The organism is Gracilibacillus timonensis, assembly GCF_900086715.1.
Lineage (GTDB): Bacteria > Bacillota > Bacilli > Bacillales > Amphibacillaceae > Gracilibacillus > Gracilibacillus timonensis.
In genome coordinates this window covers 115,343-173,013 of sequence record NZ_FLKH01000009.1, presented here as the reverse complement: position 1 = coordinate 173,013, position 57,671 = coordinate 115,343, and the positions used below count along the sequence as shown (strand labels likewise).

49 protein-coding genes and 1 pseudogene (2 of these 50 running past the window's edge) are annotated in these 57,671 nt (G+C 39.4%); 11 read left to right on the top strand and 39 right to left on the bottom strand.

The features are described 5' to 3' along the window. The 3 genes and pseudogenes from addA to BN6556_RS02975 form a co-directional block, all read right to left on the bottom strand. Positions 1–458, bottom strand: partial view of a helicase-exonuclease AddAB subunit AddA gene (gene addA, locus BN6556_RS02985; protein ID WP_066187001.1) — the 5' end (the start) only. It extends 3,247 nt beyond the left edge of the window; the window shows 458 of its 3,705 coding nt (coding positions 1–458); its start codon is at positions 456–458; its stop codon lies off the left edge, out of view. Then, positions 458–3,928, bottom strand: a complete 3,471-nt coding sequence (addB, locus tag BN6556_RS02980; protein WP_066186998.1) for a helicase-exonuclease AddAB subunit AddB — start codon at positions 3,926–3,928, stop codon at positions 458–460. The genes addA and addB overlap by 1 nt, the downstream gene beginning before the upstream one ends. Before the next feature lie 697 nt (positions 3,929–4,625). Continuing rightward, positions 4,626–5,942: pseudogene (locus BN6556_RS02975) on the bottom strand (IS1380 family transposase). A 165-nt stretch (positions 5,943–6,107) separates the two neighbouring features. Between BN6556_RS02975 and BN6556_RS02970 the strand changes: the two are divergent. Then, positions 6,108–7,607: a BCCT family transporter gene (locus BN6556_RS02970; protein WP_066186996.1), complete on the top strand. Its 1,500-nt coding sequence runs from the start codon at positions 6,108–6,110 to the stop codon at positions 7,605–7,607. A 74-nt stretch (positions 7,608–7,681) separates the two neighbouring features. Here BN6556_RS02970 and BN6556_RS02965 read toward each other — a convergent pair whose 3' ends face one another. The 3 genes from BN6556_RS02965 to BN6556_RS02955 form a co-directional block, all read right to left on the bottom strand. Further along, positions 7,682–8,224, bottom strand: coding sequence for a GNAT family N-acetyltransferase (locus tag BN6556_RS02965; protein ID WP_066187399.1), 543 nt, complete (start codon positions 8,222–8,224; stop codon positions 7,682–7,684). Positions 8,225–8,333: 109 nt separating this feature from the next. Then, complete coding sequence (gene lepB, locus BN6556_RS02960; protein WP_066186993.1) at positions 8,334–8,879, bottom strand: signal peptidase I; 546 nt, start codon at positions 8,877–8,879, stop codon at positions 8,334–8,336. A 60-nt stretch (positions 8,880–8,939) separates the two neighbouring features. Further along, on the bottom strand, positions 8,940–9,599 hold the full coding sequence (locus BN6556_RS02955; RefSeq protein WP_066186990.1) for a TVP38/TMEM64 family protein: 660 nt from the start codon (positions 9,597–9,599) through the stop codon (positions 8,940–8,942). 177 nt (positions 9,600–9,776) lie between these two features. On the opposite strand from BN6556_RS02955, the gene BN6556_RS02950 reads away from it, so the two are divergent. After that, the gene (locus tag BN6556_RS02950; RefSeq protein WP_066186988.1) at positions 9,777–10,178 is read left to right on the top strand and encodes a hypothetical protein; all 402 of its coding nucleotides are present in this window, start codon (positions 9,777–9,779) and stop codon (positions 10,176–10,178) included. Positions 10,179–10,355: 177 nt separating this feature from the next. Here BN6556_RS02950 and BN6556_RS02945 read toward each other — a convergent pair whose 3' ends face one another. Next, positions 10,356–10,886, bottom strand: coding sequence for a competence protein ComK (locus BN6556_RS02945; RefSeq protein ID WP_066186985.1), 531 nt, complete (start codon positions 10,884–10,886; stop codon positions 10,356–10,358). 191 nt (positions 10,887–11,077) lie between these two features. On the opposite strand from BN6556_RS02945, the gene BN6556_RS02940 reads away from it, so the two are divergent. Then, entirely contained in the window at positions 11,078–11,530 is a 453-nt protein-coding gene (locus BN6556_RS02940) for a DUF3939 domain-containing protein (RefSeq protein WP_066186982.1), read from the top strand. A gap of 255 nt (positions 11,531–11,785) precedes the next feature. Here the strand turns inward: BN6556_RS02940 and hisA are convergent, their stop codons facing one another. The 8 genes from hisA to BN6556_RS02900 form a co-directional block, all read right to left on the bottom strand. After that, on the bottom strand, positions 11,786–12,538 hold the full coding sequence (hisA, locus tag BN6556_RS02935; protein WP_066187396.1) for a phosphoribosylformimino-5-aminoimidazole carboxamide ribotide isomerase: 753 nt from the start codon (positions 12,536–12,538) through the stop codon (positions 11,786–11,788). Between the two features lie 108 nt (positions 12,539–12,646). Next, on the bottom strand, positions 12,647–13,405 hold the full coding sequence (locus tag BN6556_RS02930) for an SDR family oxidoreductase (RefSeq protein WP_066186979.1): 759 nt from the start codon (positions 13,403–13,405) through the stop codon (positions 12,647–12,649). A gap of 90 nt (positions 13,406–13,495) precedes the next feature. Beyond that, positions 13,496–14,518 carry an NADH:flavin oxidoreductase/NADH oxidase gene (locus BN6556_RS02925; RefSeq protein WP_078059904.1) on the bottom strand — a complete coding sequence of 341 codons (1,023 nt, stop codon included), beginning with the start codon at positions 14,516–14,518 and terminating at the stop codon, positions 13,496–13,498. Positions 14,519–14,598: 80 nt separating this feature from the next. Beyond that, positions 14,599–15,249: a phosphatase PAP2 family protein gene (locus BN6556_RS02920; protein ID WP_078059903.1), complete on the bottom strand. Its 651-nt coding sequence runs from the start codon at positions 15,247–15,249 to the stop codon at positions 14,599–14,601. A gap of 51 nt (positions 15,250–15,300) precedes the next feature. After that, the gene (locus BN6556_RS02915; protein ID WP_066186975.1) at positions 15,301–15,990 is read right to left on the bottom strand and encodes a response regulator transcription factor; all 690 of its coding nucleotides are present in this window, start codon (positions 15,988–15,990) and stop codon (positions 15,301–15,303) included. Next, positions 15,968–17,068, bottom strand: a complete 1,101-nt coding sequence (locus BN6556_RS02910; protein WP_066186973.1) for a sensor histidine kinase — start codon at positions 17,066–17,068, stop codon at positions 15,968–15,970. The genes BN6556_RS02915 and BN6556_RS02910 overlap by 23 nt, the downstream gene beginning before the upstream one ends. Before the next feature lie 56 nt (positions 17,069–17,124). Continuing rightward, a complete protein-coding gene (locus BN6556_RS02905; RefSeq protein WP_066186970.1) occupies positions 17,125–17,319 on the bottom strand; it encodes a DUF5957 family protein in 195 nt (64 codons plus the stop codon). Between the two features lie 2 nt (positions 17,320–17,321). Next, positions 17,322–17,705, bottom strand: coding sequence for a DUF6220 domain-containing protein (locus BN6556_RS02900; protein ID WP_066186968.1), 384 nt, complete (start codon positions 17,703–17,705; stop codon positions 17,322–17,324). A gap of 239 nt (positions 17,706–17,944) precedes the next feature. On the opposite strand from BN6556_RS02900, the gene BN6556_RS02895 reads away from it, so the two are divergent. After that, complete coding sequence (locus BN6556_RS02895; RefSeq protein WP_066186966.1) at positions 17,945–18,439, top strand: GbsR/MarR family transcriptional regulator; 495 nt, start codon at positions 17,945–17,947, stop codon at positions 18,437–18,439. A gap of 223 nt (positions 18,440–18,662) precedes the next feature. Here the strand turns inward: BN6556_RS02895 and BN6556_RS02890 are convergent, their stop codons facing one another. The 3 genes from BN6556_RS02890 to BN6556_RS02880 form a co-directional block, all read right to left on the bottom strand. Next, complete coding sequence (locus tag BN6556_RS02890; protein WP_066186963.1) at positions 18,663–19,634, bottom strand: hypothetical protein; 972 nt, start codon at positions 19,632–19,634, stop codon at positions 18,663–18,665. 79 nt (positions 19,635–19,713) lie between these two features. Further along, positions 19,714–22,380 (bottom strand): YhgE/Pip domain-containing protein, encoded by a 2,667-nt coding sequence (locus BN6556_RS02885; RefSeq protein ID WP_066186960.1) that lies wholly within the window; start codon positions 22,378–22,380, stop codon positions 19,714–19,716. A gap of 42 nt (positions 22,381–22,422) precedes the next feature. Further along, positions 22,423–22,989, bottom strand: a complete 567-nt coding sequence (locus BN6556_RS02880; RefSeq protein ID WP_066186957.1) for a TetR/AcrR family transcriptional regulator — start codon at positions 22,987–22,989, stop codon at positions 22,423–22,425. A gap of 310 nt (positions 22,990–23,299) precedes the next feature. Here BN6556_RS02880 and BN6556_RS02875 point away from each other — a divergent pair, with 310 nt between their 5' ends. The 3 genes from BN6556_RS02875 to BN6556_RS02865 all read left to right on the top strand — a co-directional run bounded on the left by BN6556_RS02875 (position 23,300) and on the right by BN6556_RS02865 (position 25,672). Further along, entirely contained in the window at positions 23,300–24,142 is an 843-nt protein-coding gene (locus BN6556_RS02875; protein WP_066186954.1) for an aldo/keto reductase, read from the top strand. A gap of 119 nt (positions 24,143–24,261) precedes the next feature. Then, on the top strand, positions 24,262–24,996 hold the full coding sequence (locus BN6556_RS02870) for a GTP pyrophosphokinase (RefSeq protein WP_130858838.1): 735 nt from the start codon (positions 24,262–24,264) through the stop codon (positions 24,994–24,996). Positions 24,997–25,096: 100 nt separating this feature from the next. After that, the gene (locus BN6556_RS02865; protein WP_066186947.1) at positions 25,097–25,672 is read left to right on the top strand and encodes a GNAT family N-acetyltransferase; all 576 of its coding nucleotides are present in this window, start codon (positions 25,097–25,099) and stop codon (positions 25,670–25,672) included. A gap of 1,022 nt (positions 25,673–26,694) precedes the next feature. Here BN6556_RS02865 and BN6556_RS02855 read toward each other — a convergent pair. Then, positions 26,695–27,333, bottom strand: a complete 639-nt coding sequence (locus BN6556_RS02855; RefSeq protein ID WP_066186942.1) for a spore coat protein — start codon at positions 27,331–27,333, stop codon at positions 26,695–26,697. 87 nt (positions 27,334–27,420) lie between these two features. Continuing rightward, positions 27,421–29,352 (bottom strand): fructose-bisphosphatase class III, encoded by a 1,932-nt coding sequence (locus BN6556_RS02850; protein WP_066186939.1) that lies wholly within the window; start codon positions 29,350–29,352, stop codon positions 27,421–27,423. A gap of 153 nt (positions 29,353–29,505) precedes the next feature. Here BN6556_RS02850 and BN6556_RS22795 point away from each other — a divergent pair, with 153 nt between their 5' ends. Together BN6556_RS22795 and BN6556_RS02845 are read left to right on the top strand one after the other, a co-directional pair. After that, positions 29,506–29,811: a DUF3189 family protein gene (locus BN6556_RS22795; RefSeq protein ID WP_078059902.1), complete on the top strand. Its 306-nt coding sequence runs from the start codon at positions 29,506–29,508 to the stop codon at positions 29,809–29,811. Positions 29,812–29,821: 10 nt separating this feature from the next. Further along, entirely contained in the window at positions 29,822–30,112 is a 291-nt protein-coding gene (locus tag BN6556_RS02845) for a hypothetical protein (RefSeq protein ID WP_066187392.1), read from the top strand. A 304-nt stretch (positions 30,113–30,416) separates the two neighbouring features. Here BN6556_RS02845 and BN6556_RS02840 read toward each other — a convergent pair whose 3' ends face one another. From BN6556_RS02840 to BN6556_RS02830, 3 genes are all read right to left on the bottom strand, one after another. Further along, positions 30,417–31,379: a glycine betaine ABC transporter substrate-binding protein gene (locus BN6556_RS02840; protein WP_066186937.1), complete on the bottom strand. Its 963-nt coding sequence runs from the start codon at positions 31,377–31,379 to the stop codon at positions 30,417–30,419. A gap of 76 nt (positions 31,380–31,455) precedes the next feature. Then, positions 31,456–32,301, bottom strand: a complete 846-nt coding sequence (locus tag BN6556_RS02835; RefSeq protein WP_066186934.1) for an ABC transporter permease — start codon at positions 32,299–32,301, stop codon at positions 31,456–31,458. Further along, positions 32,294–33,514: a quaternary amine ABC transporter ATP-binding protein gene (locus BN6556_RS02830; protein ID WP_066186931.1), complete on the bottom strand. Its 1,221-nt coding sequence runs from the start codon at positions 33,512–33,514 to the stop codon at positions 32,294–32,296. Before BN6556_RS02830 ends, BN6556_RS02835 begins: the two co-directional genes overlap by 8 nt. Before the next feature lie 432 nt (positions 33,515–33,946). Between BN6556_RS02830 and BN6556_RS02825 the strand changes: the two genes are divergently transcribed. Then, complete coding sequence (locus BN6556_RS02825; protein ID WP_066186928.1) at positions 33,947–34,417, top strand: GbsR/MarR family transcriptional regulator; 471 nt, start codon at positions 33,947–33,949, stop codon at positions 34,415–34,417. Positions 34,418–34,501: 84 nt separating this feature from the next. Here the strand turns inward: BN6556_RS02825 and BN6556_RS02820 are convergent, their stop codons facing one another. The 4 genes from BN6556_RS02820 to BN6556_RS02805 all read right to left on the bottom strand — a co-directional run bounded on the left by BN6556_RS02820 (position 34,502) and on the right by BN6556_RS02805 (position 38,016). Continuing rightward, entirely contained in the window at positions 34,502–34,948 is a 447-nt protein-coding gene (locus BN6556_RS02820) for an RDD family protein (RefSeq protein WP_066186926.1), read from the bottom strand. 15 nt (positions 34,949–34,963) lie between these two features. After that, positions 34,964–35,965 (bottom strand): signal peptide peptidase SppA, encoded by a 1,002-nt coding sequence (sppA, locus tag BN6556_RS02815; RefSeq protein ID WP_066186923.1) that lies wholly within the window; start codon positions 35,963–35,965, stop codon positions 34,964–34,966. A gap of 303 nt (positions 35,966–36,268) precedes the next feature. Beyond that, positions 36,269–36,823, bottom strand: coding sequence for a sugar O-acetyltransferase (locus BN6556_RS02810; protein WP_066187390.1), 555 nt, complete (start codon positions 36,821–36,823; stop codon positions 36,269–36,271). Positions 36,824–36,843: 20 nt separating this feature from the next. Continuing rightward, positions 36,844–38,016, bottom strand: a complete 1,173-nt coding sequence (locus tag BN6556_RS02805) for an MFS transporter (protein WP_066186920.1) — start codon at positions 38,014–38,016, stop codon at positions 36,844–36,846. Positions 38,017–38,216: 200 nt separating this feature from the next. On the opposite strand from BN6556_RS02805, the gene BN6556_RS02800 reads away from it, so the two are divergent. Beyond that, entirely contained in the window at positions 38,217–38,825 is a 609-nt protein-coding gene (locus BN6556_RS02800; protein ID WP_066186917.1) for a transglutaminase-like domain-containing protein, read from the top strand. Positions 38,826–38,871: 46 nt separating this feature from the next. On the opposite strand, the gene BN6556_RS02795 is transcribed toward BN6556_RS02800, so the two are convergent. The 12 genes from BN6556_RS02795 to BN6556_RS02740 form a co-directional block, all read right to left on the bottom strand. Further along, positions 38,872–39,657 carry a copper homeostasis protein CutC gene (locus BN6556_RS02795; protein ID WP_078059901.1) on the bottom strand — a complete coding sequence of 262 codons (786 nt, stop codon included), beginning with the start codon at positions 39,655–39,657 and terminating at the stop codon, positions 38,872–38,874. A gap of 126 nt (positions 39,658–39,783) precedes the next feature. Continuing rightward, positions 39,784–42,318, bottom strand: coding sequence for a beta-mannosidase (locus tag BN6556_RS02790; RefSeq protein WP_066186912.1), 2,535 nt, complete (start codon positions 42,316–42,318; stop codon positions 39,784–39,786). A 13-nt stretch (positions 42,319–42,331) separates the two neighbouring features. Further along, on the bottom strand, positions 42,332–43,399 hold the full coding sequence (locus tag BN6556_RS02785) for a Gfo/Idh/MocA family protein (RefSeq protein WP_066186909.1): 1,068 nt from the start codon (positions 43,397–43,399) through the stop codon (positions 42,332–42,334). Positions 43,400–43,417: 18 nt separating this feature from the next. Continuing rightward, positions 43,418–44,284 (bottom strand): sugar phosphate isomerase/epimerase family protein, encoded by an 867-nt coding sequence (locus BN6556_RS02780; RefSeq protein ID WP_066186905.1) that lies wholly within the window; start codon positions 44,282–44,284, stop codon positions 43,418–43,420. A 159-nt stretch (positions 44,285–44,443) separates the two neighbouring features. Beyond that, positions 44,444–45,805, bottom strand: coding sequence for an alpha-L-fucosidase (locus BN6556_RS02775; RefSeq protein ID WP_148436644.1), 1,362 nt, complete (start codon positions 45,803–45,805; stop codon positions 44,444–44,446). Positions 45,806–46,341: 536 nt separating this feature from the next. Beyond that, positions 46,342–47,949 carry an extracellular solute-binding protein gene (locus tag BN6556_RS02770; RefSeq protein ID WP_066186900.1) on the bottom strand — a complete coding sequence of 536 codons (1,608 nt, stop codon included), beginning with the start codon at positions 47,947–47,949 and terminating at the stop codon, positions 46,342–46,344. A gap of 206 nt (positions 47,950–48,155) precedes the next feature. Then, positions 48,156–49,061 carry a carbohydrate ABC transporter permease gene (locus tag BN6556_RS02765; protein ID WP_066186898.1) on the bottom strand — a complete coding sequence of 302 codons (906 nt, stop codon included), beginning with the start codon at positions 49,059–49,061 and terminating at the stop codon, positions 48,156–48,158. 15 nt (positions 49,062–49,076) lie between these two features. After that, the gene (locus tag BN6556_RS02760; RefSeq protein ID WP_392388582.1) at positions 49,077–49,985 is read right to left on the bottom strand and encodes an ABC transporter permease; all 909 of its coding nucleotides are present in this window, start codon (positions 49,983–49,985) and stop codon (positions 49,077–49,079) included. 730 nt (positions 49,986–50,715) lie between these two features. After that, positions 50,716–52,317, bottom strand: coding sequence for an extracellular solute-binding protein (locus BN6556_RS02755; protein WP_066186889.1), 1,602 nt, complete (start codon positions 52,315–52,317; stop codon positions 50,716–50,718). Positions 52,318–52,566: 249 nt separating this feature from the next. Further along, complete coding sequence (locus BN6556_RS02750; RefSeq protein WP_235817441.1) at positions 52,567–54,189, bottom strand: extracellular solute-binding protein; 1,623 nt, start codon at positions 54,187–54,189, stop codon at positions 52,567–52,569. Between the two features lie 605 nt (positions 54,190–54,794). Then, the gene (locus BN6556_RS02745; protein ID WP_066186882.1) at positions 54,795–56,405 is read right to left on the bottom strand and encodes an extracellular solute-binding protein; all 1,611 of its coding nucleotides are present in this window, start codon (positions 56,403–56,405) and stop codon (positions 54,795–54,797) included. 694 nt (positions 56,406–57,099) lie between these two features. After that, on the bottom strand, positions 57,100–57,671 hold the 3' portion of the coding sequence (locus BN6556_RS02740) for a helix-turn-helix domain-containing protein (RefSeq protein ID WP_066186879.1). 1,654 nt of this gene lie beyond the right edge of the window; the window shows 572 of its 2,226 coding nt (coding positions 1,655–2,226); its start codon lies beyond the right edge, outside the window; the stop codon is at positions 57,100–57,102.

Below are 57,671 nucleotides of genomic sequence, written 5' to 3'. Positions count from 1 at the left end.
TGCTCGTCTTCTTCCCCATACCAGCCCTCAAATAATTCCTCCAACACATCTTGCCTGATTAAATCAGCTTCCATGTCATCGGCAATGCGAAAGCCTGGATCGATATCCAAGTGGTAAGCATATTGACGAACCAGATTCATACAGAAGGCATGCAAAGTTGAAATCGAGGCATTTTGCACCAATGCCAGCTGTTTTTTTAAATGATTCGATTGCGGATTATCTGAAAGCGACGTTTCAATAGCAGCACCGATACGGTTACGCATCTCTTGTGCCGCTGCATTCGTAAAGGTCACGACTAATAAAGTGTCGATATCGACTGGCTGTTGCTTATTTAATAATTTCTGAATAATCCGCTCCACTAGTACCGCGGTTTTACCTGAACCAGCCGCTGCTGCTACTAAAATGTCCTGACCAGATTGATAGATTGCTTCTTCCTGTTCCTTTGTCCATTGCGGCATTACATATCACCTCGTTTCATCGCTGCTATCGCTTCTTCATCCTTCATATTCTTCAGTTTACGATAATTATTTTCGATTAATGTTGGATCAAATTGACAGACGGAGCGAAAATCACAGTAATTACATGCCGTTAATTGATCTTGCTGAAATGGGTTTAAGTCGACCTTACCTTCTGTAATCTGTACACCTGCTCGTTCCATTAGCTGATAAATATAATCATGTAATTGACGGAATACTTCTTGCTCTGCTACTGCCGACCCCTTATAGAACGAACCATTCTTACTAAAACCGGCTGGAATGATATTACTTCTCCCCGAGTCCAAAGAAGTATCCATCTTCCGCACGATATCTTCTTGATCGACGAGTAATCCCTTCATCTTAAACTTTTTCATCAGCTCTTGCTCCAGTTTATCTTCCGGTAAGTAGTCATTAGCAGCCACCATCGGATTATGCACATGAAAATATAATACCCCTGCCGGTTGGGCGGGTTCACCTAACCAGTTTTCTGCATTTTGCAACACCACATCTAAATAGGAGAGCATTTGTAGGGCCAAGCCATAGTATACTTCCGTAAGAGTGAGACCTCTGGCACTGGATTTATAATCAATGATACGCAAATAGAGTTGATCCTGTTCCACTGCCCGATCCACACGATCGATTCTGCCTCGTAACAGCAATCGATGCTCATTAGGCAAATCAATCTGTAATGGCGCAAGTTGATCAGGATAACCGAAGCCTATCTCTAAACCAACGGGGGAAAAATGGGTTTTTCGTGCCTGTTCACTTAATACATAAGTAGCGCGGGCAATAACACTCTCCAATTTCCGTTGAATATATTGATATCGATTAGAACTATGCAAAATTTGGTGCTGTAAAACAGGGGACAGTGTACTGACAGCTCGATGGGCATAAGACTTTGCTTCTTGATCGTAAATATCGGCAAATTGTTTCCCTTCTTTTTGAATCCACTCGGTAATCTGTTTTAATGCTTCATGGAATAACTGCCCAATATCTGGCGCATCCAATTTATAAGTAGGACGTTCCTCCAGTCCTAAACTGTACTTAGCAAAATGCTGGTAAGAACAACGATGGTACATTTCTAACCTTGATACACTTGCCTTTATTTCCTCGGGATACATTGCTGCCACGGTATCCTTCTTCAAATCGCTTGGTCTATTCTCATAAAACAGACTTTGTAATACTCGTTGATCAAGCAACGGTTGTGGTGATCTTTCCATATACCAATTTAGTACATACTCCCAAATCGGATCAATCGGATAACCACGTAATTTGCGGGCTAACTGTGAAGTGAGCGCCCCTCTTGTTTTGACAGGTGTGGTCACAAAACGTTCTGCCTGGTTCATCTCCTCTGGATCTTGTAAGAAAAGACCGGGCATTTGCTCAGGAAACCATTCCTTCACACGTTTAATTAAAGGGGATGGCGCCTTTTGTTTCCCTTCTTCGTTACTAATAGGATAGCTGATCCATAAATAGTCAGCTGGCAGTGTGAAAGCCAGATAGACATAAAACCAATCATCCAGCAGCTGCCGTTGACTGCCCGCAGCCAATTGCATACCATTCATTTGTAAAATCGTACGTTCTTCTTCCGAAATCAAACCATCACCAGCGGGCTTCATCGGCCATGTTCCTTCGTTCACACCAAGTAAGAAGGCACACTTCACTCCGTGCATACGGGAACGATCAATCGAACCGACAACAACATGGTCCATACTTGGCGGTACATGAGAGAAACGTAATGCCTCCATACCAGATTCTAAGACCTTACGAAACATCGCTAAGTCCATCGATTCCTCGCCAGCAACTTCCGTCATCTCTTCTAACAATTGAATGATGGCATCCCATACCTGGTCCTGCTCTCGTCCTTTTTCTACTTTCCCTTGTTGATCATAAAGATCCCGGATAGCTTCGAGCCGTTCTGGGGCTTGATTGTTCTCCAGCCACTCAAAAAGCGCTACCGTCTTCTCTTGAATCGTCGGCAGGGTACGCAATTTTTTATCTATGTCAGCCAAGGCATATGCTACTTGATTGCGATAAGCATTGATACGTTCTTGTGTCAATCGTTCTTGATCTGTCTGGACGGGTTGGTCAAAGCCCCTAAATCGTTGAAAACGCCAATCGCGATCCGATAACCAGCTGGATCTCCCCCTCATACCGTATTCTAGTACATAATTTTCTAATTCATCGATGGCCACCTGATTCAAGCGATACTCCCCTTCACCCTCAGGAATAAAGCCAGCTTTCAACAGGCGAAACACTGCCTCATAGCGCCAGTTCCCTTCTACCACATCCAATAGGGAGCGAATCGTCTCGATTAATGGATGACTCAACATCGTTTTCTTCTCATCGACAAACACTGGTATATCATAGTCCTGAAACAATGTCGTTATCAAATCCTGATAAACTTCCGGCTCGCGAATTAAAATCGCAATATCCCGATAACGATAACCCTGTTCCCTGATTAATCGAATGATTTCTTGCGCTGTTCCTTCCACCTCAGCCCTTGGATGAACTGCCTCAGACAACCTCACGTTGGCTTTGCCATTCATGCTTGGTACAGGACGAGTGTCAAAATAATCGTTAATATGTTGAAAAGTAGGACGCACGTGCTCTGGTGGCTGCATTTGCTCACTCTCCACCTGCATACCGACCTGATCAGCCAGCTGTGTTAATTGGCTGTAGGTCTCATGTGTTAGATAAAATAAATCTAAAGGGGATGATTCTCTTTTTGCCGTATCCAACGTCAATGTCACGGTAACCTGATCTGCTTTTTTCAGCATTACATCTAATACTAACAATTCTTGCGGGGTAAACTGGTGAAAGCCATCTATGTAAATGGTTGCCCCCTCCAAAAAGGAAGATGTGTGTAATTTTTCAACTAGCTGCTGCATCTGATCCTCGCTATTCATATATTGCCCCTGTAATGCCTCCGTTAATTGCTGATAAATATAAAATAAGTCATCCAGTTTGTGTTGTAAGGCTTGTTCATTAACGGTCGGATGATGTGACGATGCCATATCCGCCATCTGTACAGCTAACATATCAGGTGTGACACAATAATGTTTAAATTCAGTAATCATCGTTTCTAGTTGTTCAATAAACCCTTGTTTTTCGATGGATTTCTGAAACATTTTCCAATCTTCTGTCCGTTCTTCAACGATCTTGCGAAGCAGCATTTGCACTCCCGTCGACGTGATATATTTCTTGGTTGCCCCTCCTGTCAGTTGCATCACACGCCAAGCCAACCGCGAAAAACTATAGACCTGCGCACGTATAGAACCATTAATATCCTCATCGCTTAGCAAGGCATATTCCTGCTGAAAGGTCATTTGATCGGGAACTAAATAAATAATAGGCGGACCCTTAGGATTCTCTTTTAGTTCCTCTCGTATTTCCGACAAGCATTGTTTACTTTTATTCACTGTCGCACTTCCTAATAAAAAACGCAGCAAGTATAACACCTACTTTCTCTGAACATATATCTATTGTATCAAACACTCGTTCCATATGGAAGTGAGAGTCTTTTATATAAGGTAAGAAAACAGATAATCTCCACTATAATAAGTTCAATCTAACACAGACAAACAGTTAAACTCCCACTTACAAATTCAATTCTAACTATAGAACTACTATAAGCAAAGGTTTTGCTATAAATAAACTATGTAGTGCGTTTTTGGCTCGTTTGTTTGTCAAAATAATAAAGTCTTATTATACGGTCGTTTTCTTAACATTATCAAACAGAAAATTCTTTTGGTTTACAAACCCTCCAAATTGCTTTAGTATATAACATCTGTGAAATTATGCAGCAACATTTCCATACATTATTCTTTTTTTACCAAATCTACGTAATGAAAGCTTGGTTAAAAGGGCACACTAAAAAGAAGTGATTGGGAACGTAAACAACTAATTGGAGGAACAAACAACTATGGAACGTTTAAAAAACAAAAACCTGAATTATTCATACCTGTAGATTAAAGTTTCAAATTAAAATTTGTAGTTCATGATTTTCTATTTTCAAGCGAAAAAAGCTAAAATATCGTAGGCAGTTGATGGTAAATGGTATTCATAAGAAAAAACAACCGTTTTTGGGCAGACTTCTCCTGTGATTATCTAAAGGTTTTTAAATTTCTAGATATTTCCTTTTGTCTTTCACTCCAACTGAAGCTGTTGAACGTTTCGTAGCACATTCCAGAAGAAAGAAGCATACACAAAACTCGAAGCCAGTTTGAAATAGAAAGAACGCCCTGATTTCACTAATTTACTGGCAACTTTAATCATACGTGTACGAATGGTCTGGATTTGCATCTGTTTTTGTCCTTCTGGAAAACAAAGCGTACGCAGCCAATTGGTTAAGTTATACGCTAGTAAGCTCAACATCATCCGAGCTTCATTCGCCTGAAAAGAATGACTGTTCATGCGATCCAGGCCGAAACCATTTTTCGCTTCTTTGATGTAGTTTTCCATCGTGCCTCTTCGCTGATAGGACTGCACAATCACTTGCGGAGAAAAGACATCTCCCAAGTTGGTCACAAAAAAGCTGTGTGTGAAAAACATTTCTCCTGCAGGACGAACGGATTGAATAATGATTTTTCGTGTTTTTTTCCATGATTTTGCCTGATAGTCGCTCTCTTCAACATAGCACTCGGACTCGCTCATATCTTTGGCGGCAGAAGCTGGATGCAGCTCATCTGCCAGTTGCTGCAGTTTGGCATTGGACTTTAAGCGAATCACATAAGAAACCGATTCTTTTTCGCATAAATCATACAGTTCCGGAACGGCAAAACCACTGTCTGCACGCAGAAATGGAGTGATCCATGGGAATTTTTCGTTGTAATGTTCGATAAGCGGACGAACGAAACCGACAACGCCATTGGATGTATACACATTTCCCGGACGCAATTCGGATTTGAGAAAATCACCTTCCACTCCCTCAAAGGCAACCATGGGATGAAAACCAATGGTACGGTAATGAGCATTGTAAGCAGCTTGTTCCTGTTTGCCATACGTATCGGCGTGCGTGGAATCTAAATCAAAAATAATCGCATTGGATTTCCGGTGTGTATGCATTTTATCCAGTAATACCTGATTGGCTTGAAGTAAAGAAGTAATGGACTGCGCGTCAAAACGATTTAAAAAACGAGACAAGCTTGGCTGGGAAGCAAGCGTATTTTTCCCCATGATTTGCGTAAATACCGGATCGTGTATCAGGGCATCCGCTGCATCATCTTCCGCATATCCAGCAATGACTTGATAGATTTTCTGACGCAGTAAATCTTCATTCGCATGCACATAGTAGCGCCTTTCGTCGATGAGTTATAAATATTCTGCCAAAGTTGCAGAAAAGCCGATTTTTTCATCGAATTCCCGAAACACCATTTCACCGGTATCAGAGGATAATTCGCCTCCATCATGAGATAGTTTTATTTTGCGATTGAAATCAAGCGTGATTTGCGGTAAAGTAGCCATTGTAAGAACCCTTTCTGTTGGTTATTTCTTCGCAGTTTAACCTTATCAGAAACGGGTTCTTTTTTCATTTATTTGATGCAGTTCATATCTTTCATAGTTACTTGTCAGGTATGGGTTTATAAGCTATTAAGATTTTTCTATGAATAATTCAGGAAAAAGACTTCACTGGATCTCCCATCATTATTAGTAAGCGGGGGTATCTTGTTGTTTTTTGTTATTGCAGCACTTATCAATGCAGACTTGGTAGCCAATACCGTCAATCAATTATTTGGCATATCGGTTACTTATTTTGGTATTCTATATCAATTGACACTATTAGGAACCTTTTTTATTGCCTTAGCGTTAGCCATAACCAAATACGGAAAAATTCGTTTAGGAAATCTGAACAAACCGGAAATGAGTACATTTAAGTGGATCTCTATTATTATGTGTACATTATTGGCTGGCGGTGGTATATTTTGGGCGGCAGCTGAACCTTTGAGTCATTTTCTTACGACACCTCCTAATTTTCCTGGGATAGAAAGTGGTACACCTGATGCAATAGTCCCGGCCTTAACGACAAGTTTTATTGATTGGGGCTTCCTAGCTTGGGCAATATTAGGAACTTTAGGTACCATCGTCTTAATGTATGCCCATTATCACAAAGGCATGCCCTTAAAACCCCGAGCATTTTTATATCCTTTTTTTGGCGAGAAAATCATGAGAAACAATGTGTTCGGCACCATTGTCGACGCCTTTTCTATTATTGCTGTTGCAGCAGGAACTATTGGTCCTATCGGCTTCTTGGGATTGCAGGCTGGTTATGGGATTAGCTCCCTAACCAATTTATCTAATACAACAAGCTTGCATATCACCATCATTGTGTTATTAGTGATTGGAGCGGCTATTTCTGCGGTAACTGGGATTCATAGAGGAATTCAATTCTTAAGCAGTTTTAATGTTATCTTAGCGATAGGGTTGATAATCGGTGTCTTGGCATTCGGACCAGGATTGTTCATCTTTAATAATTTCTTTGAATCATTTGGTCTTTACGTGAATGATTTCATATCGCTGAATACCTATCGAGGAGATGAGGCATGGCTTAGTCTATGGACAATATTCTTCTTTGCATGGTTCGTCGGTTATGGTCCGATGATGGCTATATTTGCCGCCAGGATATCTCGAGGGCGTACGATCAGAGAGCTTGTCTTAGCGGTCGCTATTATTGCGCCAGTTGTTACAACTTTTTGGTTTACAGTTGTAGGTGGGACAGGTATTTTCCAAGAACTACAATCTCCTGGCTCTATCTCTACGGCTTTAGATGAGGCTGGGCCACCTGCAGCAATGATGGCTATTACACAACAATTGCCGTTCGGAGAAATTTTTGGTTTCTTGTTCTTATTGGCAACCATTATTTTCGTCTTAACCACGACAGACTCAATGTCCTTAACGATTTCCATGGCCATCTCTGGTAATGGCCACCCACCACGTTGGCTAAGGGCCTTTTACGCGATTATTATGGGAGCGGTAGCCATCGTGTTGGTTTCTTTAGGTGAAGGAAGTATTAATGCATTGCAATCCTTCATCGTTGTAACGGCAGCACCAGTAGTCTTATTATTATTAACGACCTTCTGGACCGCACCAAAGGTATGTAAAGAGTTATACCAAGATCAAATAAAATCCTAGACAAAACACGGCTATTCCTTGATCAATCTTGGCATAGCCGTGTTTTATTGTGTTCAGTCGTTAGGGCACACCCCTCATTCTTTATTACTTGCTGTATATTCCATTAACCAGCAATCACGATAGTCTCCTTCATGCCATTCATGATCCGCTAACGTTTTCGTCTTCACAAAACCACATTTTTCATAGCAGCGTATCGCACGAATATTACTTTTATGTGGATCTACAACGACTCGCTGCGCCCCCAATTGCTCTACTAAATAAACAACCATCAACTCAACAAACTGTGCACCAATTCCTTGATTCCAGTAAGACGTCTCACCAATAAATTGATCCATACCATATATTCTCTTTTCCGATAAGCCATATGATGTTTTGGTTGAGGTATCTAAAAGATAGAATTGTATATATCCAATGGCTTGCTGGCGATATTCTATGATGCACCTTACTGTTGGAGAACCATTCAGGTAAAAGATCTTCCTTGTTTTTCTGTGATCAAATGATTGATCGCGTCCTTCATAATAAGCGAGTACATCTGGATCGGACAGCCATTTGGTCAATAGAGATTCATCCTGCAATGTTAATTTTCGGATTCCTATAGCATTTTTGTGGACGAGCACCTTGCTATCCCCTCCCCTGCCCAACGTGATCATTTATCGTGACCTTAAACGGTCCCCCTATTCAACTTTTTAGGCAACTATACAGCAACTAAATTAGTAAGCGCTTACTTCAATCAGCAAATTGAAAGCTTAATTCAGAAATTGGCCAGTAACGAATATTTACCTTACCTACCACTGTCTCTTGATCCACAAAGCCTATCTCTCTGGAATCACGACTGTTCATTCGATTATCCCCTAGGACGAACAACTTTCCTTCAGGTACTATTTTCTCTCCGGTAACCTCTAACAGGGTAAAATCCTCTGTTAATGTTTGATTAGGTTCACGATAAGGTTCAAGATAAGGCTCTTTTTTTTCTTTACCATTAATAAACAACTTGTCATCCTTATAAACAACTTGGTCGCCTGGTTTTCCGATCACCCTTTTTACATAATCTTCATCTTGCGTTGCATGAAAAATAATCACATCAAAATAATCAATCGCTCCCCAATCATACAATCTTTTATTGACCATGAGCAGATTACCATCATGCAAAGTAGGTTCCATTGATTTTCCATTCACTTCATAATTTGCTATCAAGTAAGGCTTGAGACATAATACCAAAATGATGGTGACCACCAGACTACGAACAATGATCGATACTCTTTTTTTCCACATAGCCTTTCCTCCAAAAGGAACATTTATTAATAAGTTCCCTGTTTGGCATTTTTTAATCCTTTATTTATTCTTTTTCTCTTCCGACCGCTTATGTAAATAAGTTTCAATATATTTCCCAGCGACCCAGAGTAGAGCTACTCCTATGGCTACAATGATCGTCTTGACAGGATTTTGCGCAAAAGAAGCCAAACTATCCCCCACAAATGAAATGGTAAACACCATCACGCCTTTGCCAAGTAAAACAGCAAGCACAAATTGATAGAAATTTATCCTGGATAAGGCAGCTACTACATTAATAATAGCTGATGGAGAAAAAGGAAAACATAGTAACAAAAACAGTGGACCAAAACCATGTCTAGTCAACCAATTGGTTACCTTGGATACCTGTTTATTTGACGTTAACCAGCGGAAGAATCGCAAATGTTGATAACGTCTAACTAGCATAAAAACCAAAATGGTACCTGAGCTTGTCCCCGCTAACGATAATAGAAAACCTTCTAATAAACCATAAGCCGCTGCATTGGTAATAACAAAAGCAATAATCGGCAAAAAAGGTAAGAAAGCTTCAATAAAAGGTAAGAAAAATCCTGGAAGGGGACCTAAGCTTTCATAGCTGCTTAATAAGATATCTACTAATTGACCATATTCATTGGCCTCAAATAAATCTTTTATCTCCGTAACATCAATGTTTTCAATATTGTTTATACTATATAGGATCATCCCGCCTCTAGCTCCTTTAAGAAGTTCAAAGTATGGCTTACCCTTATTCTAATATTTTTTGCTTCATTTGCCCAATCTTTCACATCTTTCTTTTATTTTCTTTCCCCTTTTTATTGCAATTTTATGTACATTATATTAAAATAGAACAAACGTTCCTTTATAGGAGGAGAATGACACATGAGATATTTGAACAAACATGAATGGAACCTAGCGTCACGTTTTCTCTTTTTATCCATGACCTTAACAGTAATTAGACATGATTTAGGGAAATTAGAGCAAAACTCTCCCTTCAAAATAACCGAACCATATACACAACTATTACAAGAGATGGAGCAGCAAGCAATAAAGGAAAGGGAGGAGCTGATTAAAGAAATGAATAAAGAAGAGCTGGAGGTGCAAGCCCTCCCTCATTCCCATGACATGTCCTTCACTTCCTATTTATTTATCTGCAAAGGGAGAGAAGAGAAACGTAATTATTTCAATCCAGCTATTCGAAGGAAAGTGTCCTTTATATTTGAAGAACTGTTAGCACATGCCCTGACAGCTAAAACCAACCAAGAAGAGAAGATGAAACTTTAATAACTTAAAGTGCGTGCTCAAGCAGTCCAGTTTCCCATGTGACAAGTTTGATTATTTTTCTATGTTAGGCAAGTGCCGTGAAGTACTTTACACAAGCATTTGCCTAACACTTTCTATACTTCAAGCCAATGTCGGGGCAATTTCACAGTTTAGAATACCCGCCATTGCTTTTAGTAACTATCTTTTTCGATGTAAGGGTGGTTCTGAGACAAATTGAGAATGTTCTAAAACATGTTCGATATTGTTGCTTAATAAGTAGCGGTATTGTGCTGTTCGGTAGACCTGATTGATGATGCTTGCATAGGAGACATTCAGCAGTATATCACGACCGTTTTTAAATACAACTCTGGTGAAATGTGTATCTTCTCTTTCCACTTCCAGCACATGAGAGTGGGCAATCCAGGTGCAAGATTTTCTCAGCGGGGATTCTACCGGAAAAAAATACATACCACTTATGCGATCAATCGCAATAGGCGGTTTATGGGTGATACCGCTCAGCATACGTGTTCCATCCAACAAACCTTGCAAACTAATTCCAAAACCCTTGCACGTGTAATTCATTACCTGATGTGTACTCCATGTGGTTTCATAATCATCCTTTTCGTCCTGTTCAACAATCCTTGTAAAAAATCCATCATCATCCTGAAACCCAACAATCGCCAATGTATTCGGATTAATCTCTGGTATTGTTTCCTTACTTATTTTCATCTAATTCCTCCTTTAAATTTTTCTACTTAAAGATAGCAATTAAAGGGCATTTTGGAAATAAAATAAGCTAAATTACCCGATATTCAGCTTAAATTCGACCAACTTGATCAATGTTTGGTATAATTCTTGTAAAAAGAGGCACTCAGTACGACTTTTTGAAGAAATTTGCCCAAATAAAGGAGGAGACGTTGATGTGGTTTAAGAAGCAACCAAAAGAAGATACAAAATACCCACAACGAGACATTTCTATAAAGGAATTGCAACAGGCCATCCAGCAATTTGAACAAGATTTACCGTCTCATATTCCACTAAGGGTGCTCATTAATGAGGATAGATCACTTGATTATTCCCTACTCACCCCATTTTTGAAGGCGATTCCAAATCAACCCTATTACATGTCGAAGGAAACGTACGAGTTATTTCCAGAGGAGGAAAAACATCTAGCAGTAGCACTAGATCAAGTTCAACGTGCAGTAGACCAATATATTTTACAAACGAATACCTTACCGGTGATTGATTATGATCCCTACCGAAAGGTGAATTTCTTCAAGTTAGAGCAGCTTGATCTCATTGATCAACGCCCTGATATTGATTTTTACATTACTGACTTAGAAAATTTAATTACTATGGAGAAACCGGAGTAATGCTTTAAGTTTGTAACAAACTTTTCAGCAATGATAAATAAATAGAATGATAAAAACTATCTTATTCTTTATCACTTATACGGATCCTTTCTGTAATATAGTCAGACTTGCTATGCCACGTATATCACCATTTCACCTCACCATTGCAGCAAAGAATGTTTTCTTTATTTACCAAAAAACTAGTGTACTTTCCTGAAAAAATGGGTAAGTACACTAGTTGATCTTTCTTATAGAAGTTACTCTTCATTCAACATGTTATTGACAATAGTCAACTACTTCCTGATAGGACAAATCTCCACCAAAAATATCGAGGGCACTGCCAATCGTAACATGTAGCTTACCTTGCGTAAGCCGTTCGAACAGTTGTAAATCAGCCAACGAGCTTACCCCACCTGCATAAGTTGTCGGAATCGAAACAGAAGCAGTTAATGCTTCGACTAGTTCTTCCGCAATTCCAGCACGTTTTCCTTCTACATCTGCAGCATGAATCAGAAATTCATCACAATATTTTTCTAACTTCTTAATCGTTGTTGGATTAATTGCAATATTGCTGAATTTGGTCCATTTATCGGTGACCACATACCACTGTCCATCCTTTTGTTTACAGCTTAAATCGATGACTAATCTTTCTTTGCCAATTGTCTCCACTAATTTGTTTAAACGTTCGATTTTTAATTCACCATCTTGAAAAATATAGGACGTAACGATCACATGAGAAGCGCCAGCCTTCAGAAAGGTCTGTGCATTGTCTGCATTGATACCACCGCCTACCTGCAACCCTCCTGGATAAGCCGCTAATGCTTTGATCGCCGCTTCTTTATTGCCTTCCCCAAGCATAATGACATGACCGCCTTTAAGTTGATCTTGTTTAAACATCTCTGCGTAATAGCGACTGTCATATGTCGAAACATAGTTTTCTATTACTTGGTGATCAGCTTGGTTTAACGTTGCTCCCACAATCTGTTTTACCTGTCCTTGATGTAAGTCAATACATGGTCTAAATTGCACACCTTCACTTCCTTTTCCATTGTTTAATGCTTGTTTACCACAGGGTAACTGGAGTTTGATTGGTGGCACTAATAAGTATGAGAAAACTTCACTGAATGAAGTTTTCCTTTATTTTCCCATAAATCCACCGTTTGCCTCGATAACTTGTCCGGTTAACCAATCCGCTTCTTCTTTGATCAATAAAGAAAGAATATTCGCTGCATCAATTGGTTGCCCAATTCGTCCTGCTGGAAATAGCGGCAATAATTGTTGCTGCAGCGATGCAGTAATCCAGCCTGTATCCGTTGGCCCAGGATCTAGCGCATTAACGGTAATTCCAAGTGGAGCTAAATTAACAGCTAAAGGTGGTGTAATGGCTTTTAACATTCCCTTTGTGGCAATATAAGCCAAGTTATTTGGATCTGGTCCGCCAGACACCATGAAAATAATTCTTCCATGGTTTCCACCTGGAAATGCTTGTTCGAAATTCTTTGCAAATAACGTACTCAATAAGATTGTCGACTTATTATTTACTTGATAATGCCTATCCAACAGTTCCCCTGATAAATTGTGCAGATTGGCAGGGGCTTCAAAAGTAGCATTATTAATTAAGATACTTGGGTCCCCTAATGTACGCCTTACCTCCTCGATGATTTGGTTAGGTGCGTTAGATTCAGTCAAATCCACTTCCAAATCCGCTACACGCCTGCCATAGTTCTTCAATTCCTTTGTTAATTGTTGAGGGTAATTCTTTTCCTCTGCGTATATATCGGCTGAAGTCAAATGAGTAAAAAAGATATCGAGCCCTTCCGCGGCTAATTTATGACAAATAACAGCGCCGATACCATTTGGTCGGCTAACACCAGTTATCATGGCAATTTGTTTCATTTATCCCTCGCCTCGCTTTCCCTTCACCTATTGTAATGTAAAGCCTAGAAAAAGAAAAGATGTCACCAATCATGATGACATCTTTTACAGCTAAGCAAAGCCACGGGCATATTGCTTTGGAATTTCGATTTCTTGCTGGAGCTTTCGGGCAGCATGTATCGCCCAATACGGATCACGCAGTAGACCGCGGCCAATCGCAACCAAGTCGGCATCGGCATTACCGATAACCGCATTAGCCAAAGCTGAATCGTCTAACGAACCAACCGCAATGGTAGGAACGTCTAACGCATCACGCATCGCCCGAGCAAAAGGTAGCATATAGCCTTGATGTGTACCTGGGTGGCGAGTAGGTGAAATCGCTCCCTCGCCTCCAGCACTAATATGAAACATATCTACACCGGCCTCTTGATAAGCTATCGCCTTTTCCACGCCATCTTCCAAAGTATAACCTTCCTCTACAAATTCGGTCGCAGAAATTCTCATGAGAAGTGGCATACCCTCAGGCATTTCTTCTTTGACGGCTTGAATAACCTCCGAACCAAAACGCGTATATTCCTGATACTCATCTGTACGCTTATTCGTATAAGGAGAATGGAACTGATGAATCAAATAACCATGCGCCCCATGTAATTCAATTGCGTCAAAACCTGCTTCGACTGCACGACGAGCCGATTGTCTGAATTTCTCTACCATATCCTTTACTTCTGTGGTAGTAAGCGCCCTAGGCTGTTTGGATGTTTCATTATATGCAATCGCAGAAGGCGCAACAGGGTGTTCTGTATCCTCTGCTTTTCTTCCGGCATGGGCAATCTGAATGGCTATTTTACTACCTTGCTGATGTGCGGCATCGGTTATCCGGCGATAAGCAGGAATCTGATCATCTGACCATAGACCGAGACATTGATTAGAGATACGTCCATCTGGTTCCACATTCGTCATTTCGACAATGACCAGACCGGTTCCACCGACTGCACGTGATACATAATGGGTATAGTGCCAATCATTTGGTGTACCATCCTGTTTCTCTACAGAATATTGACACATGGGTGCCATCACGACACGGTTTTTCAAGTTTAAATCTTTTATTTGAAATGGTTGAAATAGTTCTGACAAGTTGTTTCCTCCTTGCTTACTTTTTGTTCGTTACTTTTACAAGTATAGCAAGATTCCACGAGAAATTCACTTGTAACAACTTAACCAATCGATTTCTTCCGGGCAAGAAAATGCTCCAGCACAGCGATACAAATAAATACCCAAACCGTACTTAAGGCGATACCCGCCATAATATCCGTAACGTAATGCACCTGCAAAACCACTCTGCTGCAGGCAATAACTAAAGCAAGCAACAAGAACGAAACAACAGCTAGCCACTTCACCCTCTGATTGGAAATATATTTCCACGCAATAAAACTTAGCATCCCATATAACGCCAGCGAACCTGCCGAATGACCACTAGGAAAGCTATAACCGGTCCCATCAAACTGTGCCAATATTTCTGGACGCTCTCGTTCAAATATTCTTTTGAAACCCTTGACCCAAAGGCTGATACCGAGCATATTTATACATAAAAACACGCTATACCAATTACTAAGCTTGCTAAACAGTAATAGTACAGTCACGACGACTGTGACCACCGTCAAAAACCAGACAGACCCTGCATGTGTAATCCATGACATCAATGAATAGAGAAGGTCACCACTGATATTATCGGCTTTTTCAAAAAAGTAATGGTCTAGTCTAAACTCAGCCCCCTGCATAATCCCCGTTGCTAATCCGAAAAAGAAGATCAAGGCAACAAGTGCGATCATACCTAAGTATTTTATTTTGTTTGGAAGCTCCTTCACAACATGCACCTCCCTCCCTATTATTACCCGGTAATCATATTAACAAAAACGCTATTCTTTGCGGAAGCGGTAACCTACACCCCAAACCGTTTCGATAAACGAAGGATGAGAAGGATCTTTTTCAATCTTTTCTCTAATTTTACGAATATGTACCGTAACGGTTGTATTATCACCAATCGCATCCCATCCCCAAATTTGTTCAAATAGCTGATCTTTGGTGAATACTTGATTGGGATGGGTTAATAAAAAAACGAGCAAATCATATTCCTTTGCTGTCATGATTAATTCTTGCTCTCCTAAGTAGACCCGTCGTGCTTGAGTATCAATTAACATATTCCCTGTTTCAAGCAGATCCTTCTTGGATCCTTGTTGTGTTAAACGCTGATATCTAGCTAAATGCGCCTTTACCCTCGCCACCAATTCATTTGGGTTGAATGGTTTCACAATATAATCATCAGCGCCTCGATCAAATCCCTTTATCTTATCAATATCCTCTTTACGTGCCGTTACCATAAGAATGGGTATATCCAGGGTTGCACGCAGCTTCTGACATATTTCAAAACCATTGACCTCTGGCAGCATTAGGTCCAGTAAAATTAGGTCATACTCTTCCTGCCTAGCAAGACGTAATCCTTCCTGACCAGTAAGAGCAATCCTTGTCTCAAGCCCTGCCACCTCCAAATAGTCCGCTTGTAGTTCGGCAATACTTTGTTCATCTTCAATGATCAATACTTGTTTCATGTTGTTCACCTGCTTTAATAGAGAAATAAATGGTTGTCCCAAGATTCATTTCACTCTTGGCATAAACTTCACCGCCATGAGCCTCTACAATTTTTTTTACAATAGCCAACCCGAGACCACTTCCACCCGTCTCCGAATTGCGGGAATAATCACTGCGATAAAAGGGGTCAAATATACCAGGAAGTGCCCCCTCCGCTATACCTATTCCATTATCAGTAATCGCTATTTTGATCTCGTCCTGCACCTGTTCTACAAAAATAGCTATATGAAGCGGAAGAGCGCCTTTGTACTTCCAACCATTATGCAGAATGTTGCTTACCACACGATAAAGCTGTTCCCGATCACCAGATACCAAATCTGTTATCCTCCCTGTTTGATAATCAAATATAATTTCTGGATATTGGAAGCTCCATTCCTCGATAATATCACGAAGAAAATGATCAATGTCGATAGAAGAATACTGGAGGGAGACCTGCTCCACATCTAACTTAGAAAATAAAAACAATTCATCAATCATTCGTTCTAACTCATTTGTCTTCTGACTAATTGTTTTCATATATCGATTCAGTTTCTCTGGCGTATTCGCCACACCATCTGATACCCCTTGTACATACCCCTTAATCGAAGTAACCGGTGTCCGTAAATCATGAGAAATACTTGAGATTAACTCCCGACGATTTTGCTCATACATCGCTTCCTTTTCCTGTGCGTCCTTGAGACTCTTCCGCATTGCCTCAAAACTTGTCGCCAAATCGCCTAACTCGCCTTTATAGTTTGTATCGACTGCCTGATTTAAATTTCCTGCCTTGATTTGATTAGCTGCCTCCCCTAACTGTTGAACCGGTCCAATAATCGTACGTGATACCAGATAAGTTAACCCGGCATTAGTCAGAATAATCACCAGTAACATCAAGAGGAAACGATAATTGACAAAGGCACGCAATGAGTTTTCTTCCATCTCTTGATTCGGAAAGACAAAAAACATCATCCCTAGGACTATTTCTATCAGAAAAAAACAAAGAATAGGAACTATTATCATACCCAAATTAGAAAGCAATAACTTCTTCTTAATCGTCATTTCTATCACCCACTTAGAATTCCATTATAGTGGAAATAGAACGGATAAGCCAATCGTTATCCGTTCTTCCTTCTGCTATCTACTATAGGAACAAGCACGGCACAAATCACTGCCATATAATATGGTAAAAACTTGATTCCAAGTGGCACACCGAATACTGTCATACCTATAATTCCAATCAAACTAGATAAAGCGATGCCTACGATAAACCCACCAACTATACCTATAATAATTGCTAACATTGTTCTCATGACTATATCCTCCTTCCATAAGAATAAATTTGCTGTACCATCAACAGCGTTGTGCCGATAAACAGTAACACACCAACTATCGGGTGCAGTGCTGCAAACCAAGGCATTTTCCCTGCTATATTTGCCGTGAAATACATTAAGAAAATCAACACCATGAAACCAAGCACTTGTAAGTATACTCGCTTCTTCATTTTGCCCAACCAAGCAAACACAAGTAAAATAAGTGGCAGGTTAAAGCCAAATAGGTGAATCAACATTGTGTGATTCCTCCACTGCGCTGGGTCAGCAAACACCGCTAGACCAGCCAGTATGAATTGGGCAAATACCACCATTAAAAATAAACCCAGTAAAATGATAAAGGTCATTTCCGCTATTTTTATTCTCACTTTCATTCTCCTTTCTTCGCTAATTTTTAGTCTAATGGTTAAATCTGAACAATTTCTTAGCAAACTATTAAATTTTTCTTAAATAATGGCGGCCTTCTCTTTTTTAAAATTGAATATATACACACTCTCTGCAATTTGTTACGTTTATAAAGTTTTAACATATATTTCACTTTAAAATTATTTTCATGTAGTATAAAATAAAGGGAACGATAGAGTAAGAAAGGAGGCTGTCATAAACCATGGCATACAACGAAGAGGATCACAGCTTAGAAAGATTCAACAATCAGGTTATTTCTGAGTTTTCTAAAACTTTGGAAATGTTCTCGCTAAATAAAACAGAAGCACAATTATTTGTCACTCTTTTCTTAAACGGGGAACCTATGACCTTGGATGAAATGAAAGATAACTTAGGAAAAAGCAAGACAGCAATGAGTTATGCTATCCGTCGACTACAAGAATTTAATTTAGTCGAAAGAGTATGGCAAAAAGGGATGCGTAAAGACCTTTATCAAGCTCGAAAGGATTTATATAGAAAATTTATGAAAACCTATGTTAATCGCTGGTTAGATTCTTTAAATAAACAAATTAATAACTTAGCCGATATACAAGCGGATTTAGATATTGAATCAGGTGAGCATAAGCAATTGATGGAACAAAAGATTCAAGAAGCCATCTCATTTCATCAGTCTTTAGAGGGTGTATTCTCAAAAATCAAACAAAATGACATTCTATAAGAGGTTGTTCGTAAAGTCTAATCAGATAAACCGGGCACCCTCCACGCCCGGCTCTTTATTATTTAATCTAAGTAGATACTGACTACGGAGCTCGTTCCAAGTTAACCTCTTTACAAAAATCCTATTACTCAGAATGATATGCTTTTCTACCATATAAAAAAGTCACTTTTCTTTTACACACAGAAAAGTGACCTTTTAGATTCTCTATCTATTCTCTTGATCTTTACATACTTTCCTCGACAGAGCCTTCTTGTCTATCGACAACATACCAACCAAGCGTAGCGGTATGACTGTCGTTCTCATTCTCTACCACTTCAAAAACATGTACTACATAGGTGTCATCCTCCTCATCGGTGTGATCCACTACAACATGTAGTTCACTGTCATCGGGAATATTCAAGTACTCTTTCACAAGATTTTGAGCATTTTCTTCAGATATAGTGCTACCATCCTCGATTTGTGCACTATCGTCCTCCGTCACATGTTCTTGTTCATTCTGATTGGTTGATTCATCATTATCTTGATCAGAACGGTCTGTTTGCTCTTCATCATCTGTCACTGTTTCATCCGTTGCAGGCTCATCCGAGTGGTTTGCCTCATATGAATTAGAATCCTCACTATCAGAACCCTCAGCACTTTGGTTGCTATTATCTTCATGTTGCTCCACAGTTGTTGATTCATCCTCTACATCTTGCTGGTAAAAATCACTGATCCGCCATTTATCCTCTTCCCAGCTGATCACATAGGTAACCTGAATCAAGTCATTAGAAGACGCCGTTTGTTCCTGTGTTAATGCATATTCTTCCTCTGTGATTTGCTCCAAGCTATACTCCAATTCCTCATCTAGCCAGACTGGTTGTTTCAATGGATCCGTAGACACGATATCGTCTTCTTTCTGAAAAAAATCGGATATAACGGTATCGGCATATTTTTCTGTTAAGACAGTTAGCAATTCCTCTTTTATGGTCTCTGTGGAAGAATAGTTTGTCAGTTGCCCATCTTCTTCGGCATCGGATATGACATCACGATACATCATTTGATACTCTGTTAGTACCCCAGATGCTTCTTCCTCTGTTAATTCTGGTGTTTCTGCTTCCTTTACTGGTTGATTTACCCCTGCTTTGTTATCATCTTTTGAACAAGCTATTAACACAGCAGAAAGTAATAGCACCCATACCGCTATTTTCGATTTCATCCTTCTCCCCCTCAAGCTTTTCTTTACTTCTATCATACACTTTTCCATTATCAAAACCAATAGCTTAAGGAAAAAGGACTTATTCAATTAAGCGACTTTCTTTTGATTTCTCCGTCGTTTTCTCCATTCGGTTGGCTAATAATGGTTTTAATACTACCCCAATGACAAGAGCAATCACTAGAAAAATGCCTAACAACATTACATTATACCAAGCAATCTCCGGCACTAGTCCTGCCACTGCCTCTCGCATTAAATCAATCGCATAAGAGAATGGCATATACGGATGCAATGCCTGGAAAAATGGCGGAGCAACTTCAATCGGAAACGTGCCTCCACCGCTGGATATCTGTAATACTAATAATACGATCATCAGTGCCTTACCGATATTGCCTAATATTGAGGCAAAAGTATAGACAATCACCATAAACACGATAGCGATCAACACACTAAATAGGATAAAATAACCCGTTTCCTGTGTGTATACATTCAGGATCGTAATGTCGCCAATACTAACAATCAAAGCCTGTAAGATCGCAATAATCAAGAACAAAATCATTCTGCCAAAGTAAATCTGGCGCGAGGTGTAATCTTCTCTGTAGTCCTGCTTGTGTAGACCTGTAGCCAGCAAATTGGATAAAAGCAACGCTCCGACCCATAAGGCCAATGTCGTATAAAAGGGTGCGTTAGCAGAACCATAGTTTGGCACAGGAAAGATATCATCCTCCACTAATTCTACTGGATTGGCAAAAAAATCATTTTCATCAGCCAAGTCATTTCTTAACAGCGCAATCAGCTGGTTCAATTGATCCTTATTTTCTATCTCATGCATCTTATCGGAAGCTTCAGATACCTGACTTTGTAATTCTGGCAACCTGTCCCTGCTGAATGACGCTAATTCATGAATAGCTGACTCCACTGTTGGCAGATTTTCCTCGATTTTATCCACCGTGTCTAAATAAGATTGTTCTATTCCTGGCAAATCTTGTTCAATAAAATCAGCCAATTTGTTTACCTTTTGTTCTACGGTTGGCAGATCATTCTCCATAAACTGTTGAAAAGTACCTATCGAATTGACTAACACCGGAAAGGTTTGTTGGACTTCCTGATTGATTTCCTGCCAGCGATCCTTTATTGCCGGCATATCTTCTCTCAGCTGATTAATATCTTGATCTGCTTGCTCCAGCACGCCATCAGCATTGGATAGCAACGATTGTAACACGTCATGAATTTCATGCAGCTGATCCATATTAAAATCGGCAGAAGCAACTGTTTCTTTCATTTGATTAAACGCTCCATTTAAACTGCTTTCCCCATTTGTCTCCAGCCAGCTGGTAAGAGAATTGGTGTGCTGCTGCGTTGTTTCAATATCCGCTTGTAACGCCGTCTTCAGCGACTCGTCTAGTGTCTCCAGCCCGACCAATTGATTAACGTGTTGTTCCATCGATTCGAAACTGGATTGAGCAGCCTCGATCTCGTTAATAAAACCAGCGATTTGTTCATCACCTGATAGATCATATAATCGCTGATATATTTGCGCATTACTTTGTAAATAAACGATGTGCTGGGTAATCTCCTGCTGACTCTGCTGCACAGCTTGTTGATGTTCCCTTACGCTCTCATCAGCTTCTATATTCTGCATGGTTGTCTGTAAGTCTGACATCGTTTTATCCATGCGTACCAATTGACTTTGAAAAGACTGAATAAATGGTGCGGCAGTTAAATCTGCCTCACCAATCACTTGTTGAAATTCCGCTATATTTTCTTCAATGGAGGAGGCTTGCTCGTTCACATTATCCAGTTGATTGCCGATACCCTCCATCTGTTCTCGAGTGTCTGCAATATGCTGTTGTGATTGATCGAGGAACTCTTCTGCTTCATCAAACATAGAGCCAATCTGATTAAAGCCATCAACCGCCTTTTCTAACGTTGGAATATTTTCCTCCACTTCAGCAATCGGACCACTTAACTCATAAATTCTCGGAATCTGCTCCTGTAGTGCCAGGATTTGATCTGCCCCCTCATGAATCTGTGGCAAGTAATCTTGAATAGCCATAAAGCGATCGATTTGTTCCTCAATATTACCCCAATCCTGCTCTACTCCTTCAATAAAATGACCGATATTAACAATCTCCGGCATTCGGTCATCTAATTCAAAAAGAGAATGTTCGATGCGTCGGATCGTTGGTAATTCCTCTTCGATTCGGATACCCAGGTTATCGAACTCCCGGAATAGTGTATTCGATGTCTCTTCCACAAATTGATCGTTAATCATATTCACAATCGTAGAGGCACCTGCCGAGGTCATTTTAGGTGCTATCGCATTCTTTTTCTGATTGACCTGATAGCGTACCGAAGTTTGGACAGGTTCTCCATCTACAATTTTCACTAATTGCTCCGAAAAATCAGAACCTACAAAAATACCAGCATAATAATCTCCTTGACGAATCCCTTCCTCAGCTTGTTCTTCATCGGCAAACACCCAGCCAAGACTTTCATTTTCCTTTAGATTATTTACCAGTTCTTGTCCTAAATTAACCTCTTCCCCTTCTAACTCTGCTCCAGCGTCCTCATTTACAATAACTACTTTAATATCTTCGGTGTTGGCATATGGATCCCATGATGCTCCTAAATTAAACCATGCATATAAGGAAGGCAGAATAGCTAGCCCCAATAAAAGTAACGCAACCAGCGGCACACGCCTAAGATTGCGTAAATCTTGCGCAAATATTTTCCACACATTTTTCATCTCTCAATTCCCTCCGTAAAATTCCGAAACTCCTATTAGCTATTATGGTTGTAACCCCTCAATAAAATACAACCGAATTAAAGCAGCCGCTCTTTCACGCGATATCGGCGAATGGTGCTTTTGCCAATCATGAATGAGATTGATATACATTTTATACATCAAGAAGGCCGTGATCTCTGGATCACACGAGCGAATTTCCTCTTTTTCGATTGCTAGCCTGACTTTGTCAGCAATATAAACACAAATTTCTTGTTCAAAAGAATCCAATACCTCTTTAACAATCGGCGTGCCAAAATCATTTAGCTCCAATGAGAGCTTTACCATTAGATCATGTTGTTCTCTGAATTGCAGAATCGCATATAATGCAGCATCAAAACGCTCAACAAACCCTTCACTTGCTTGAATATGCTGATCTGCCACCATGCGCATCTCTACCGCCAAAGATCTGACAATTTCCTTCAACAATTTTTCCTTATTACTAAAGTACAGATATACCGTTCCTTTTCCCACTTGAGCGATCTTTGCTACCTGCTCCATCGTCGTTGCCTTATAACCATATTGGGAGAAGGATTGGGCAGCAGCATTGATAATTTGTTGTTGTTTATCCATGTCATCTCCTCTTTCTTATGACTATAATACTAAAACAGTCATTTGTTTAATTTAACACGTTTTTGCAAATCTTGCAATGATTCGATCTGGATCTATACAAGTTGAAGGAAATCATGTCTCATGGATCGGATAGGTGCTCTTGATCTATTCACACGAATGGATCAAACGAGGTATTATCAGGAAATAATGCGAGCAAGACTTTCCTGTCACACGTTTTTGTTACATTTATAAGTTCAACTTATATAGTGTTTTAAAAAGAGGATAAGGTGGTATATGGAAAAGAGATATAATACAAAGGAGGATGTCTATCATGCAAGAAGTTATACCGACAAGAACGTTAAGAGATGGGCTAGATATACCAGTAATCGGCTTTGGTACAGGAGGACTCAAAGGAATGGACGGCGCCCAAGCGATTACAAGTGCTATTCATAATGGCTATCGCTTGCTGGATACTGCTTACAATTATGAAAATGAAGGAACGGTTGGCGCAGCTATTAAGCAAAGTAATATTTCTCGGACAGAATTATTGATTACCTCCAAGTTGCCCGGCCGCTTTCATGGATATGATGATGCCGTACACGCTATCCAAGAATCGCTTTTCCGTGCTGACTTGGATTATTTTGATCTTTACTTGATCCATTGGCCAAATCCTAAACAAGACAAGTTTATTGGGGCTTGGCAGGCATTAATCGACGCCAAAAAATGGGGATTGATTCGTTCCATCGGAGTCAGTAACTTCCTTCCTGAACATATCGAGCGTCTGGAAAAAGAGACAGGTGTCTTACCAAGCATTAATCAGATAGAGTTGCACCCATTCTTTAATCAGGCAGATCAGCGTCAATGGCACGAAGAACATGACATAGCGACAGAAGCTTGGAGCCCATTATACCGGGCACAAGATATCACAAATAATTCTGTTTTACAGCAAATTGCTGATAAGTATCAAAAGTCTGTTGGGCAAGTGATTTTACGTTGGCATTATCAGATTGGCACGATAACCATTCCAAAATCCACTTCCCCACAAAGACAAATTGATAATCGATCGATATTTGATTTCGCTTTAGACTATGAAGATATGGAAGCTATTGCTGAACTCTCTAGCGATAACGGTCGAATAAACGACCAAGACCCAGCTGTTTATGAGGAATTTTAAATAAAAAAAGGAGACACAGTGTAATATATTTTACCGTTTTTACTCATTCTTTTCTTTGACTTCCTGCTGTTACTCCTTAATAATAGACATAACATCTATTATAAAGGAGTTACCTAATGATGGACTATCAATCCATAGAACTAGAAGACATTAAACATTGGAAAAAAGAGTTATTACGTTTTATTATGGCTTATGATTTCGCCATCAAAGAACTAACAACCAAAATTAATATACTAGAAGACGAGTTTCAGCATATTCACGATTACAACCCAATCGAACATGTCAAATCAAGGGTAAAATCACCAGAAAGTATTTTATTTAAAATCAAGAAAAAGGGACTACCTATGGATTTGCCAACTATTCGCGAGAATATTCGCGATATCGCTGGCATTCGCATTAACTGTTCCTTTGTTTCCGATATTTATCAAGTAGCGGATATGCTGGTTCAGCAAAAGGATATCACGCTAATTGAACAAAAAGATTACATTCAACATCCAAAATACAATGGATATAAGAGTCTCCATCTGATTATTAAAATCCCCATTTTCATGTCTGACAGGGTGGAGGATGTGTATACAGAGATTCAGATTAGAACGATTGCCATGGATTTTTGGGCAAGCCTAGAGCATAAAATATATTATAAATATAATAAGGCGATCCCACAGGCATTGAAAGATGACCTAAGAGATGCTGCCCTATCTGCATGGGAACTGGATCAGCGTATGGAACGTATTAACGCAGAAGTAAATCAAATTAAAGAGGAAGAGCATATACGTCATAAGCAAGCGGAAGAAGAACTCGTCTTTCCTCCCGAGTTCCTCAAGCTATTAACCGAAGAAAAACAAGATGACTAACCAAAACAAGCCCTATGGCCACACTATCTATGTGGCAAGGGCTTGTTGCTTTTTTTCATAAAGCATGATAGTGTATTTAAAAATATAGGAGGGATGTTTATTGCAGACGGAAGATATTTATCGTAACATGCCACAGTTAGCGACAGAACGATTGTTATTAAGAAAAATCACAATGGGTGACCTGGAAGATATCCATGCCTATGGTTCCAATCCCAACGTGGCAAAGTATGTAAGCTGGCCAAGACATCAATCACTTGCAGATACAAAAGAATTTCTGGAAATGACATTATATCAATATGAGAATGCCTTGATCGCACCTTGGGGAATAGAGCATAAAGAAGACCATAAGCTCATAGGAACGGTTGGTTTTGTCAGTTGGAATCCTGATCAATACATGGCAGAGATTGGTTATGCCTTAGCGGAGGATTATTGGAATAGTGGACTAGTAACAGAAGCTACAGAGCGCATACTAGCTTTTGGCTTTGAAGAAATGCAGCTAGAACGAATTCAAGCCAAATGTATTGCCGCCAATATCGGATCTGCTCGTGTGATGGAAAAAGCCGGTATGACCTTTGAAGGTACCATGCGAAAAGCTATTTATCATGATAACCAACATTGGGATGCCAAACTATACGCTATTATAAACGAAGATTTTCATCTTACAAAGACTATTTAACCTATTCTATCTTTAAAAACAAAGAAGTGTCGCTGAAGACGTGTCCAAGTATAGGAACAAGACGAAAGCAAAGTTTACTTGAATCGCTTGTTAACTTATGCTCTGTGTTTTACTGTCTTATCAGTACTCCAATTCGTTCAAGTTAAAACTTTTTCAAATCCTATTATATCAAGAACTATCTATTTCTTACTTTTTTAAAAAACCGGGTCACCCGCCCGCCCTTTATTACTACCCGAAATTAGATATGAACTGCCGATTAGACGGATTATGTTAAGTATTTAGTTCAATTATTCCATGTAGTAAAGTTGATTGTTTGTCAGTGCTAGGAAACGCTCCGAAAATAGGTTCCGCTTTCCGCGAGACAAGGCTTTAGCCTCCTCGTCAGCAAAGATCGCTTCCTGCGGGGTCTTCACACTGCGCTTTTCTCGCAGGAGTCTCCACCTATTTCCTCCGCTGGGTAGTAGTACTACAATCGAATGGCTGCGAAGATGAAGTGTTCCAGACACTATATTTCTGCCAATAAGTAAACCGCATAACCTTTTTCTGAGAACGATTCGATCATACATTATGGCTTTTATAAAATGAAGGAGCCATTTTGTAGCATGATCCATTACACAGTTGAAGAATCAGTTGACGATTTTTTCCTTTTGTTACAACAGTGTCTAGGTACCTAGAATGCTTTCTCCTTGCAGTGATAACCATTGTAGTACTCCAATCTAGCGGAGGGAATATGCGGAGACTTGAAAATGGTTTACAGGCTAAAATCGCAACGTCCTGTGCATCGCAGGACGAGCTGAAGATCCACTTGTAAAAGTGCTCTTCTTTTGCAAGTTAGCTGAAGCCGGCCCCGCGGAAAGCGCAGCATCTTCCTGCAGCGCTTGCTTTGCACAGATAAAACGATCAAACTCACCACTAAGAAAGTGAGCTACTAAACATAATCCGTCTTATCGGTACCACCATTCGTTTAAGATCAACTCTTTTAAAAAAGAAGCTCCTTTCGGAAGCTTCTTTTCCTTTTTGCCTTAATGCATACCTTGTTGGCCTGCTGGCGCATAGCCTTGTTCCATCATTTGCGTATCTTGATCACTTAGTTTTGGTAATTGGTAATAGCCATGCTTGTTTTGGTATAAGAATAACTCATAAGCCATTTCCAACATATTAGGAATACTATCTGCAATCACACGACGCAAAACTGGTTGATTCATCTCGAGCGCTGCAGTCGTCATGCCAGTAGCAACGGTTTTAGTTTGACCCAGCATAAACGAAGAATAACATTCATCCGTCAACTCATTAATCGTTTGCTTCGGTTGTTTAGGCTGACCGGGTTTTAAACCGTAGATAACCTCATTGCTTTCTTGCATTTTATATTCCTGTGTCGGCACTTGTGGATCGCGTCCCGTTTGAAATACACCAATAACCGTGTTATACAGCTGTGTCGTAAAAGCCGATTGACGCTGCAGTATATTTTTTAATTGGGTATCCTGGATATGCTGATCATACAATTGATATTGTTCTAACATACCGATAAGACTGCCAATCACCTCATGGGTATCCATCATTTCATGTGCACTATGATTACGTGTATTTGCTTGGCTCCCCATGTTTGGCTGCGAAGACATCCCTTGCCCTTGTGACATTTGTTGATGATTTTGCAATTCCATAACCTCCTGTAAAATAGATACTTGTTTAGTTTTCACAGAAGTTCGGGACTTATGTATAAAAAAAGAGGATTTTTCAATTCCTCTTTTTCAATTGAAGTAACGATAAGTCATTAATTGCTGCAGGTGGTCTATTTCCTTTAATAACAGCTGACCAATATTCGTTTCGCGAACTTTTTTTCGCTCCAATTCCTTATCCACCACTCTACGAACAGATAAGACATCTGCACCTTCTAACAATACCTCTTGTTTTGAATTAAAATGTTGATGCGCCACTAATTGCATGCCATAAGAATTATACAACAATGTATATCCAGCAATACCGGTGGTAGACTGATATACTTTGGAAAATCCTCCATCAATAACGATCATTTTCCCATCTGCTTTGATTGGGTCTTCTCCTTCAATTTCTTTTACTGGGGTATGTCCATTAATAATATGTCCTTGTTCAGGATCGAGATCAAATTCTGCTAAGATATTACAGCATATTTCTTTACTTTCACGTAAAAAATAATATGGATTCTTTTTTTCTTTATGGGCTGCTTTATCTTTTATAAAATATCGTTCAAAGGTGGTCATTGCTCGCTTGCCAAACAGTGAGGAGAATTCTCCTGTCCATAAATACCACACCATATCAGTAGCCAAATCATCAGCAAATTCTTTGTTGGCAAAGGCTTGACGTAAATAATATTCAAATTGGTCTAGCAGATCACGTCCCTGGTATTGTTCGCCTTCAATCTCCATTTTTTCCATATTACCATCTTGATCCACTGGGATACAGCCATGTATAAGCAGATTGCCATTATAACGCAAATAGAGATTCCCTTTTTTCATTAAAAAACGCATATGACGACTAAGCTTTTCGGATTGCTGTACGGCAAAAAGTAATTTTTCAATCACTTCTTCCTCTTCCGGGAGTAATTGATCAGGCTGCTCAGGGTTAACAGTAGCAAAGCAGGTATCTTCTAGAGAGTAGGTGTCTCCATACAAGGTGATCGTTTGCTGTTCATAATTCACCTTTTCTAATACAAGTCTTTCGTCCATGTTAAAAAATGGACGCCGTTTAATAATTGGACTTTCTAACTTAAATTGAATCATAGCGATCGCTTGATGCATTTTGGTAATTTGGATTTCTTCTTCTGTGGAAAGGCTTTGACCTGGTGATTTCTTTGGACGAAAAGATGGATTATCACCATAATACCTTTCCGCTAAATTAAGTAGGGGACGCAAATTGATTCCATAGGCATCCTCGATTATATCCAAATTATCATACCGCGCACAAATACGTAAAATATTGGCTAAGCAAACCTTAGATCCCGCATAAGCTCCAATCCATAGCACATCATGATTTCCCCATTGAATATCAATGGAGTGATGATTAATTAAGGCATCCATAATTTTATCTGGTTCTGGTCCACGGTCATAAATATCTCCAACTACATGCAAATGATCCACTACTAGGCGCTGTGTCGTATAAGCAAGTCCGGTAATCAACTTGTCCGCTTGATTTAATGAAATGACCTGCTGCACAATCTTTTGGTAATACGTTTTTTTATTCATATACTCATCACTTTTATATAACAGCTCTTCAATCACGTAAACAAATTGCTTTGGCAAGGCTTTTCGCAATTTGGAACGTGTATATTTCGAGGATGCATAGGCAATTAAGTGAATCAATTGATGAATTTGTTTGGTATACCATTCATCCAACTCTCGTTTTTCTGTTGTATTATTTTTAATTAATGTCAATTTATCTTCCGGATAATAAACCAACGTGGCAAATTCGGATATTTCATCCTCGGATAATGTGTCCTTGTAAATGTCATGGATTTTCTCCCTTACTTTACCTGACCCATTTCTGAGCACATGTTGAAAGGCTTGAAACTCCCCATGCAAATCACTGACAAAATGTTCTGTCCCCTTTGGCAGATTGAGGATTGCTTCCAAGTTAATAATTTCTGTGACAACTTTTTCTTCACTATCGTACTTTTCTGCTAATAAGTCCAAATATGCAGTATTCAATTGAATACATCCCCTTCCCCAAAATATATACTATAAAATATAACATTTTTCGAATAATAAATACAACACATTTGCTGTTTTTGATAAATATTATACATTTTTGTATAAATGAAATATTTGGTATATAATTTTGCATTTTCTTCATAATAAGGTATTGGTAGACAAAACAATAAATACGTAGTACCTGCACTCGAACATTTAGCAGTCATTTTTCAAGAAAAACATGCGATACAGGAGAATTTTATTCTTTCTAATACTTCTCCTACCGTTCCTTTTGTGATGTCAATAGGCGGGATGATGCTAGCTAGGGGACTCCACCTGAACCCACTTGGTGAACCATTATTAGTTATTGGCACGCAAAAATGCTGTATAGAGATCCTACAACTTGTTACAACTACTAAGGAAGCTGCGCAGCAAAGTAAGGCACAAGCGATTGTATTGGAAAACAAACAAAAATGAGGTGATACTAATCGAATTTCCAACAATTCATACTAACATATGGGATGGTACGATTGCCGTCCCTGTCATCATCATCTTGACACAGTGTATCAAAGTATTTCCCATTCCAAGGCAATTTTATCCTACGGTTGCAAGCATATTAGGCTTTATTATTTCCATCTTTATTAGTCATCGTCATGATTTGTGGGCAGGAGTGTTTATGGGGGCGTTTTATGGGGGTGCGGCTATCGGAACCTATTCTTCTTTAAAGACTTCATGGGTGGCATTCAAGAACCATAGACAGCAGAAAAAACAGACTTAAACCCGATCGTTGCTCTACGGATAAATCAAATTAGTCATTAACTGCTGATGTTAAATCGCTTTGAGATATGAATAGTGCACCAAGCTCTTCCGCAGCACTTCCTAGCACCGACAAACACTCAACTTTACTACATGGAATAGAAGGTCCGACTACTTTATATCATTCAATTTATCGAGACTCCCATTTGTTCAGAGGAAAATTTTCTTATATATTTTTCTATCATACAAAAAACTCCCCTTCAAGTAAACTATCTGTCTACTTAAAGGGAAGTTACTATTACCAGATAAGCTGGTGTTTTAGCGAATTATTCGCCTAAGCCTTCTGTCCATTTTTCAAGAAGATCTGGATTCTCTTCAAGGAATTGGCTTGCGGCATCTTCTTCGCTTTCGCCACCATTAATAGCTACAAGTAAATCATTCTCGATTTCACCATTATAATCTTCTGTAAAACGTTGAACTACTTCATACGCTGCAGGTGAATCTTCTTGGAAAGTTGTATTTGCTACTGCTTCAATACGGTCACCATCACCACCATAAATTTCTTGTGGATCTTCTAGCATTTTTAGATCCAATTCAGCGAAAGCCCAGTGTGGCTCCCAAAGTGGTACAATAATTGGCTCTTCATTGTCCATTTTTGATTGTAATTCAGAAAGCATAGCCGCTTCAGAACTAGCAAGAAGCTCCCAATTATCTAAGCCATATTCTTCGATAGCAGTTTCTGTGTTCTGCATAATACCTGCACCAGAGTCAATACCAGTAATCGTCCAGTCAACAGACTCACCTAACTCTTCATTGCCTTGAAGGTCTTCAATGGAGTTTACATCTTCCATGTAAGAAGGAACTGTTAAAGCTAGTGGGGCTTGGGCAACAAATTCCCCAACAACTTCCACATCATCTTCGTATTCTTCCCAATAAGACGCGTGTGTTGCTGGCAGCCAAGATGCCGTCATAAACGCCGCGTCACCACTTGCAACACTTGACCACATCGCTCCTGCTTCTACCTGTGTATCTTCCACCGTATAGCCAACTTCCTCAAGTACTTGCTTCAACAACGGTGTACGTGCAAGCGCACCTGCCCAAGCAACATATGGAACGGTAAGATCCGTTTCACCAAGCTCTGCGCCGTCTGCACTTTCACTACCATTGTCCGTATCTCCATTGTCCCCTGAACCTGCATCTTCTTCATCACCACTGCCGCCACAGGCTGCTAATAACATAACCAGCGCAAGCACTGCGATAAAACCAAATAATTTGACATTCTTAATCATTAAGAAGTCCCCCTTTTTTAAAATTTAATATATAGTTAAGATTTTGGGGGATGAACCCCTAAAATCTATTAACTAGCTATTTCTTCCTGTTAAATCCTTGTGTAAAGCGGTCCAACAGCATCGCTAAGATAACTAATGAAAGTCCGCCTTCAAATCCAGGTCCGATATTAACCTGTGTAACAGCCCGGTATACAACTACACCAAGTCCAGGAGCCCCTACCATCGAAGCAATAACAACCATGGATAAGGATAACATAATGGTTTGGTTAATACCTGCCATAATCGTTGGCGTGGCAAGTGGTAATTGTACCTTTCCTAACCTTTGCCACGTTGTTGAACCAAAGGCATCTGCCGCTTCAATCAATTCTCCATTAACTTGTCTAATACCAAGATTAGTCATTCTTACCGTTGGCGGCATCGAGAAGATAATTGTAGCTACAACACCTGGAACCATACCAAGGCTGAAGAATACCACTGCCGGAATTAAGTAAACAAAGGCAGGCATGGTCTGCATAAAATCCAAAATGGGTGTAATAATCGATTGAACAAGACTTTTTTGTGACATCCAAATACCAATGGGTATCCCAATAATCATCGATATAACCACCGAAACGATGACCAGTGACACGGTTTCCAATGTCTCCGGCCAATAACCTAGATTGTTTATTAATCCTAATCCAAGTAATGCAAATACCCCTATTTTCCAATTGACAACCCACCATGCTAATAAGGCAACAATAATAATTAGGGCAATTGCCGGTATCATTTCTAATAGCAAAACGAAGTTCTCTGTAATAAATTCAATAACGTTTGTAATAACATCAAAAAAACCAGATAAATGATCGGTTAAGAAATCTTCAACCTTTTCTATAAACCTATCTAAAGGCAACTTTGGAAATATTGCACCTTCTGACTTATCCATCTGCCTTCACCTCCCCGTTTCCGTTTAGCACTTGATCATTACCCGCAAGTGCACCGATAACAGAGCCTCTTACGACAATACCAACCAATCTGCCATCTTCGTCAATCACAGAAAGTGGCGCTTTTTGATCGGCCATCGGTTCAAAGGAATCGGTCAGTAATGTATCTGGTGTGATGGTTGGAACATCCGTTACCATGACATCCGTAATCTGTTTTCCTTCTTTATCTGCAGCGTCTGCTTGATCTGCTGTGATATATCCAAGGAATTTTCTTTTTTTGTCCACGACATAAATCGTTGATACGCCATTTTCTTTCATTAACCTTAGAGCCACTTTCGGCCCTTTGTCCGATACTACGGTTTCTGCCCGTTTCATAATATGGTTTGCCGTAAGTACCTTGGAAAGGTCGACATCCTCCACGAAACGTTCTACATAATCGTTCGCGGGATTCATCAGGATTTCCTCTGCTGTGCCGATTTGCACGATACTTCCATCTTTCATTAACGCAATCCTGTCACCAATTCGAAGTGCTTCATCCAAATCGTGTGTGATAAAGATAATCGTCTTCTGTACGGATTCCTGTAAATCCATTAATTCATCCTGCATGTCTTTACGAATTAACGGGTCAAGCGCACTGAAGGCCTCATCCATTAATAGGATGTCTGGATCATTAGCTAATGCTCGAGCCAAGCCAACACGCTGCTGCATACCACCAGAAAGTTCATTTGGGTATTTATCTAAATAATCCCCCAAACCAACTAACTTCAATGCTTCACGTGCCTTTTCCTGGCGATTTTCTTTATCAATTCCTTGAACCTCCAGGCCAAACTCGGTATTACGTAAAATCGTTTTGTGTGGAAGTAAGGCGAAATTCTGGAAGACCATACTCATTCTTTTCCTGCGCATGTCTCGAAGCTGTTCCTTGTTCATGCTTGTCACATTCTCATTTTCCAACTTAACTTCACCTGAAGTAGCATCAATTAAACGGTTCAGCATACGGACAAGGGTGGATTTACCACTCCCGGATAACCCCATGATTACAAAAGTTTCTCCAGCTTCTACCGAAAAAGAAGCCTGATTAACCCCAACGGTACAACCAGTTTCTTTTAAAATCTCTGCTTTTGATTTTCCTTTACTTAAAAGCTGCAGTGCTTGTTTTCGCTGTTTGTGTTTCCCAAACACTTTGGTTAGTTTGTCTACTTCGATAACCGCCATATCACTCACCTCTCTCATTTTTCTATTTCTCTGTCGGTCATTGTTTAAGCCTGATATAACGGCTAGTTGTGAAGCAGTACTGCCACCGCCTAGACAATTGAACGTTCAAATATCATGTCATTTGGCTCAGTGCTTTTCGATCAGTTCCCCAAAATATTTACTTATTTTAAACTAGAATCGATCAATCACTAACTTTCATCAGGTCAATAGGCTTTCGCTTACTGTAATACTATATAACATTTTACCCATTCAATTCAAACATTAAATTCAGCTGATTTCAAATGTTTTTTTCGTAAAGTTTAGACTGTACGTACTTATTATGGCATATTCTCTTAATTACTACATTTATCTCTTTCTAACTATCTCATTTCTGATTTTGATTTTTTTTATATCTAGTGTAGCCTTAATTTACAAGCATTTTAGGAGGATTATATGAACATTCAGAAAAAAGAAAATATCATCCACCAAACTATTCATGCCTTCTCACAAACCATTGAAATGTTTGGTTTATCTCCATCTGATGCCCGCTTATTTGCTTTTTTATATTTACATAAAAACCCATTAACACTTGATGACATGTGTGAGGCCTTGGGGAGAAGTAAAACATCGATAAGTACTGGCATTAGGAATTTAGTAGAAATGAACCTAGCAACTCGTGTATGGCAAAAAGGGGTGCGCAAAGATCTATATCAGGTAAACTCAGAATTATTTGAACTATTCGTGCATGCCTCCGTTGCAAAATGGGTCGATCACACCAATCAGCAGCGTGGCACGTTAGAAGAGTTACTGAAAACACTTCCACATGATGATGACAACGAAGATTTAAAACAATCTCTTGAAGAATTGATTGCCTTTCATCAAGAAATAGGGGGCGCCTTTCAAAAAATGAAAAAAAGCGAATAAGCACAGCCTATTCGGCAGTGTTTACTCGCTTTTTAAACGAACTTACCTTGTGCACTCACTCATTTCCTTGAGCGAGTGCACGTTTTATTTTTCTGTGAAGACCACTCGGGTATTCCCAATCATATCATGTAAGCCCTGCTTCTGTGCCGTAAACGCGACAAAAAGATAGAGCAACATGGTTAGCTTAAAGATATTAAAGATAAAACGACCGACAACCTCGCGAAAAATAAGGTCGCTCCATTGCAGTGCCTGCTTATCTTCCCTAATCACCTTCAAACCAAAAATCATCTTACCCAACGTCTGTTGAAAGTATTTCGTCATTAACAAGAAGTACAAGTAAAAGATAATCCCTCCAAGGATACCTGTCACTGTCCAAAAACCGATCGTTAATGGCTGGCCATCATTAATGAAAACAAATGGCAGCAATAAGATACCGCTAATGCTAAAGACGACAATACTATCTACGAGATAGGCCCAAAATCTCATCCAAAATCCCGCATATCGCTGAACGACTACTGTCTGTTCTTCCACGTTACCGACACCTCCTTATTCTGAATATAAGTACATGGCACGCGGTGCATTATTTTGCTGAAGTAATTCCTTCACACCATTTAGCTCATGCTGTGATCCCATCATATTTTGAGCTACTCCGCCAAGCCATTGATTAAAATAGGCGCCTTCTTGATATTCAATTACCGGTGCATTTGCTAAATCCTGTTCTTCTTTCATCATAGCAACGGTGTCATCGAAGCTGCCTAATTCATCAACCAGCCCTACTTCCTGTGCCTGAGAACCAGTGTACACACGGCCATCTCCTAATTCACGCACTCGATCTTCTGTCATGTCCCTGCCATCGACAATAACCTGTACAAAATCAGCGTACATGTCATCAATCATGGTTTGAAGTAATTCGCGTTCCTCGTCCGTCATATCACGAGTCGACGACATAATATCTTTAAATTCGCCACTTTTGATCGTGTTTACATCAATTCCTAATTGATCCGCCAACTCTGAGAAATTATAACTTTCCATGATTACCCCAATCGAGCCAGTCAACGTTGCATTATGGGCAACAATCTTATCAACAGGCGCAGATATGTAGTAACCACCTGAAGCAGCGGTGTTCCCCATCGATACATAGACTGGTTTATCATAGGTTTCTTTAATTTCTACTATTTTATCATGGATTTCAGCACTCTCGACAACACCGCCTCCAGGGGTATTGACTCGCAATATAATACCTCCGACACTACTATCTTCTCCCGCCTGTTCCAACATCTCCATAAAAGATTGATGATTGTAACCAGTAGACATGAAACTAGCAGCTCCACCACTGTCCTGAATAACACCATTCACATTCAGAACGGCAATTTTTTCATTTCCTGTACCTGTTTCCACCGTTTCTTCTGCATAACTCTTTGTTTCATCCCCCATCTCAAACATTCGTGTGAAATCTGTCGTGATAATGGAAGAAAAGAATTGGAAACCTATCGATACAAGGAATAATCCCACTGCTACAGATAGGGCTATCCATCGTTTTACACTCATTGTTTATGTCCTCCCTTTCGCTGTTTTACTCATAAGTGGATCTTTCACTCCTCTAATATCATACCTGTATTCATAATCTTTGAAACATCGATATGAAACAACGGTCTTTACATCCACTGTTCTTATTATGTACGAATTTTCTAGTAAAATGTTTCAGATTTTTCATTCTAAGTGCGTGTTCAAAAGCCGACTATCAGATCAATGAGACATTATTTCATTCAACTTATTTACTTTCACAGATCTAACATCCATTATATCCCTCTTCATTCCGGTTTTTTATTGTAATAAGCTATTGGTAACATATTACAAATATTTAATCACCTTCGCTGGATTACCGCCTACCACTACATTATGGGGTACATCCTTTGTCACCACTGCACCAGAACCTATCACAACATTATCTCCAATCGTGACGCCCGGGTTAATAATCGCTCCGGCACCAATCCAGGCCTTATTTCCTATCGTTATTGGTTTGGCATATTCCTTACCAGAGGTACGTTCGTTAGGATCTAATGGGTGTGTAGCGGTCAATATTTGCACACTTGGACCAATCATACAGTCATCCCCTATTCTCACTTCACATACATCTAACACCGTAAAATCGAAGTTCGCATAAAAATTTTCGCCAACATGTAAGTTATAGCCATAGTCAAAGCGAATATTGGGTTCCATTCCTATGTTTTCACCAGTTGAACCAATTATTTCTTTTAACAAACGGACACGCTTTTGCTCTTCAGCTGGACCGGTAGCATTAAATATATGGACCAATTCCCTTACCCGATGCCGTTCTTCCGTTAAAACGGCATCGGTGGCATCATACAATTCTCCGGCTAACATTTTCTCTTTTTCTGTTTTCATCATTATTCTATTCTCCTCCTTTATTTTAATACATACAACAGTCGTTCTGAGGCGATCAACATCAGGGCGATGATCAGCACAAGAAACATTGGAAAAATGGCAATACTAGTCTGTGTTGCGATAAAACCAAGTAATGGGGGAATAAACGTCGTTCCCGTATAAGCGGTCGCCATTTGGTACCCCATAATCGATTGGGAATGAGTAGTACCAAAACGGGTAGGTGTTTCATGCAGCATACAAGGAAAAATCGGCGCCAAACCTAAACCAATCAGCAGTAAGCCTGCTAAAGCAAAAGGAATAGGTAATGGTAGAAGCAATAATATCGCACCACTTAAAGCAGTAATTTGTCCTGATCTGATCAGATGATTATTATCAATCTTTAAGGTGACAAAACCAGTAATAAATCGGCCAATCGTGATACCTGCCCAATAAAAGGATATCCATTTGGCAGCAACTGATGGGGAGACATCTTTCACATTGACTAAATAACTGCTCCCCCACAAACCGACAGCCGCTTCAGCCGAGCAATAAAAGAAAAAGGATAGAAGTGCAAACTTGACACCTTTTGTTTGCAGTGGTTTGCTCTTTGGTTGTTTTACTGATTCATCGGTATTGGTTTCTGCCACTATCGTTCTTTTCTGTGTATTCTCTACCTTTTTCCATAGGGGTAATGACAAAGAATAAATAATAACCAAGCTAAATTGAATGATAGCAATTGCCAGATACCCATTACGCCAAGAATCTTGTGTATCAATAAAAAAAGCCATAACAATAGGACCAGAAGTAGCCCCTACTCCCCAAAAACTATGTAGCCAGCTCATATGATGGGCTTTATAATGACGGGCAACGAAATCGTTTAACCCGGCATCAATGGCTCCAGCCCCTAACCCAAGAGGTATAGCGCACAGCACTAACCAAAGCAGAGATGGGGCGAAGTGGAAACCTAACAAGGCAGCAGCTGTCATCGCAGCACTTACCAGAGAAACTTTGCCAACTCCAAAGTGTTTCAATAATTTCCCACTTGCTAAGCTGGATACAATCGTACCACAAGCAATCACCATAAACAGGTAACCAGCTGTATCCAGAGGGGCATCGAAATCCGGACGCATTGCCGGCCATGCTGCCCCTAAAACCGAATCTGGCAATCCCAAGCTAATAAATGCCAAATAAATAATAAGCAATAATAATGTCATACGGTAAAACCTCTTCTATGTATATTTATCCGATTATTATGAGCATTAATCATACTATACCAACCTGAAATATTCTAAACAAATAATCCGACTTTCTTGTTTTTATAAACAAATACAATCGATTGAACGAGAGGTTGACAATCTCTTTAGATTATGTATAATTATTCATAATAATTTATATTTATTAACGGAGGGATCGAATGAATCTTCAATGTACATCTCCTAATCTGGAGGACTATCTCGTTGAATTACCTGCGCTTGATTTTTCTCATCCACTTGTACAAGCTAAATCAGACGAACTATTTACAGCTTACCCATCCGAAATAAGTAAAGTGCAGCGTGCCTTTTGCTTTGTTCGTGACCGAATCGACCATTCATGGGATATACAAGGAAAACAAAATACTTGTAAGGCCTCGGAGGTGTTACAACATCAAGAGGGGATATGTTATGCTAAAACCCACCTGTTAGCTGCCTTACTCCGTTCCCAAGGCGTCCCTACTGGATTTTGTTATCAGCGCTTAACCTTATTTGATACAGCTGAACAAGGTTATTGCATCCATGCATTGAATGCCGTTTTTTTGTCTGATCAACAAACATGGATACGATTAGATGCAAGGGGCAACAAGCCTGGCATCAACGCTCAGTTCTCTGGCGGTAAAGAGCAGCTAGCCTTCACTGTAAGAGAAGAATTAGACGAGAAGGACTATCCCTTTATTTTCGCCAAACCACATCCAAAGATCTTAAACACGTTGACAAGCTACGCTGATCCGATTGATATGTGTCGCTCCGGTTTACCAAATGAACTTTGATATGAATACAGGGTGTCTTTTATAAGAAAAGACACCCTGTATTCATTTATTTCCATTCCATCGGTCGTTGTACGAATGGATGATCATAGGATTTCTCTCTGCGCACCCCTTTGCCAATATGATATTCCTTTGCTTGTACAGTATCATGAAAGGAAAGAAGATTGCTTAGCTGCAGTCCTGATCCCGGCATAATCACTGGTCCGTCCAATTGATCCGCTAATTGGATTAAGCGTAGAATCTGATCTTTGCCTTGTATACAATCCGGTGCACCACCAGAGGTTAGTACTCGTTCTACTAAGTTTGGATAGGTGGCGAGTGTTTGATAGGAGGTTTGTAAATCATTAGAATAATCAATAGCCCGATGAAAGGTGATGCGAATATCCGTTGAGATGGCCTCTATTTGTTGTAGGATCTGTTCATTTATGCTGCCATCTTCATTAAGAGCACCGAAAACAAAGTGATTTATCCCTAGTCGATGTAGTTCTTGAAAATCTTGCAATATTTGTTGCGTATCCTGTTTGCTATAATAAAAACCGTTATCATGTGGTCGCACCATGACTTGCACTCGTATCGATGGTTTCTCATTGATAATGGACCGCAGCAAATCAATATCTGGTGTCAAGCCGTCCTCTTCAATTGCTGAAACTAACTCTACTCGATCATAACCACATTGTTCCGCCTCTAATACATCGTCCTTTGTTAAGGCAATGACTTCAATAATCACATAAATCCCTTCTTCCTGCTTGTTTACGGCAAACATCACGTCGACAATATTCGCCATATTTATTATCATACCACTTTTTTGATTCCAATCATAAAGGGAGACTGTCATCAATGATATTTTTTCCTTCCTTACAGAGATGTAACGAGGGGTCTATCTCTACTAAGCTGGGAGGAACTAAATTGTACTGGAATAAACAAAACGGCTGCTGCCCTCATGGAACAGCAACCTTCTCGTTTACTTTGTAATATAGTCATACATCGATGTTACTTGTAGTTGTTTAACTGGAACTGTATCTGTCACTTCTGGGTCTAATGATTGACAATACCGAACAAATTTCTTGATACCCGGTACAAGATTAAAATTATTATCTTCAAAAAAACCAGTCTCTTCCGCCTGTAGCCAAACATTCGTTGCATAGGATGTCGCTGTCAACACGAAGCCATCATCCGCCAATTCCCATTTAATATGAGGATTTTGCAGATTCAAGTGTTTTGTTTTCTCAAACAAATGGTCTATCGAATCTACCACAGTATCACCAATTAACAACTCACAACGCAATAATGTTTGACTGCGATCGCCCGATGCGATGTTTGCCACATCTTCTTCGATTAATTTACTTGAAGTATTGGCCTCTATTGTCACCTGTTGGTGCTGTTGATCAAGTAATGATCCATTAAAATCATAAAGAGAATAAATCAATGTTGCCTCTTGCTGCTTGATGACATCTGAAACGGCATAAATGGTGAATTGCTCTTCTTTTTGATCGGCAATGATCACCGTCGGTTTAAAGCGGTCTTTCATCGTAAATTGCAATGCCTTCCACCTGCCGTAGTAATCCATGCTTGACCAAGAAGCGACTGGCCAGCAATCGTTCATTTGCCAATACAATGTTCCCATACAATACGGCATATGTAGCCTGTGACCCTCTACTGCTTGTTTAATTGCCTCAGCCTGTAAGATATGACTCACATGCAGAAAGGAAGAAAAATCTTTAGGTTCCTGATAATAACTATCCATATAGGTTTTAATCAAACGATTACCAGCACCATTTTTCTGATGATGCAGCATCACATCAGACTCTAATGCCATCTCCTGCTCCTGGGCGTAGGTTCTTACCGTTCTTTCTTCCGGAAAGGATTGGAACCCATATTCGCTCATAAAGCGGCCAACATTCTGTTTATATGCCTCTAATGGCTGCTGACCATGCCAGACATCCCAATAGTGCATGTCACCTCTTGTTACGGAATCAAAGGTTGCATGCTGTGATGATGTTCCCGATAAATCCTGCATAGGAGAGCTTGGCCAATAGTCCTTAACCGGATCGTTTTGGTCGATCACCTCTGGTAAAATCTGATGAAAGACTTGTTCATAATCCTGCCAAATAGCCTGACGCTGTTCCTCATTATATCGTTGCTTCCAGCCCCATCCAGCCTCTTCAATGTATTCTGTCCAGGCGGAGTCCATTTCATTATTACCGCACCATAAGGCTATACATGCATAATTACGTAGTCGCTTCACTTGGTCCATCGCTTCCTGTTTGACATTGGCAAGGAAGGCCTCGTCACCGGGATACATGCTGCAAGCAAACATGAAGTCCTGCCAGACAAGAATTCCATATTGGTCACAATATTCATAAAAGGCTTCATATTCATAAATCCCGCCGCCCCAAATACGCAACATGTTCATATTCGAATCAACGGCTGTTAATATTTCATGACGATAATCTTCCTTACTGATTCTTGTTTCAAAACTGTCATTCGGGATATGATTGGCACCTTTTGCAAACACAGGGATGCCATTTAATTCAAAATAAAAACTTTCCCCTGCTTCGTCTGCTTTTCTTACCAATTTGATGGAGCGTAACCCCGTCGTCAGCTGATAATCACTCAACACTTGATCGGTAGAAGAGACTACTTCCACATGAAATTGATACAAATGAGCTGCACCTAATCCGTTAGACCACCATAGGCGTGGCGACTCCTTCGTAAATGGTACATCAATCACCTGTTGACCTGCTTCTAGCGTAGCTTGTTGTGTATGCTCCCAGCCATATTGATCGGTAATTTTAATAGTTACCTGTTGCGCCTCGGTTGTTTCCACTTCTACATGTGCTAGTACTTCCGCTTTTTCTTCTGTAATATGCTGTTGCTCCAGGTAAACATCCTGCACTTTTACGTCCGACCATGCTTCGATCGTTACATCTTTCCAAATTCCAGCTGTAACAAAGCGAGGTCCCCAATCCCAACCATAATGATAAGGGGCCTTTCGCGCAAAAACACTCAATTTCTTCTCGCCAACACCGCCATCTTCGGAATGGTCATTATCGGCCGGTAGATTGTAACCTAGCTGATCTGGTTTATCCAAGTCATATTGAACGGCAGAATGGAAATAAATGTGCAGTGTATTTTCCCCAAGTTGCAAATAGTCTTTTATATCAACCTTCCAAATGCGAAACATATTGTTAGCTTTCAGAATCGAATGACCATTCAAACGCACATCTGCATAGGTATCAAGCCCATGGAAGGTAAGTACTACATACTCTTGTTTTAACGCTTCCTCGGTTACTTCGAAAGTGGTCTGATATTCCCAGTCCCGCTTATCTACCCATTGCACATCTAATTCTTTTTTTCCCTCAAAGGGATCTTCTATCATGCCAAGATCCAATAAATCCGTGTGAACGCAACCCGGCACAGTGGCAGTATACCACTCTTCCGCTGTTGCCTCTTTAAATTTCCAGTTGTCTAATTGCCATGTTGTTAGATTCGTCATTTCTCTACACCACCTAGCTGTTAAAATATATTTCTCTTTGTTCTGTACTGGATTGATAGACACCCGTTAACATCTTCATCATCTCCACGCCATCCCCTACTGGCGCAATCGTTGTTGCCTCTCCTTTTACACAAGCAATAAAGTGATCGATTTCTTTTTGGAAACCTTGGACAAAATCAAAGGATAGATGGTCAATTTGTGGTGTGCTATTAAACATAATATTATGCTTTTCCGTAAAAATTTCAAGTGCTGGTTCGATCACTGCCCCTCCCTTATTACCATGGAGGCTAACATTGATTTCTTCTTTTGGTGCATGTAAGGCAAAGCTCACCTCTACAGCAAGAGATGCACCATTTTCAAAACGAATCAGGGCATTTGCCGAATCTTCGACATCATTTTGGTCAGCATCATAATCGGCCGCCTGATAAAAGGATTTGTATTCAATATTGGACCGGTTTCCTAATTGATGATAAGTATTACCACTAACCGATTTTACTTTTGGTTTCCCCATTAAATACCAGCACAAATCGATAACATGCACACCTAAATCAATTAGAGGACCTCCGCCCGATCGTTCTTTATCAGCAAACCAGCCTCCGGGATTACCTAATACACGAATACAAGACGCCTTCGAGTAATAAATATCCCCTAAGTCACCACTGTCAATGAATTTTTTTAATACTTGTGTATTAGTGCCAAAGCGACGTACATAACCTACCTGCAAGAATTGATCCGGATTATCTGTTACCGCTTGCTGTACGGCTTCTGCCTCTTCTACCGTTTTACACAAAGGTTTCTCTGATAAGACACTTTTGCCGCTATTTAATGCAGCAATAGCGATCTCGGCATGGCTATTATTCCATGTACAAATGCTGATTGCCTCTACTTCTGGGTTGGCTAGAAGCTCTTGGTAATCCGTATACGCATAGGAAACGCCAAGATCTTCCGCCTTTTGCTCAAGACGTTCCTGATTGATATCACACACGGCAATCAGTTCAGCTTCTTCTGATTTTTGATACGATTGAATATGCATTTCCGAAATCGACCCTAATCCAATCACACCTATTTTGATTTTGCTCATTCTATTTTTTTCCTCCTTTTAGATAGAATCCCATAGTTGTTTGATATTTTTAAAGGAAATGGCGCTGGCTTGTTTACATTCTTCCATCCCTTCAAATTCGATCGAGATATAACCGTCATAGCCATGATCTTTCACTTGTTTTAATATTTGTGCTAACGGCAAGTCACCGTGACCAGTAATGGCGCCTCGTAAATAATTACCTCCAGCAGAGCCAAACCAACCTTCACCTGGGTTAGAGGCAGTTGCTGTACGAACATAGAAATCTTTAGCATGCAGCATCGTAGTATTCCCCAGACATTTAGGAACAGCTACTGCGGGATCCTCATCGACACAAACAAAATTTCCTGTATCCAAGGTATGACCAAAGTTTGGTCGATTCACCTTAGCGATGATTAAGTTGATGCGATCACTTGCCTGCAAATAGAAACCATGATTTTCAATACTTGTCACAATATCATACTGCTTGGCATAATCGGCAATCAGCTGACACGCCTTTACAATCGTCGGCAAATCCTGATCAAACTGTTCGATCGTTCCCTCTTGCGGTGGCTTAAAAGACACGTCATGCCGCATTCTTTTGACACCTAACTGATTTGCGATATCCACTTCTTTTTTCACGCGTTCTATTTCCTGTTGAAAAGCGGTTTCATCTCCAGACAAGAAATCGGCGCCAATGGCATAATTGGAAATAGCCAAGTCTAACTCTTTTGCTTTGGCTGTAATTGCCTTGATTAGCTGGGGATTCTCCGTTAACGAATAACCAATCGGGACAATTTCGATATGCTCTCCACCTAATTCTTTCGTCCATTCCATCACATCCAAAATCGTCATTTCTCCAGAATGAATCGCCTGTGCTAAACTATAAGAGCTCATTCCTAATTTCATTACATATATCCTCCTATGGTGTTATTAAGCTTTATGTATTGCTTGGATAAACAGTGGTCATATAAACAACAACCTCTGATTCCCCTTATATTTTTAATCTACCTTCTTCACTATCATTCAAGCCTATACCTTCGTAATGGAAAGTATAGGGGGATACTATCAAGCTAGTGTAAAACGAAAGACGTCTGCTATAGGATGCGTCGTTTCCTCATTTACCAGTTCCACAGTGATCCCTTCATCATCTTGCGAGAACACGATATCTTGCTGCTCATTCATCCATTCGATAGTTTTTACTTTCGCTTGAAAAGGAATACGGATCGTTGTTGGATAAACGCTATCCTCTTCTTCACACAATCGAAAGCAGAATACTTGATTTCCTTTTTTAGTAAAGGCAAAAGGTGCTTCAAAATACGGCGCTGTTATTCTGGTACCGTAAATTGCCTCACCATACCTATCCATCCATTTCCCTAACTGCTCCATTCGCTCCAGCGCAATTCTAGGCAGTCGACCATCTGGTTGTGGTGGTACATTTAAGGCAAGATTACCACCTTTGGCAACGATCTCAATCAAGGCATGCACAATTTCACGTAATGATTTATACTCATCCTCATATTTAAAAGCAAAGGAGGTAGCAATTGAAATACAGCTTTCCCACGGGATATGAAGAGCTCTATCCGGTATCGTCTGCTCTGGGGTAATATAGTTTTCATGTTCTCCACCTATCGTACGGTCAGCCGTTAGTAAACCTGGTTGATGCTTACGCCCTTCAGCAACCACTTCTCCCAAACGAATATCTTGTTTTCCTTTACCAACCCATCCGGCATCCAACCATAGAATATCGATTTCTCCATATTCTGTCAGCAACTCGAGTATCTGACGATGTGTAAAGGATACAAAGTTTTCCCACATCCATGGATACTCTTCTGGATCATAGGATGGTCCTCTCCACATATGATGTTTTCTTTCCATTCCTGGTGCCCAATAGTAGGGTGTATGCCAATCAGCTTTGGAAAAATAAGCGGCAATCCCGATTCCTTGCTTCCTGAATGCAGTAAATACATGCTTACAAATATCGGCATATCGATGCGTGTGGAAAGGACATTCTGCACCAGTAATGCGATAATCAGATTGTTTTGTATTCCACATCGAAAAGCCATCATGGTGTTTGGTTGTGAAAATCAAATACTTAAATCCTGCTTTTTTGGCTTGTTCAGCCCATTTATCTGGTTGAAAGCGAATAGGATTAAAAGTTTTGTTCAGATTAAAATACTGACGTTTGAACTCTTCCATATCCTCTTCCCAGTCGACATCATCTCTCGACCAGTCGCCATCTGCATCGCTCAGTGCCCATGACTCCACCAGGCCAATTTGTGAATAGGGACCCCAGTGCATCATCAATGCCAACTTCTGATCCTTAAACCATTCCAGTTTTTCTAATACAGCAGGGTCGTTTGGTTTTACCCATTTGTCCTCTGCACTATAATTGTGCACCCCGCGTTCGATTTCGGTATGCTCGCTCATTACAATCACATCCTCATTTATTTATTTAAGCATTACTCCAGTGCACTGCCTGTTCCAGCTGACTTTAGCGAAACGAGTTATACATCGAGTTTGCTCACGAAAATCAAGATCGTGTTTACTGGCTCGAGCCATCCAATGAAAAGTTCGTGCATTAGATTCTCCTCGGCATCGGTTGTCTTTTATAATGTGACGACATGATCTCCTCCGCTCTTTCAGCAGAAATCAAATCTTAGATCTTTATGGCAATATGCCTAGCTTAAGCATATATGAAGCCTTGAGCTATCGAATTTTCTCATTTGATAATAATTTCCGTCTTCAAATGAAACGATAACAAACGACTGTATCCCTAGTTCTATTTCCTGTATACTACCACATGACAAATGGTTGTCAATGTTGATCATTAGCACCACTTCTCTAACTAGCGCTTATTCCATCTTGTCAATGAACCGCATATGTATGTCACTCTTTAGCTGCAGATATACAAGGATGGCTCGTCCTTTTGATTACAAAACGAGCCATCCACTTGTTAACTGAAATTAATTACTTGCCCAACGATCATAGGCTGCTTGATTAATTTCAATATATCTTTCAATATTCATATTTTCAATTGTCTCAACATAAGAATCCCAATTAGACATTGGTTCTACTCCTGTGATGAACTTCGCCTCCATCTGTTCTACATAAGACTCCAAGTCCACTTCAATCGTATTTAGCTCATCTTGTTCATCTTTCGTTAAATAAACTAGCGGAAACGGTAATTCGCCATATGGTTCAATCTTTTCTTCTGTTTCCGCTCGAACAAATTGATCAAATTCAGACTCTTCTTTCCCCTCAATTGGATAGGTAACAGTTGGTGTAGCAATACCGTAATCAGGGGTTAGCGTGCCGCGATAATCTTCCGAACTATCATATCCCTCAGGTGGATCCAGTTCAATGACTTCTCCATCGTCACCACGTTCCCAAAGGTCTCCTTCTGGACCCATGTTCAAGAAGGCATATCCTTCAGGAGAATAGAAATAATCAATCCATCTAATAGTCGCTTCGGGATTGCTGTTATTCGATGTGATCGAGAACGTTCCTCGTGTTAACCCTGGGCTTAATGGCATCATTGGTTCTTCTGACCATTCACTAGTCAATGGATGAAACATTGGATTATTCATTGCTTCTTCCTGGCTTTCACCAGTAGTAAAGAAGGAGAACCAATCTGGGAATAACCCTAGTCGGTTTTGTTGTCCTTTTGCTTTCTTCTGCTCATCAGATTGCGAGAATGTTTCTTGATCTAATAAGTTTTCTTCGTACAATTTATTCATAAATGTTAAGTACTCTTTATAATTTTCGGTGATAGGGGTGTAACGTACTTCACCATCTACCTCGTCAATTCCCCATTCTTTCAAGCCAAATGCGGCTAATAACCAAGGACGAGTACTGTTCATTTCTACGTCTAATAATGGAATTTCATCTGCTTCCCCATTGCCATTCGGATCTTCGTCACGGAATCGGACTAATAAATCATAAAACTCATCTATTGTCTTCGGTAGTTCTTCTACTCCTAATTCATCTAACCATTTTCCGTTATACCACATCGGACCAGTATACCATAGAGCTGATGAACCGCCTTCAGCAACACGAGGCAACGAGTAGATATGACCATCCACTGTCGTAATGGATTTTTCAATCTCTGGATTTTCATCTAATAATTTTTGAATATTCGGGGCATGCTCTGCGATTAAATCTTCTAATGGAACCAGTACTCCTTGTTGACCATAATCCACTTCCATACCAGGAGTAAAGTCGTCTGATCCAGCTGCATAGATAATATCAGCAATATCCCCACTTGCAAAAGCCAAATTTAATTTGGTTGGAAAATCACTGACAGGAGGTGTGTCATAAGACAAATTTATGTTAGTCATCTCTGCATACTCCTGAAGTGTCTCCATGTCTTCCCAATCTTCCAAACCAGTACCTGGAGCCATCAATGATAAGGTAATCTCTTCATCGACAATCGGAAAACCTTCTTCATTGATTTCAACTGTTTCATCGGTGGAAGCTAACTCTGAACCTTCATCTGATGAATCACCACCACATGCGGCCAATAAGCCGATACATAACACACTAATTAAGGTAAAAATTAAGTATTTTCTCATATGTTGTACCCTCTCTTTTTTTAAGAATAGAATGTCCCAAATTACATGTACTTACGCGTTGTCCCTGCTTTTCACCTCCCTAAATGAAATGATCGAAGACTTTATGGATAAATACTTGCACTGAGTTTTCTGACACGATAACTATCTTAGCCCTGCAAGCAATTCCCATCGATTCATTATATGGTTCGTTTATCTGTTAAGCTTTATTAACCTTTTAATGAGCCAATCATAACCCCTTTTACGAAATACTTCTGTAAGAACGGATAAACGATAATAACTGGTAAAGAGGAAACAATCATTACCCCATATTTAATAATGGCTGCCAGCTGTTGATTACTGTGGATCAACTGTGCCGCTTCCCCTGTCATATTGGTATTATTAGAAGACATATCCTGCAATACTAAAATTTCTCTTAATACTAACTGCAATGGAAATAAATCACGATCAGAAATATAAATTAAGGCATTGAAATAACCGTTCCAGTGACCAACACCATAGAATAAAGCCATTACCGCAATAATTGGAGCAGATAAAGGCAGGATAATTTTGAAGAACAATTTAAAATTCGTTGCCCCATCAATTGTCGCTGCCTCTTCCAAGCCTCTAGGAATCGTAGACTGGAAGAACACGCGAGCAATGACAATATTCCATACCGCTGCTGCGTTCGGAAGCACCATTGCCCAGATTGTATCAATTAACCCCAAGTCTCGAACCACTAAGTACGTAGGGATTAATCCACCTGTAAAAAACATGGTAAGTACAAATAAAGCAGTAAAGAATCCTCTTCCATAAAAATCTTTCCGAGCTAAGGCATATGCCGCTGGGATCGTTACTAATAAATTGATAAAAGTACCTAATCCAGTATACACGACAGTCATTAAATAACCTTGCCAAATGGAGTCATTGCCAAAAATCAAACGATAACCTTCAAATGTAATATCTTTTGGCCATAACCACATTTGTCCTGAGTTCACCATAGATGGATTACTGATCGACGCACTAACAATATAGATTAATGGATATAAAACGGCAACTAAGGCCACGGTCAAGCAAAAATAGACGAATAATTTAAACATTTTGTCTTTTCTTGTTTCAAAAATATTAGAGTCCATACTTATAAACCTCCTTTACCATAAGCTTGTTTCGCTTGTTTTTCTGGCGATTTGGTTAACGGCAATTAACAATATCGCGTTGATAACAGCGTTGAATAAGCCAACCGCTGCCGCAAAGCTGTACTGTGCATCTAATAAACCGGCTTGATACACGAAAGTCGCAATTACATTTGATGATTCCATGTTTAATGGATTCTGTAATAGTAAGATCTTTTCAAAACCAAGCGCCATAATATTACCTAAGTTCATAATTAATAAGATAACCATTGTTGGCACTAAAGTCGGGATATTAATATAAAGAATCCGCTGGAATCTGGTTGCACCATCTACGATAGCAGCCTCATGCTGCTGCGGATCTACACCTGACAAGGCAGCTAAGTAAATAATCGTTCCCCAACCGGTACTTTGCCATACACCCGATAATACATAAACGGTCTTAAACCACTTTGGATCACTCATAAAGCTAATTGGATCAAAGCCTAAAAACGTAATAAAGTGGTTAATGATACCTGTTGTTGGTGATAAGAAGGCAATTATCATACCAGAAATAACCACAACAGAGATAAAGTGTGGTGCATAGGTAACCGTTTGCACCGTACGCTTATAAATTCCATCCTTTACCTCATTTAATAATAAGGCCAAGATAATTGGCAAAGGAAAACCAACAATTAATTCGTATACACTAATTCCTAATGTATTCTTCAATAAATCCCAGAAATAATAAGAATCAAAAAACCTTTCAAAATGTTTCAATCCTACCCAATCACTTCCTAAAAACCCTAGGGAAGGTACATAATCTTTAAATGCAATTTGAATTCCATACATCGGGACATAATGGAAAATAATAAAATACAAAACAGCTGGTAAAATAAAGATGTAAAGCTGCCAATTTTGTAGTATCTTCTTCCATTTACTTTTCTTCATGCTTTTAGCAATATTGTTATCTTTCTTATTTGCTGTAGCTGTTCCTGAATCCATCTACATATTCCTCCTTTTTTCGGTTGTTGCATGCCGTGAAACTGTTTTCATCATACGCTTTTTGGGAAAACGTTATCAATATGTGATTTTTATTTTTGATTGTCATTGAATTTATACAAAATGTGATAAAGTCTTGATTATCAAAGGGTTTCAGCCGTCTACAATATGTGAAAATTGATTGGTATGTGGTTTTTGCGATTGTCTTATTAACACACATCTTATAAGACATATTGGTTTCATTAATAAGAAAAACCGGGCAATTCCGTCGGGTGCATTACCGACCACTCAAAGAAGATACGGAACTGCTGATAAGATAGATGATGTAAAGTAGTTTGCTTTCTTTAGTGATGAGTTTGCCCGTTTTTTGTGCTAGGCGAGCGCTGAAGGTTCGCAGGCTAAAATCATGACGACAATCACCACGCCTGCACTTACATGTCCTATGCATCGAAACGGAACCTATTTCTCGAGCGTTTCCTAGCACTTACAAACCATCAACTTTACTTTATGGAATAAATGGCCTGGCTACTTTGCCTCATCCATCTTATCGGTACCACCATTCGTTCAAGGTCAACCATTCCAAGTTCTATTATATCAATGATCATAAACTGTCTTATCTTTTAAAATAATCTGACTTATTTGCTTTTACCAACAAATAAGTCAGATCTACTAATGTCGTTTAATTACTAGCCCACCGATCATAGGCTTCCTGATAAATATCGACGTATTCTGCTATATTCATATTTTCAATGGTTTTAACATATTGATCCCAATTAGATAAAGGCTCAACGCCCGTAATAAATTTCGCCTCCATTTGTTCTACATAGGATTGTAAATCGACTTCAATGGAATTGATTTGTTCTTGTTCATCATTCGTTAGATAGGTTAAGGGATAAGCTGTTTCAGCATATTGATCGACTTTTTCTTGCGTTTCTGATTCTATGAATAAATCAAAATCAGAACGTGGTGCATTCTCTACTAGATCAACTAGCATCGGCACTGGAATACCATATGCCGGCGTTAGCGTACCCCGATAATCTTCACTACTATCGTACTCTTCTGGTATATCCAAGAAAACCCTCTCCCCATCGTCTCCCATCTCCCACAGAAAACCTTCAGGGCCTTGATCAAAGAAATCTCTACCTTCTCTGGAATACAAATAATCTACCCATCTTAAGGAAACCTCAGGATGTTCATTGTTTTTGGTAATGGCAAAGGCCCCTCTATTTATACCTGGATTCCCTGGCAAAACGATTTCGGGCGATACGTCACTGACTAATGGGTGAAACATTGGATTATTAATAGCGTCTTCCTCTGCTTGACCCGTAGTAAAGAAAGAAAACCAATCAGGGAATAAGCCAAGTCGGTTTTCTTGACCTTTTGCCTTTTTTTGTTCGTCAGCTTGAGAGAATGTTTCAGGATCAAGTAAGTTCTCTTCATACAATGTATTCATGTAAGTTAAATACTCCAAATAGTTATCGCTGATAGGTGCATAACGAACTTGGTCGCCAACAGCCTCTATGCCCCATTCCTTCATACCAAATGCCGCAAGAAACCAAGTTCTTGAACTTTCCATTTTGACATCTATCAATGGTATTTCATCCGCTTCTCCATTTCCATTTGGATCCTCATCACGAAAACGAACCAACAACTCATACAAATCATCCGTTGTTTTAGGTAACTCTGTAATATTAAGAGCGTCCAGCCATTCTCCGTTATACCAAAGCGGACCGGCTGGCCATGCAGATGTTGGATGCTGATTAATTACTGGCAAGGCATAGATGTGCCCATCACTAGTCGTAATGGACTTTCTTATTTCAGGATTTTGTTCCATCAATGCCTTAAAATGAGGAGCATATTCATCAATTAATTCTTCTAATGGAATTAAAGTCCCTTGTTTACCATAATCCACTTCCATAGATGGGGTTAAATTATCGCTCCCTGCTGCAAATATAATATCTGCTATATCTCCACTAGCAAAAGCCAAATTTAATTTTGTCTGAAAATCAGCCATTGGAGGAGTATCGTAATGGAAATCAACATTTGTCATCTCTGAATATTGTTTCAGTGTTTCCATTTCACTCCATTCTTCCAAACCGGTGCCTGGAGCGATCAATGACAAAGTAATCTCTTCTTCAACAATAGGAAACCCTTCTTTCTTCACTTCCACTGCATCGTTAGTTGACGACTCATTTTCTTCACCAGCGGAATCATCTCCACATGCAACCAAGACTGTAAATAACAATAGGCTAAAAACAACATATGCAAGCTTTAACTTCATTTGTTTTCCCCTTTCGTTTGAGCACACTTATTTATTTAAAATGGTCTCACAATTTCTCTAATGATAAGTGTCTTACCCAATCAATTACTCTTTTTCTTGTGTAATACGCATGGATGTAAAGGTTTTCATTTCATAACATAACTTCGCGACTAATTTGTCGTACAATGATCTTATCTAATTCGCCTATAAAATGCTAAGCATTTTATAGAAAGAATGCCTCTATAAAAAGAGACATTCTCCCCCAATCAATTAACTTTCTGCCCAACGATCATAAGCTTCTTGATGGATTTCAATATAACGCTCAATATTCATATTCTCAATCGTGCTGACATAAGCATCCCAATTTGAGATTGGTTCTACACCTGTAATGAATTTTGCTTCCATCTGTTCTACATATGATTGTAAATCCACTTCAATGGCATTTAATTCTTCTTGTTCTTCTTGTGTTAAATATACTAAAGGAAATGGTACCTCACTATAAGGTACATACTTTTCATCCGTCTCTGCCTGCACAAATTGAGTAAATTCACTAACTTCTTTTCCTTCGATTGGCTGAGCAAGTGTTGGTGTTGAAATTCCATAATCTGGTGTGATGGTACCACGCCAGTCTTCTGAACTTTCAAATTGTGATGGTACTTCTAATTCAACAATTTCACCATTCTCTCCTTCTTCCCACATGACCCCTTCAGGCCCCATGTTCAAGAACTTGTTTCCTTCTGGTGAATAGAAATAGTCAACCCACCGTATAGAAGCTTCTGGATGTTCATTATTATTCGTAATGGCAAAAGTTCCTCGATTCAACCCAGGACTTTCTGGTAACAGTGGCTCAGAAGTCCATTCGCTTGTTAATGGATAATACATCGGATTGTTCATCGATTCTTCTTCGGTCTCACCAGTAGTAAAGAAAGAAAAATAATCAGGGAATACACCTATGCGATTTTCTTGTCCTTTTGCTTTCTTTTGTTCATCTGCTTGCGAGAAAGTCTCATGATCTAATAAGTTCTCATCATATAGCTTGTTCATAAATTCTAGATATGCTTGATAATTTTCGGTAATCGGTGTGTAACGAACCTCTCCATCTACTTCGTCAATTCCCCATTCTTTTAAACCGAATGCACCCAACAACCATGGACGAGTACTTTCCATCTGCACATCAATTAGAGGAATCTCATCTGCTTCCCCATTCCCATTTGGATCCTCATCCCGAAAACGAACTAATAAGTCATAAAATTCATCAATCGTTTTAGGTAATTCCTCTACTCCTAGTTCATCTAGCCAGCGACCGTTATACCACATTGGTCCCCTGTACCAAACAGCACCGAAATCCCCTTGAGAAATACGTGGCAAGGAGTATATATGTCCATCTACTGTAGTGATTGATTTTTCTATATCTGGATTTTCATCTAGCAGCTTCTTAATATTTGGTGCATATTCATCAATTAGCCCTTCTAATGGAACTAATACACCTTGCTGACCGTAATCAACTTCCATACCTGGTGTAAAATCTGTTGAACCTGCTGCAAAAATAATATCAGCAATGTCGCCACTAGCAAATGCTAAGTTTAATTTTGTCTGGAAATCAGCCATTGGAGGCGTATCATAGTTGAATTGAATATTTGTCATATCTGCATATTCCTGTAAGGTCTCCATGTTTTCCCAATCTTCCATTCCAGTCCCTGGTGCGATCAAAGATAAGGTAATTTCCTCATCTACAATTGGGAAGCCCTCTGTATTTACTTCTTCCGCAGAATCAGATGAAGCCCCCTCTTCGTTGTTTTCCGCAACACTGTCTGTTGAATTGTCACTACATGCAGCCAGCACAACGAATAACAGTAAACCAATAAACAAATACAATAATTTCTCTTTCATCATGTTCATCCCCTCTTTTCTATTATTTTACATAAACTGACCGTTTTGTTATCGCTATCAAAAATCTACCTGATGATTCTATAAAAATACAATTGATTTGTTACATTATGCAACAAACTTTTTCCATGCAACTATTACATACTAAAATCGATCAAGTACAAAAGTAATTTTTGATAAAAATGCGATAACGGCAGTTTTGTAATTGCTTTCATAATACCTTGCTGCATTTGACCATTCAATATGTATTTCTTGTTGTGACTTGTCTTTCGAGAATTGGTATGATTGCGTTTTCCATATATGACCTGCTTTCATGTATATTGCTATATGTAAAATTTGTTGTTTATGTATGATTTGTCATTTATGTTATTAGAAAGGCTGAAAAACAAAAATTCCTCTGTTTTTTGTTTTCCAGCTGTCAATGTACAGACTATATATGATTTTTAATGAGCAATCTTTTTTATACAGGTGATTAGTTAATGTTGTCAACAACTGATGAAATGACTATTACAAGATTATTTTTGAGAAAATAAAATTGTTTGTCTAGCAGTAATCCTTTTTCAAGAAAAAGAGACTTGCAGTAGACCATATTGCTAGTCTCTTTCGCTTATTTAACTGTCTGCCCAACGATCATAAGCAGCTTGGTATATTTCTACGTAACGTTCAATATTCATGTTCTCAATAGTACCTACATAACTTTCCCAGTTGGAAATTGGCTCCACACCTGTAATAAACTTCGCTTCCATTTGTCGTACATATGATTCAAGATCCACCTCAATAGTATTAATCTCATCTTGTTCATCTTTCGTTAAATAAACCTCTGGAAAAGCGACCTCTCCATAAGGTGCAATTTTCTCATCCGTTTCAGCTTCAATAAATTTATCAAAATCGTTTATTTCTATTCCTTCTATTGGATAAGTAATGGTTGGTGCTGCTATCCCATAATCTGGTGTAATGGTTGCTCGATAATCCTCTCTACTGTCATATCCTTCTGGAATATCTAAGTCTACAATTTCTCCATTTTCACCACGTTCCCACATAATTCCTTCAGGGCCCATGTTTAAGAAAGCTCTGCCTTCAGCAGTATAAAAGTAATCTATCCATCTTATTGTCGCTTCAGGATGTTCATTATTGCTTGTGATTGAAAAAGTACCACGGCCAATCCCTGTATTTAAAGGCATTAAAGGTTCTTTTGACCATTCGCTGGTTAATGGAAAAAACATAGGATTATTTACCGATTCTTCTGTTTCTTGACCTGTAGTAAAGAAAGAGAACCAGTCAGGAAAAACACCTAATCTATTTTCTTGTCCCTTTGCTTTCTTCTGCTCATCAGATTGAGAAAATGTTTCGTGATCAAGTAAATTCTCATCATGTAATTTATTCATAAATGTCAAATACTCTTTATAATTCTCTGTAATTGGGGCATAATGCACCTCCCCATCAAATTCTTCAATCCCCCACTCTTTGATACCAAAAGCCGGCAGCAACCAAGGACGAGTACTATCCATTTCAACATCGATTAATGGAATTTCATCCGCTTCTCCGTTGCCATTCGGATCTTCATCACGAAAACGAACTAATAAATCATAAAATTCGTCAACTGTTTTTGGTAATTCTTCTACCTCTAGTGCCTCTAACCATGTACCGTTATACCACATAGGGCCTCTAATCCAAAGGGCCGAGGAGCCACCTTCCGCAATACGTGGTAAAGAATAAATATGGCCGTCTACCGTAGTGATTGACTTTTTTATATTTGGATTTTCATCTAATATGCTTTGGATATTTGGTGCATAATCTGCAATTAAATCTTCTAACGGAATCAATATCCCTTGTTGACCATAGTCCACTTCCATTCCCGGAGTGAGATTATCAGAGCCAGCCGCATAGATTACATCAGCAATATCTCCACTGGCAAAGGCTAAATTCAATTTTGTTTGAAAATCTGTTATTGGAGGCGTATCATAAGTGAATTGAATATTGGTCATCTCTGCATAATCCATTAAAGTCTCCATGTTTTCCCAATCTTCTTGACCAGTACCAGGAGCAATCATAGATAAAGTGATTTCCTCGTCCACAATAGGGAACCCTTCTTTATTTACTTCTGCTTCTGAAGCGGAATCTTCTACGCTTGTCGAATCTCCTTCCACGTCCTCATTGCTATTACATGCCATTAAAATAAAACACCAGAAACTAATAAACAAAATCATTAATCCATGCTTCATGTTTATACCCCCTTGTATATTTGTTATTTACTTTCGTACAGCTACACTCACCTCCTTAAAAGTTCATATTCATTTGCCAGGACACCATTATCATTTTCCAAATGATAGACTAATTATTTATGCTTTTAGCGTGATAAGCCTCCACACCAGTTTTGTAACTGCTTACATAATACGTTTGTTTAGCCGATGCATTCAATATGTATTTTGTAAATAGATTTGTCATTCACCTTCAAACAAAGGTATAAAGTTATAGTTCGTCTTTGTTTTTCACTGTGTAAATATGTGAGAACGAAATATATATGTAATAATTGATATCACCCTTTTATGTTTTATATGTAATGACTGATGTTGGGTTTATCTCTCCATCATCATTTGCATCTCATGAAGAGAAACGATTCTATTGACATAAAGGAAGAAATCTTATTCAATTAATACTTTCAGACAGTGTTCAAGTGGAATTTATACAAAAAGAAAGGTTCTAAACAATAGATACTGGAAAAATATCCCACGAAGAAGATGTTCGAGGAAAAAAATTATACCTTGGGTTAAAAGTGTAATACGGTCATGTTTTATATTAATTAACACAAGTAAATCGCCGCAGAAACAGTATAAAAAGCACTTTAATGCTTGTAAGTATAATAATTTTGAGTTCGTATAAGAAAAAGAGCTACTTTTGCAGCAGCTCTTCGTTTTACTATTCTGTATAAAATTGGCGGTATTTCCCTGGTGTCATCCCTACCTCATTTTTAAACTTACGGGTGAAATTGGCAACATCTTTATAGCCAACATCCATTACAATTGCCTTAATTGGTTTATCCGTAGTAGTCAGCTGTTTCTTGACTTCCTCCATTCGCAAATATTGTACATATTGCTTAAAAGTGTAGCCCGTCTGTTCTTTAATAAATCGGCTTACATAAGAGGCGGACAAGCGAAACTCAATAGCGATTTTTTCCAAGGAAAGATCGTATAACATAAAATACTTATTCAAGTAATCAGTAATATCGTTTTTCAATTGCTCATTATGGCTCTTCTTACTCTCATTCACTTCTTTACAAGCAGTTTCCATTAACTTGAATAACTCCTGATGTAATTGTTCATATGAACGAAAATCAAAGATTCGCTCATAGGTTTCTCGAGATGGTTTTATTCCCATTTCTGTGATGGTTTTAATGACGGTATTAATCACATCGAAACAAATTGCTCTTAAGAATGATAAAGACTGCTTATTGTTTTGAAAAGATTTAAAAATAGAAGACAAGGTTTCTT

Bases quoted from the DNA above. Each gene is read 5' to 3' on its own strand.
- BN6556_RS02775 (WP_148436644.1), bottom strand. From the start codon at position 45,805: ATGAGCGAGCATACCGAAATCGAACGCGGGGTGCACAATTATAGTGCA.
- BN6556_RS02885 (WP_066186960.1), bottom strand. From the start codon at position 22,380: ATGAAAAATGTGTGGAAAATATTTGCGCAAGATTTACGCAATCTTAGG.
- BN6556_RS02890 (WP_066186963.1), bottom strand. From the start codon at position 19,634: ATGAAATCGAAAATAGCGGTATGGGTGCTATTACTTTCTGCTGTGTTA.
- BN6556_RS02770 (WP_066186900.1), bottom strand. From the start codon at position 47,949: ATGAGAAAATACTTAATTTTTACCTTAATTAGTGTGTTATGTATCGGC.
- BN6556_RS02805 (WP_066186920.1), bottom strand. From the start codon at position 38,016: ATGACATTATTATTGCTTATTATTTATTTGGCATTTATTAGCTTGGGA.
- BN6556_RS02940 (WP_066186982.1), top strand. From the start codon at position 11,078: ATGTGGTTTAAGAAGCAACCAAAAGAAGATACAAAATACCCACAACGA.
- BN6556_RS02930 (WP_066186979.1), bottom strand. From the start codon at position 13,405: ATGAAACAAATTGCCATGATAACTGGTGTTAGCCGACCAAATGGTATC.
- BN6556_RS02955 (WP_066186990.1), bottom strand. From the start codon at position 9,599: ATGATCCTATATAGTATAAACAATATTGAAAACATTGATGTTACGGAG.
- BN6556_RS02810 (WP_066187390.1), bottom strand. From the start codon at position 36,823: ATGAAAACAGAAAAAGAGAAAATGTTAGCCGGAGAATTGTATGATGCC.
- BN6556_RS02875 (WP_066186954.1), top strand. From the start codon at position 23,300: ATGCAAGAAGTTATACCGACAAGAACGTTAAGAGATGGGCTAGATATA.
- BN6556_RS02755 (WP_066186889.1), bottom strand. From the start codon at position 52,317: ATGAAGTTAAAGCTTGCATATGTTGTTTTTAGCCTATTGTTATTTACA.
- BN6556_RS02745 (WP_066186882.1), bottom strand. From the start codon at position 56,405: ATGAAGCATGGATTAATGATTTTGTTTATTAGTTTCTGGTGTTTTATT.
- BN6556_RS02950 (WP_066186988.1), top strand. From the start codon at position 9,777: ATGAGATATTTGAACAAACATGAATGGAACCTAGCGTCACGTTTTCTC.
- BN6556_RS02945 (WP_066186985.1), bottom strand. From the start codon at position 10,886: ATGAAAATAAGTAAGGAAACAATACCAGAGATTAATCCGAATACATTG.
- BN6556_RS02795 (WP_078059901.1), bottom strand. From the start codon at position 39,657: ATGACAGTCTCCCTTTATGATTGGAATCAAAAAAGTGGTATGATAATA.
- BN6556_RS02895 (WP_066186966.1), top strand. From the start codon at position 17,945: ATGGCATACAACGAAGAGGATCACAGCTTAGAAAGATTCAACAATCAG.
- BN6556_RS02905 (WP_066186970.1), bottom strand. From the start codon at position 17,319: ATGAGAACAATGTTAGCAATTATTATAGGTATAGTTGGTGGGTTTATC.
- BN6556_RS02870 (WP_130858838.1), top strand. From the start codon at position 24,262: ATGGACTATCAATCCATAGAACTAGAAGACATTAAACATTGGAAAAAA.
- BN6556_RS02830 (WP_066186931.1), bottom strand. From the start codon at position 33,514: ATGGCGGTTATCGAAGTAGACAAACTAACCAAAGTGTTTGGGAAACAC.
- BN6556_RS02855 (WP_066186942.1), bottom strand. From the start codon at position 27,333: ATGGAATTGCAAAATCATCAACAAATGTCACAAGGGCAAGGGATGTCT.
- sppA (WP_066186923.1), bottom strand. From the start codon at position 35,965: ATGAGTGTAAAACGATGGATAGCCCTATCTGTAGCAGTGGGATTATTC.
- lepB (WP_066186993.1), bottom strand. From the start codon at position 8,879: ATGTGGAAAAAAAGAGTATCGATCATTGTTCGTAGTCTGGTGGTCACC.
- BN6556_RS02750 (WP_235817441.1), bottom strand. From the start codon at position 54,189: ATGATGAAAGAGAAATTATTGTATTTGTTTATTGGTTTACTGTTATTC.
- BN6556_RS02915 (WP_066186975.1), bottom strand. From the start codon at position 15,990: ATGAAACAAGTATTGATCATTGAAGATGAACAAAGTATTGCCGAACTA.
- BN6556_RS02910 (WP_066186973.1), bottom strand. From the start codon at position 17,068: ATGACGATTAAGAAGAAGTTATTGCTTTCTAATTTGGGTATGATAATA.
- BN6556_RS02835 (WP_066186934.1), bottom strand. From the start codon at position 32,301: ATGGATAAGTCAGAAGGTGCAATATTTCCAAAGTTGCCTTTAGATAGG.
- BN6556_RS02800 (WP_066186917.1), top strand. From the start codon at position 38,217: ATGAATCTTCAATGTACATCTCCTAATCTGGAGGACTATCTCGTTGAA.
- BN6556_RS02765 (WP_066186898.1), bottom strand. From the start codon at position 49,061: ATGGACTCTAATATTTTTGAAACAAGAAAAGACAAAATGTTTAAATTA.
- BN6556_RS02825 (WP_066186928.1), top strand. From the start codon at position 33,947: ATGAACATTCAGAAAAAAGAAAATATCATCCACCAAACTATTCATGCC.
- BN6556_RS02780 (WP_066186905.1), bottom strand. From the start codon at position 44,284: ATGAAATTAGGAATGAGCTCTTATAGTTTAGCACAGGCGATTCATTCT.
- BN6556_RS02760 (WP_392388582.1), bottom strand. From the start codon at position 49,985: ATGAAGAAAAGTAAATGGAAGAAGATACTACAAAATTGGCAGCTTTAC.
- BN6556_RS02785 (WP_066186909.1), bottom strand. From the start codon at position 43,399: ATGAGCAAAATCAAAATAGGTGTGATTGGATTAGGGTCGATTTCGGAA.
- BN6556_RS02880 (WP_066186957.1), bottom strand. From the start codon at position 22,989: ATGGATAAACAACAACAAATTATCAATGCTGCTGCCCAATCCTTCTCC.
- BN6556_RS02790 (WP_066186912.1), bottom strand. From the start codon at position 42,318: ATGACGAATCTAACAACATGGCAATTAGACAACTGGAAATTTAAAGAG.
- BN6556_RS02840 (WP_066186937.1), bottom strand. From the start codon at position 31,379: ATGATTAAGAATGTCAAATTATTTGGTTTTATCGCAGTGCTTGCGCTG.